General features: G+C 41.2%; 44 protein-coding genes and 2 pseudogenes (1 of these 46 running past the window's edge). 33 read left to right on the top strand and 13 right to left on the bottom strand.

The annotated features are described in order from the left end of the window. Nucleotides 1-1,370 carry the 5' portion of a GH3 auxin-responsive promoter family protein gene (locus tag BN161_RS09745; protein WP_044265394.1) on the bottom strand. It extends 142 nt beyond the left edge of the window, so 1,370 of the gene's 1,512 nt are visible here — the first part of the coding sequence; it begins with the start codon at nucleotides 1,368-1,370; the stop codon falls past the left edge of the window. A gap of 121 nt (nucleotides 1,371-1,491) precedes the next feature. Between BN161_RS09745 and BN161_RS09740 the strand changes: the two genes are divergently transcribed. After that, a complete protein-coding gene (locus tag BN161_RS09740; RefSeq protein ID WP_007216812.1) occupies nucleotides 1,492-2,502 on the top strand; it encodes an ATP-dependent 6-phosphofructokinase in 1,011 nt (336 codons plus the stop codon). A gap of 18 nt (nucleotides 2,503-2,520) precedes the next feature. On the opposite strand, the gene rnc is transcribed toward BN161_RS09740, so the two are convergent. Genes rnc through BN161_RS09725 form a run of 3 tightly spaced genes read right to left on the bottom strand, consistent with a single transcriptional unit; the run spans nucleotide 2,521 to nucleotide 4,939 of the window. Further along, nucleotides 2,521-3,411, bottom strand: coding sequence for a ribonuclease III (rnc, locus tag BN161_RS09735; protein ID WP_044265392.1), 891 nt, complete (start codon nucleotides 3,409-3,411; stop codon nucleotides 2,521-2,523). 6 nt (nucleotides 3,412-3,417) lie between these two features. Next, nucleotides 3,418-4,683, bottom strand: coding sequence for a beta-ketoacyl-ACP synthase II (gene fabF / locus BN161_RS09730; protein WP_044265390.1), 1,266 nt, complete (start codon nucleotides 4,681-4,683; stop codon nucleotides 3,418-3,420). Nucleotides 4,684-4,702: 19 nt separating this feature from the next. Beyond that, a complete protein-coding gene (locus BN161_RS09725; RefSeq protein WP_004291965.1) occupies nucleotides 4,703-4,939 on the bottom strand; it encodes an acyl carrier protein in 237 nt (78 codons plus the stop codon). Nucleotides 4,940-5,088: 149 nt separating this feature from the next. On the opposite strand from BN161_RS09725, the gene purN reads away from it, so the two are divergent. Continuing rightward, nucleotides 5,089-5,664 (top strand): phosphoribosylglycinamide formyltransferase, encoded by a 576-nt coding sequence (gene purN / locus BN161_RS09720; RefSeq protein ID WP_044265387.1) that lies wholly within the window; start codon nucleotides 5,089-5,091, stop codon nucleotides 5,662-5,664. A gap of 148 nt (nucleotides 5,665-5,812) precedes the next feature. Here the strand turns inward: purN and pdxB are convergent, their stop codons facing one another. Continuing rightward, nucleotides 5,813-6,856, bottom strand: a complete 1,044-nt coding sequence (pdxB, locus tag BN161_RS09715) for a 4-phosphoerythronate dehydrogenase PdxB (RefSeq protein ID WP_044265385.1) — start codon at nucleotides 6,854-6,856, stop codon at nucleotides 5,813-5,815. Nucleotides 6,857-7,167: 311 nt separating this feature from the next. Here pdxB and BN161_RS09710 point away from each other — a divergent pair, with 311 nt between their 5' ends. From BN161_RS09710 to BN161_RS09665, 10 genes are read left to right on the top strand one after another with little or no spacing between them, the layout of a single operon-like run. Further along, nucleotides 7,168-7,773: a DUF4254 domain-containing protein gene (locus BN161_RS09710; protein ID WP_044265410.1), complete on the top strand. Its 606-nt coding sequence runs from the start codon at nucleotides 7,168-7,170 to the stop codon at nucleotides 7,771-7,773. Nucleotides 7,774-7,776: 3 nt separating this feature from the next. Further along, on the top strand, nucleotides 7,777-8,808 hold the full coding sequence (locus BN161_RS09705; protein WP_044265383.1) for a glycosyltransferase family 9 protein: 1,032 nt from the start codon (nucleotides 7,777-7,779) through the stop codon (nucleotides 8,806-8,808). Between the two features lie 60 nt (nucleotides 8,809-8,868). Then, nucleotides 8,869-9,615: a lipopolysaccharide kinase InaA family protein gene (locus BN161_RS09700; protein WP_044265380.1), complete on the top strand. Its 747-nt coding sequence runs from the start codon at nucleotides 8,869-8,871 to the stop codon at nucleotides 9,613-9,615. An 8-nt stretch (nucleotides 9,616-9,623) separates the two neighbouring features. Beyond that, on the top strand, nucleotides 9,624-10,673 hold the full coding sequence (locus BN161_RS09695) for a CDP-glycerol glycerophosphotransferase family protein (protein ID WP_044265378.1): 1,050 nt from the start codon (nucleotides 9,624-9,626) through the stop codon (nucleotides 10,671-10,673). A gap of 35 nt (nucleotides 10,674-10,708) precedes the next feature. Beyond that, nucleotides 10,709-11,746 (top strand): pyridoxal-phosphate-dependent aminotransferase family protein, encoded by a 1,038-nt coding sequence (locus BN161_RS09690; protein ID WP_044265405.1) that lies wholly within the window; start codon nucleotides 10,709-10,711, stop codon nucleotides 11,744-11,746. A gap of 11 nt (nucleotides 11,747-11,757) precedes the next feature. Continuing rightward, nucleotides 11,758-12,252: an adenylyltransferase/cytidyltransferase family protein gene (locus BN161_RS09685; protein WP_044265377.1), complete on the top strand. Its 495-nt coding sequence runs from the start codon at nucleotides 11,758-11,760 to the stop codon at nucleotides 12,250-12,252. Between the two features lie 22 nt (nucleotides 12,253-12,274). After that, nucleotides 12,275-13,084: a glycosyltransferase family 2 protein gene (locus tag BN161_RS09680; protein WP_044265375.1), complete on the top strand. Its 810-nt coding sequence runs from the start codon at nucleotides 12,275-12,277 to the stop codon at nucleotides 13,082-13,084. Further along, a complete protein-coding gene (locus BN161_RS09675) occupies nucleotides 13,081-14,322 on the top strand; it encodes a glycosyltransferase family 4 protein (protein ID WP_044265373.1) in 1,242 nt (413 codons plus the stop codon). Before BN161_RS09680 ends, BN161_RS09675 begins: the two co-directional genes overlap by 4 nt. A 27-nt stretch (nucleotides 14,323-14,349) precedes the next feature. Beyond that, nucleotides 14,350-15,519, top strand: coding sequence for a glycosyltransferase (locus BN161_RS09670; protein ID WP_044265371.1), 1,170 nt, complete (start codon nucleotides 14,350-14,352; stop codon nucleotides 15,517-15,519). A 19-nt stretch (nucleotides 15,520-15,538) separates the two neighbouring features. Then, nucleotides 15,539-16,423 (top strand): glycosyltransferase, encoded by an 885-nt coding sequence (locus BN161_RS09665; RefSeq protein ID WP_044265369.1) that lies wholly within the window; start codon nucleotides 15,539-15,541, stop codon nucleotides 16,421-16,423. A 146-nt stretch (nucleotides 16,424-16,569) separates the two neighbouring features. Here the strand turns inward: BN161_RS09665 and BN161_RS09660 are convergent, their stop codons facing one another. The 5 genes from BN161_RS09660 to BN161_RS09640 form a co-directional block, all read right to left on the bottom strand. Next, nucleotides 16,570-17,325: a glycosyltransferase family A protein gene (locus tag BN161_RS09660; protein ID WP_052356226.1), complete on the bottom strand. Its 756-nt coding sequence runs from the start codon at nucleotides 17,323-17,325 to the stop codon at nucleotides 16,570-16,572. 5 nt (nucleotides 17,326-17,330) lie between these two features. After that, on the bottom strand, nucleotides 17,331-18,497 hold the full coding sequence (locus BN161_RS09655) for a glycosyltransferase (protein ID WP_044265367.1): 1,167 nt from the start codon (nucleotides 18,495-18,497) through the stop codon (nucleotides 17,331-17,333). A gap of 88 nt (nucleotides 18,498-18,585) precedes the next feature. Then, a complete protein-coding gene (locus tag BN161_RS09650) occupies nucleotides 18,586-19,401 on the bottom strand; it encodes a glycosyltransferase family 2 protein (RefSeq protein ID WP_044265365.1) in 816 nt (271 codons plus the stop codon). An 18-nt stretch (nucleotides 19,402-19,419) separates the two neighbouring features. Continuing rightward, nucleotides 19,420-20,526: a glycosyltransferase family 4 protein gene (locus BN161_RS09645; protein ID WP_044265362.1), complete on the bottom strand. Its 1,107-nt coding sequence runs from the start codon at nucleotides 20,524-20,526 to the stop codon at nucleotides 19,420-19,422. Then, nucleotides 20,523-21,656, bottom strand: coding sequence for a glycosyltransferase (locus tag BN161_RS09640; protein ID WP_044265360.1), 1,134 nt, complete (start codon nucleotides 21,654-21,656; stop codon nucleotides 20,523-20,525). Before BN161_RS09640 ends, BN161_RS09645 begins: the two co-directional genes overlap by 4 nt. A gap of 212 nt (nucleotides 21,657-21,868) precedes the next feature. Here BN161_RS09640 and BN161_RS09635 point away from each other — a divergent pair, with 212 nt between their 5' ends. The 4 genes and pseudogenes from BN161_RS09635 to BN161_RS30475 all read left to right on the top strand — a co-directional run. Beyond that, a complete protein-coding gene (locus BN161_RS09635) occupies nucleotides 21,869-22,786 on the top strand; it encodes a glycosyltransferase family 8 protein (protein WP_044265358.1) in 918 nt (305 codons plus the stop codon). A 267-nt stretch (nucleotides 22,787-23,053) separates the two neighbouring features. Then, nucleotides 23,054-24,478, top strand: a complete 1,425-nt coding sequence (locus BN161_RS09630; RefSeq protein ID WP_074435116.1) for an MAC/perforin domain-containing protein — start codon at nucleotides 23,054-23,056, stop codon at nucleotides 24,476-24,478. Nucleotides 24,479-24,776: 298 nt separating this feature from the next. Continuing rightward, nucleotides 24,777-26,423: a S8 family peptidase gene (locus tag BN161_RS09625; RefSeq protein WP_052356225.1), complete on the top strand. Its 1,647-nt coding sequence runs from the start codon at nucleotides 24,777-24,779 to the stop codon at nucleotides 26,421-26,423. Between the two features lie 96 nt (nucleotides 26,424-26,519). After that, nucleotides 26,520-26,663 (top strand): annotated as a pseudogene (locus BN161_RS30475) (AAA family ATPase); the annotation flags it as partial. Between the two features lie 68 nt (nucleotides 26,664-26,731). Here the strand turns inward: BN161_RS30475 and BN161_RS09620 are convergent. Both BN161_RS09620 and BN161_RS09615 read right to left on the bottom strand, forming a co-directional pair. After that, a complete protein-coding gene (locus BN161_RS09620) occupies nucleotides 26,732-28,486 on the bottom strand; it encodes an AAA family ATPase (protein WP_044265355.1) in 1,755 nt (584 codons plus the stop codon). Nucleotides 28,487-28,595: 109 nt separating this feature from the next. Then, nucleotides 28,596-30,359 carry an LTA synthase family protein gene (locus tag BN161_RS09615; protein ID WP_044265353.1) on the bottom strand — a complete coding sequence of 588 codons (1,764 nt, stop codon included), beginning with the start codon at nucleotides 30,357-30,359 and terminating at the stop codon, nucleotides 28,596-28,598. A gap of 197 nt (nucleotides 30,360-30,556) precedes the next feature. Here BN161_RS09615 and BN161_RS09610 point away from each other — a divergent pair, with 197 nt between their 5' ends. Then, on the top strand, nucleotides 30,557-32,398 hold the full coding sequence (locus BN161_RS09610) for an ABC transporter ATP-binding protein (protein WP_044265351.1): 1,842 nt from the start codon (nucleotides 30,557-30,559) through the stop codon (nucleotides 32,396-32,398). Between the two features lie 484 nt (nucleotides 32,399-32,882). Here the strand turns inward: BN161_RS09610 and BN161_RS09605 are convergent, their stop codons facing one another. After that, nucleotides 32,883-33,518, bottom strand: a complete 636-nt coding sequence (locus BN161_RS09605) for a ribonuclease H1 domain-containing protein (protein ID WP_044265349.1) — start codon at nucleotides 33,516-33,518, stop codon at nucleotides 32,883-32,885. A gap of 833 nt (nucleotides 33,519-34,351) precedes the next feature. Here BN161_RS09605 and BN161_RS30470 point away from each other — a divergent pair. The 16 genes and pseudogenes from BN161_RS30470 to BN161_RS09525 all read left to right on the top strand — a co-directional run. Next, nucleotides 34,352-34,543, top strand: a pseudogene (locus BN161_RS30470) (helix-turn-helix transcriptional regulator); the annotation flags it as partial. Between the two features lie 109 nt (nucleotides 34,544-34,652). Further along, nucleotides 34,653-35,534: a GIY-YIG nuclease family protein gene (locus BN161_RS09595; protein ID WP_044265347.1), complete on the top strand. Its 882-nt coding sequence runs from the start codon at nucleotides 34,653-34,655 to the stop codon at nucleotides 35,532-35,534. A gap of 1 nt (nucleotide 35,535) precedes the next feature. Then, on the top strand, nucleotides 35,536-38,556 hold the full coding sequence (locus BN161_RS09590; protein ID WP_044265343.1) for an Eco57I restriction-modification methylase domain-containing protein: 3,021 nt from the start codon (nucleotides 35,536-35,538) through the stop codon (nucleotides 38,554-38,556). After that, entirely contained in the window at nucleotides 38,543-40,654 is a 2,112-nt protein-coding gene (locus BN161_RS09585; protein ID WP_074435115.1) for an Eco57I restriction-modification methylase domain-containing protein, read from the top strand. Before BN161_RS09590 ends, BN161_RS09585 begins: the two co-directional genes overlap by 14 nt. A 358-nt stretch (nucleotides 40,655-41,012) precedes the next feature. Next, on the top strand, nucleotides 41,013-41,621 hold the full coding sequence (locus BN161_RS09580) for a nitroreductase family protein (RefSeq protein WP_044265341.1): 609 nt from the start codon (nucleotides 41,013-41,015) through the stop codon (nucleotides 41,619-41,621). Nucleotides 41,622-41,675: 54 nt separating this feature from the next. Further along, entirely contained in the window at nucleotides 41,676-42,203 is a 528-nt protein-coding gene (locus BN161_RS09575; protein WP_044265339.1) for a shikimate kinase, read from the top strand. Between the two features lie 107 nt (nucleotides 42,204-42,310). Then, a complete protein-coding gene (speA, locus tag BN161_RS09570; RefSeq protein ID WP_044265338.1) occupies nucleotides 42,311-44,203 on the top strand; it encodes a biosynthetic arginine decarboxylase in 1,893 nt (630 codons plus the stop codon). Between the two features lie 4 nt (nucleotides 44,204-44,207). Next, nucleotides 44,208-44,981: an acetylglutamate kinase gene (gene argB, locus BN161_RS09565; RefSeq protein ID WP_044265335.1), complete on the top strand. Its 774-nt coding sequence runs from the start codon at nucleotides 44,208-44,210 to the stop codon at nucleotides 44,979-44,981. A gap of 61 nt (nucleotides 44,982-45,042) precedes the next feature. Then, nucleotides 45,043-45,552, top strand: a complete 510-nt coding sequence (locus tag BN161_RS09560) for an RNA polymerase sigma factor (RefSeq protein WP_044265332.1) — start codon at nucleotides 45,043-45,045, stop codon at nucleotides 45,550-45,552. Beyond that, entirely contained in the window at nucleotides 45,542-46,024 is a 483-nt protein-coding gene (locus tag BN161_RS09555) for a hypothetical protein (RefSeq protein ID WP_044265330.1), read from the top strand. The genes BN161_RS09560 and BN161_RS09555 overlap by 11 nt, the downstream gene beginning before the upstream one ends. 275 nt (nucleotides 46,025-46,299) lie before the next feature. Beyond that, nucleotides 46,300-47,955: a DUF6377 domain-containing protein gene (locus BN161_RS09550; protein WP_044265327.1), complete on the top strand. Its 1,656-nt coding sequence runs from the start codon at nucleotides 46,300-46,302 to the stop codon at nucleotides 47,953-47,955. 204 nt (nucleotides 47,956-48,159) lie between these two features. Further along, complete coding sequence (locus BN161_RS09545) at nucleotides 48,160-51,138, top strand: SusC/RagA family TonB-linked outer membrane protein (protein ID WP_044265325.1); 2,979 nt, start codon at nucleotides 48,160-48,162, stop codon at nucleotides 51,136-51,138. A 90-nt stretch (nucleotides 51,139-51,228) separates the two neighbouring features. Next, nucleotides 51,229-53,025, top strand: coding sequence for a RagB/SusD family nutrient uptake outer membrane protein (locus tag BN161_RS09540; protein WP_007210937.1), 1,797 nt, complete (start codon nucleotides 51,229-51,231; stop codon nucleotides 53,023-53,025). An 18-nt stretch (nucleotides 53,026-53,043) separates the two neighbouring features. Then, a complete protein-coding gene (locus tag BN161_RS09535) occupies nucleotides 53,044-54,720 on the top strand; it encodes a starch-binding protein (protein ID WP_044265322.1) in 1,677 nt (558 codons plus the stop codon). 187 nt (nucleotides 54,721-54,907) lie between these two features. Beyond that, nucleotides 54,908-56,251: an alpha-amylase family glycosyl hydrolase gene (locus BN161_RS09530; protein WP_044265321.1), complete on the top strand. Its 1,344-nt coding sequence runs from the start codon at nucleotides 54,908-54,910 to the stop codon at nucleotides 56,249-56,251. Nucleotide 56,252: 1 nt separating this feature from the next. After that, the gene (locus BN161_RS09525) at nucleotides 56,253-57,578 is read left to right on the top strand and encodes an alpha-amylase family glycosyl hydrolase (RefSeq protein WP_044265320.1); all 1,326 of its coding nucleotides are present in this window, start codon (nucleotides 56,253-56,255) and stop codon (nucleotides 57,576-57,578) included. The last annotated feature ends 93 nt before the right edge of the window (nucleotides 57,579-57,671 follow it).

Here is a 57,671-nt window from a genome sequence, read left to right as displayed (position 1 = left end):
TGCAGGGCAATGTTCTTCTGTCGTTTTGCTTCATAATCGGAATTCACTTCTTTCAGTGTATCATCCAGTATTTTGGCAAAATTCTCTATACTGTCCGGTGCCTGTACAAACTCAATCAACCATTGGTGACGGCATTTAGCATTGGCATCCATAAATACAGGAGCAGCCGAATAATCGGAAATCAATGCTCCGGTAGCCTCGCAAGCCTTTGCCAAACCTTTTTCCGCGTTATCCACAATCAATTCTTCACCGAAGGCATTGATGAAATGCTTGGTACGTCCGGTGATGACGAATTTATATGGATCCTTTTGCGTGAACTTCACGGTATCTCCAATCATATAGCGCCACAAACCCGCGGAGGTAGAGATGACCAATGCATAATTCTTGTCCACTTCCACTTCTTCCAGGCAGTAGATGCGGGGATTCTCTTTACCTACATCTTCCAATGGGATGAACTCATAGAATATACCGTAGTCGATCATCAACAGCATGGACGGATCATTCGGATCGTTTTGCGTACCGAAATACCCTTCGGAAGCATTGTACGTTTCTACATAATGCATCTTGGATGAACGGATTACCTCTTTGTATTGTTCGCGGTAAGGTGTGAAGGCAACGCCCCCATGGAAGAAGACTTCCAGATTGGGCCATATTTCTTCCAGCGATTGTTTACCGGTCTTTTCAAGAATACGCTTAATGAGTACTAACATCCATGAAGGAACGCCCGAAAGGCTCGTTACATCTTTTGATACGGCACTGTTGGCGATTGCTTCTATCTTCTTTTCAAAGTCGCTCATAAGAGCGATTTTCTTGCTCGGAACACGGACGCAGTTCACTAACGGATGTATATTTTGTATAAGGATAGCAGAAAGATCGCCTACAAGTCCGTGCCTGGAGTTGAGGTTGGGGCTGTGGCTTCCACCTAAAATCAAACCTTGTCCGGAGAAAAAGCGGCTGTCAGGATTCTGCCCCAGATAGAGGGCAACCGCATCTTTACCGCCCTGATAATGTGTGTCATTCAATGCTTCTTTGCTGACGGGCAGGAATTTGCTTTTATCATTTGTGGTACCCGAAGATTTGGCAAACCAGCGTATCTCTGACGGCCAGAGCAGGTTTTGTTCTCCTGCACGCAGGCGTTCCACATACGGCTTTACCTCTTCGTAAGTCTGTATGGGGAGTCTGTTTCTAAAGTCTTCATAAGTATGAATGCTTTTATAATCATATTTCTTTCCCCATTCTGTATTTTCGGCCATGCGCACCAGACGGTTCAACACTTGGTGTTGCAGCTCTTCTGCACGGTTGACATACAAGTCGATTCTTTTCAGGCGAGGGGTAAAATACACCTTATTCAGCAATGTTGTGATATTCATCTCTCTTAGTTAAAACTATTTTGTTGCGCAAAAATAATCTTATTTATCGGCTTCTCTATCTTTTTTCTCTTTTTTTTCTATCTTTACGGACCTAAAGAACAATAATTCAAACAAAAGTGTCATGAGAATCGGTATTTTGACTTCGGGGGGCGATTGTCCCGGCATCAATGCCACCATTCGTGGAGTGTGCAAAACTGCAATCAATCATTACGGGATGGAAGTTGTGGGCATTCATAGTGGCTTTCAGGGATTGCTTACCAAGGATGTGGAGTCGTTTACTGATAAATCTTTGTCCGGTTTGTTGAACCAGGGCGGCACAATGCTCGGCACTTCCCGCGAGAAACCTTTCAAGAAGAACGGTGTGATATCCGATGTCAATAAACCGGCATTGATAGAACAGAATATCAAGGAATTAGGATTGGATTGTGTGGTTTGTATCGGTGGTAACGGTACGCAGAAGACTGCTGCCAAACTGGCTGCCATGGGACTGAACATTGTATCTGTGCCTAAGACTATCGACAATGATATCTGGGGAACGGATTTCTCTTTCGGATTTGATTCGGCTGTAAGTATTGCTACGGATGCCATTGACCGCCTGCACTCTACTGCCAGTTCGCACAAACGGGTGATGGTGATCGAGGTAATGGGGCATAAGGCCGGCTGGATCGCGCTATATTCAGGTATGGCAGGTGGCGGTGACGTTATCTTGATACCCGAGATTCCTTATAATATCCATAATATTGGTGAGACTATTCTGAACCGGTTGAAGAAAGGAAAACCTTATTCCATCGTGGTGGTTGCCGAAGGTATACAGACGGATGGCCGGAAACGTGCCGCTGAGTACATTGCTCAGGAGATAGAGTATGAAACAGGTATTGAAACCCGCGAAACTGTGCTTGGCTATATCCAACGGGGAGGTTCGCCCACGCCTTTCGATCGGAATCTGTCTACCCGCATGGGTGGGCATGCTACAGAACTGATTGCAACAGAACAGTTTGGCCGGATGATTACGTTGAAAGGGGATGAGATTTCTTCTGCGCCACTGGAGGAAATTGCAGGGAAGTTGAAACTGGTAACGGAGGATAATGATCTGGTTGTTCAAGGGCGCCGGATGGGAATTTGTTTCGGCTGATGATGATGTGGGCGAAGATTATTCGCCCTTACATTCGTCCGTTTCAGGATTTTCTACAGACAGAATAGTTTCTTGATTTTCTTCAATCAAAGTCTCCTCTATAAGTTCCTCTGTCTCTTCTGCATTCTCAGGCAAATGATTCTGCGCTTTTGCGGCTTCTATTTGTTCTTTGAATGCAACATCATTCTTTATCTTTTTCAAGGCAGCCTGCGCAGCATTTTGTTGGGACTCCTTTTTAGAGTATCCGGTTCCTTTTCCGGCCGAAATACCTTCTATGCGGATTTCGGTATGAAACATGGGGTTGTAATCTTTATCAAGGAACTGCTCGATAAGCTCAAATGAGACTTCAACTTTGCTTTTCTGGCTCCATTCAATCAGCTTCGATTTGAAGTTGACCTCCTTGCGCGACATCTTGTCGAGGTCAATGTAATTCTTGAATATCTTTTCTTCTATGAACCGCTTACAGCGCTCGTAGCCTTGATCCAGATAGATGGCACCGATGAATGCTTCGAAAGCATTTCCGTACATATAACTGTTGTGCGAGGAAGAACGGGTGGAATATTTTACCAGCTTGTCCAGTCCTGTTGCTACTGCCAACTTATTCAGAGTTTCCCGCTGTACGATTTTGGAACGTGTATTTGTGAGGAATCCCTCGCGGCGACCTTCGAAATGCTTGTAGACAATATCCCCCACGATGGCGTCAAGAATGGCGTCACCCAGGAACTCCAGGCGTTCATTATTCAAAGGGCGTCCCTTTTCTGAGCGGATGGAGGTGGATTTGTGCAACAAAGCCTGCTGGTAGAGCTGGATGTTGCGGGGATAGAACCCCAGGATCTTATAAAAACAAAAATAAGACTCTCTGTCCTTACGGAATAAGAGCCTTATTTTGTCTATTTGATTACGTAACACGACTGATTATTCTGCGTATTTCTTAAAAATAACACATGCATTATGACCACCGAATCCAAATGTATTGGACAGGGCTACATTCACTTCGCGTTCTTGAGCTTTGTTGAATGTAAGGTTAAGGTCATAGTCGATGTTTTCGTCGTTATCACCCTCTTCGTGGTTGATAGTCGGAGGTACGATGCCATTCTTGATCGCAAGAATACTTACGATGGCTTCCACCGCACCGGCGGCGCCCAGCAAGTGACCGGTCATGGATTTCGTTGAACTGATGTTCAGTTCAAATGCATGCTCGCCAAATACTTCTTTAATAGCTTTAGCTTCCGATATATCACCTACGGGAGTAGAAGTACCGTGAACATTGATATAATCTACTTCTTCGGGTTTCATCTCGGCATCTTCCAGCGCATTTCTCATCACTAACTTGGCTCCAAGTCCTTCCGGATGAGAAGCGGTCAGATGGTAAGCGTCGGCAGACATACCTACGCCGGCAACTTCCGCATAAATCTTGGCACCACGTGCTTTGGCATGTTCCAGCTCTTCAAGAACCAGACAACCGCCACCTTCACCCATCACGAAACCGTCGCGGCTTGCGCTGAACGGACGGGATGCGGTTGTAGGAGATTCATTGCGTGTCGATAATGCATGCATAGCATTGAAACCGCCTACACCACCAACCGTGATTGCCGCTTCCGAGCCGCCACTCACAATAACGTTAGCCTTGCCCAAACGGATCAGGTTGAAGGCATCGGCAATAGCGTTTGTGGAAGTAGCGCATGCGGAACAAGTTGCGTAGTTGGGGCCGTGAAAACCATACATAATAGAAATCTGTCCGGCGGCAATATCCGAAATCATCTTGGGGATGAAGAACGGATTGAACTTAGGACCGTTTTCTTTACCGGTCAAGGCATAGTTACTTACTTCTTGCTCAAATGTCTGGATACCGCCGATGCCGGCTCCAAAAATGACACCGATTCTGTTTAAATCCTCATTTTCGACGTCAAGACCGGAATCGCTGACCGCTTCTTTTGCTACAGCAATGGCATATTGTGCATACAAGTCCATTTTGCGGGCTTCTTTGCGGTCGATATATTTGGTAACTTCGAAGTCTTTCACTTCGCAGGCAAATTGAGTCTTGAAAAGGGAAGCGTCGAAATGAGTAATAGGTCCTGCTCCACTAACCCCATTCACAAGATTTTCCCAAAAGTCGGAAACATTGTTGCCAATGGGGGTAATGGCGCCGAGACCTGTTACTACAACTCTTTTTAATTCCATATTAAATTGATGGATAGGATTACTTAGCGTGTTCTTCGATGTAAGAAACGGCGTCGCCTACAGTACCAATCTTTTCAGCTTGGTCATCCGGAATAGAGATACCGAATTCCTTTTCGAATTCCATGATAAGTTCTACAGTGTCAAGAGAATCAGCTCCTAAATCGTTAGTGAAGCTAGCTTCGTTAGTAACTTCTGATTCTTCAACGCCTAATTTGTCGACGATAATCGCTTTCACTCTTGATGCAATTTCAGACATAACTTTAAGTTTTTAATTAATAATTAGTTTTATTTCTTTAATTTTGCGGGGCAAAGGAATAAATATTTATCGTCACTCGCAAATATTTGACGAATTAAATGCAATGTTTTGCACATTTTTCACGGTTTTGTGCACTAAAAAGAAGAAATATGAGGAAAAATATCGCAGTTTTAGCATCGGGAAGCGGCACGAATGCCGAAAATATCATCCGTTATTTCCGGGAAAAAAGTTCGGCTTGTGTGGCCTTGGTTTTAACTAATCGTCAGAATGCGTTCGTTTTAGAGCGCTCTCGTGGGCTGGAAGTGCCTTGCTCCTATTTTCCGAAGAGTGACTGGGAGAATGGAGAGGCGATTTTATCGGTGTTGCGGGAGCATGAAATAGATTTTGTGGTACTGGCTGGTTTCCTGGCGCGCGTACCGGATCTTATTTTGCATGCTTATTCCAATAAAATGATAAATATACATCCTTCATTGCTGCCCAAGTTCGGCGGAAAGGGAATGTATGGCGACCGTGTGCACGAAGCTGTGATTGCTGCCGGCGAGAAGGAAAGTGGCATTACTATTCATTATACTAATGAGCATTATGATGAAGGCGCTATTATTTATCAGGTGAAATGCCCGGTGTTGCCGGAAGATACTCCTGATGATTTGGCACAACGTATTCATGCGCTGGAATATGACACTTATCCGAAAGTGATAGAAAAATTGCTTGAATCCGAAGGCTAAAATTTTATAGCTTTATCATACCCGGTTCTGTTCTGAGCCGTGTCTGCTCCGTGTTATCTCCGTATCATCTCCGTGTCTTAGAGTATGGAGCGGGTACGGACTTGCTACGGAGCTGGTACGGAGTTACTACGGAGGACTTACGGAGATGCTACGGAGTTACTACGGAGAATGCCGTCTTTTCTCTCCGCAGCGGATAATCTCCTCTTAACTTTTCAAACAGTTCTGGATGAGCTCTCAACGCTTCGCAGTCTTGCCGCGGATCATACATTTTTAAATAGGCTTCTGTGGGGGTCGATGCTATGATAATCGGATTTTCCGGTTTGGGTGGATCGATGTGGTAGTCGGCTTGTATATTGAAATATCGGCAAAGGGAGTCCAGAGACATTCGCGTAGCATTCGCTTTTCCATCTGCCGAGTATCCGGCGATATGGGGGGTGCCGATGAATACCTTATATAATAAGGAGAGATTAATGCCGGGTTCGTTTTCCCATACGTCAATGACGGCATCGGAAATCAGGCCGGTTTGAAGAGCTTTCAATAAAGCTGCTGTTTCTATTACTTCTCCGCGGGAAGTATTGATGATGATGGGAGAACGTTTGAGGGAACGGAAGAATGCTTCATCGGCCAGATGGAAAGTTTTATATTTCCCTTCCTTATATAAAGGTACGTGGAAAGTGATGACATCACATTCTTCGGCAAGAAGCTGCAAAGAGCAGAAGTCAGTACTTCCTTCTTTCTCTTCTCGTGGTAAGTCGTTCAGCAATACCCGCATGCCTAATTCGCGGGCCACTTTAGCCACTTTGATGCCTACGTTGCCTACTCCGACAATGCCGATGGTCATTTCTGATAAGTTTTTTCCTTTCAGGAGATTTATTAATAAGAGTGTGGATTGCAAGTATTGTGCTACGGAAGCGGAGTTGCATCCCGGTGCATTGGTCCAGGTTATGCCCGCTTCGTGGCAATACTCCGTATCTATATGGTCGAAACCGATTGTGGCTGTAGCAATGAATTGTACCCGGCTTCCTTGTAGTAATTCGCGGTTGCATTGAGTGCGTGTGCGGATTATTAGTGCGTCCGCATCTTTCACTAAAGCAGGGGTGAAGTCTTTTCCGGGGACATATATTGCTTCGTCGGCTATTTTCCCGATAGCTTCCTCTATAAAAGGTATTTTATTGTCAACAATAACTTTCATGGAATTCTGTTTTTTGAATATAGGCAAATTTAGAAATTAATTATATGTATGGGGCTATGTTATAGTAACAAAGTATAGCTGGTTTCTATTTTCTTATGAAAGTTGCTTTGATTTGTTAACGTATTCTTCATACGAATCCTCTCATCTTATCTTCTTGAAGGTGTTATGGGGTAGTAAAAATATGAAATAAATAAGGAAGAGGATATTCAGCTTTTGGAGCAAGATGGGAATAAAAAGTAGGGAACGGTTGCTTGTGTGGGAAATATTGCATAACTTTGTATTATTGTATAACTGTAAAGTTCGTTAAGATTATGGCATTTAGTAACCTTTGCAACAGCATTTTTGAGAAGTCAGTCGCGGATTATCATGTAATGGATAGCGTGGATGCGCCGATGAACAATCCTTACGAGTTGAAGACGATTGAGTATTATCTGTATTTGAAGAATTGGATTGATGCCGTGCAATGGCATTTTGAAGATATTATACGTGATCCGCAGATTGAACCGAATGCGGCATTAACTTTGAAACGAAGAATAGACAAGTCTAATCAGGACAGAACAGACTTGGTAGAACTGATCGATAGCTATTTCCTGGATAAATATAAAGATGTGAAACCGATGGCGGAGGCTACCATTAATACGGAAAGTCCCGCATGGGCGATAGACCGTCTTTCTATTCTTGCATTAAAGATCTATCACATGCAAAAGGAGGTGGAACGTACGGATACTACTCCCGAACATCATGCTCAATGCCAGGCTAAACTGGACATCCTTCTGGAACAAAAGCAAGATCTTTCGTCGGCCATTGACCAATTGCTGGCTGATATTGAATCCGGAAAAAAATATATGAAAGTATATAAACAGATGAAGATGTATAATGACCCGGCCTTGAATCCGGTGCTTTATGCAAAAAGATAACGAATGGCACGTATCCTCATTATCCGTTTCTCTGCGCTTGGCGATGTAGCCATGACGGTTCCGGTAGTGCATTCGCTGGCAGCCGAATATCCTCAGCATGAAATCATAGTGCTGAGTCGTACTGCATTGCAACCTCTTTTTCTGAAGTTGCCTGAGAATGTAAGCTTTTACGGTGCCGATTTGTCGGGGAAACATAAAGGATTACGAGGATTAAACAGTTTGTATGCAGAACTAAAAGGGCTACATTTTGACTGTGTGGCCGATTTTCATGATATACTTCGCGCGAAATACTTACGATGGCGTTTTCGGTTGGATGGCGTGCCTGTAGCTGCAATATGCAAGGGGCGGGCAGGTAAGAAGAAACTGGTTCGCCGTCATCATAAGGTTTTTGAAAAGCAGGAAAGCTCTTTCCGGCGCTATGCTGATGTGCTGGAAAAGCTGGGACTTCCGGTTCAATTGAAGTTCACCTCCATCTATGGAGAGGGGAAAGGCGACTTCTCGCAAATAGAACCGGCGGTAGGACCGAAAGGGAATAATAAATGGATAGGTATTGCTCCTTTTGCTAAACATAAGGGTAAGATTTATCCGATAGAACAGCAGGAACGGGTCGTTGCCCATTTTGCCGCAATGCCGGATGTGAAAGTTTTCCTTTTGGGTGGAGGGAAGAGTGAAAAGGAGGTATTCGACCGCTGGACCGCTAAGTATCCTTCCGTCATATCGTTGATTGGTAAGCTGAAAATGGATACGGAATTGAATCTGATGAGTCATTTGGATGTGATTCTTTCCATGGACTCCGCTAATATGCATTTGGCGTCTCTGGTCAATGTGCCTGTTGTTTCCGTATGGGGTGCTACGCATCCTTATGCCGGATTCATGGGGTGGAAACAGTTACCGGCCAATACGGTGCAGCTTGACTTGTCCTGCCGTCCATGTTCGGTTTACGGGCAGAAGCCCTGCTGGCGTGGCGATTATGCTTGCCTGAGGGAGATAAAACCTGAAGAGATTATTGCGAAGATTGAAGAGAATATAAGGTAAATGATGGATAAATATTTTAGAATGACGGGACCGTCTAAAAAGGTGAAGGCAGAGTAAAATATGAAAATAATAGTAAATCCTGCATACGAACATTTGCGGAAATTTGTAGAAAGCATTCCTGATATCTTTGAAAGTGAGGGAAGGGTGATCTACTCTGGAAGAAACCTCATCAAGGTGATGACGGTGGACGATGGATTGGAGATCAATATAAAACGTTATGGGGTTCCGGCTTTGGTAAATCGGATTGCTTATTCTTTTTTTCGTGCCCCGAAAGGAAGGCGCGCCTTTTCATATCCCAACATACTGCTTCAGAGAGGCTTTGAGACCCCGGTTCCTATCGCTTATATCGAAGAGTGCAAGTGCGGTTTGATCAAATACTCTTATTTTATCAGTCTTCAATCTTCCTATCGAAGAAACTTTTATGAATTCGGCAATGCCGATGTTAACGATTGCCGGGATGTTGTTATAGCCTTTGCCCGTTATACGGCTCGCCTGCATGAATCTGATATTATGCATCGGGATTATTCTCCCGGAAATATCCTGTTCGATAAGATAGACGGTGAGTATCATTTTATGTTAGTGGATATCAACCGCATGAGCTTCGGCAAGATCAGTATTGATATGGGGTGTGCCAATTTTGCCCGTTTATGGGGACAGAAAGCCTTTTTTGAATTACTTGCCAGAGAATATGCACGGGCACGCAATGCTGATGAACGATACTGCGTTGATAAAGTGCTTGCACACCGGAAGAAGTTCTGGATTTATTTTGCAAAGAAACATCAAGTGAAGTATAAACTGGAGCTATAGAGAGAAGTATGCGTATTGTCTTATTCTGTGAAAATAAGTATGCTGTTGATATATTATTGCCTATATATCAGGAAGCGGTAAAGTCGGAGGCGAATCATATCTTGTGGTATGTGCATCTTCCGAAGATCCCGGTTTTTCCACTGGATGGAAAAGTTGTTTATACACATTCGATGCAGGAGGTTTATGATTTTTCTCCGGAAGCTATATTTGTGCCGGGTAATATTGTTCCCTATTATTTACCGGGTGTGAAGATACAGGTTTTTCATGGCTATGCGGCGGAAAAGAAAGATCATTGGATCATCCGTCGCTATTTTGACACCTATTTCACCCAAGGTCCTTTTTTTACGAAAAAGTTTAAGGAATTAGCTGCCGAATATAAAGATTTTGAGGTCGTGGAGACCGGTTGGCCCAAACAAGATTGGATAAAAAATCATTGGCATGATTTTGACCGGGAACGTGAAGAACTGTTGAAACTGCATGGAAAAAGTCAAATTGTATTATATGCGCCTACTTTTTCACCAAGTTTAACATCTCTTCCTGCATTAAAAGAGGCTTTGCTGCATTTAGTAAAGATGAAGGATGTCGTTCTGTTATTGAAGTTGCATCCGTTGACTAAAAAAGAGTGGATGGATGAATATAAACAACTGGCGGAACAAGAAGAACACATTATATGGGAAGACGGCTTTAATGTTACGAAGTATCAGTTAATGTCCGATGTCATGATAAGTGACACTTCCTCAACGGTATATGAATTCTTGCTTCTGGGACGTCCGGTAATTACTTATCGCACCATAGCGAAGGACATTTACTGGACTGACATAACGGATACATCCCAATTGGTGGACGCCTTTGAAAGTGTGCAGCATGATGAAAGCGCTATTGCGAAAAGACGATGGGTGGTTGATAACTACGATCCGTATCTGGATGGAAATGTAGCCAGGCGAATGCTGGAAGCGGCTGAAGATTATATTCGCCGTCATGGTGTTCCGAGAGAACGGAAGTTGAACCTCTGGAGAAAATATACGAGTATAAAGACGTTCGGAAGGATAAAGAAGTGATGAAAAGTAATGTAGAATTATTAAAAAGCAGGAATATGAAATCTTATGTTTTTCCGGGAAATATAGAAGAGCGGATTCTTCGAATCGCAGGAGAACCTTTTCCGTATATGCGCACTGCTTTGTTTTCTGAAATTGTGAAGGACTCAGAGCGTATGTTGCTGGAGCTGATACATTGTCCAGGCGGGCGTGTTATCTTCTATACAGCTTCAGGAACCGGTGCGATGGATGCTGTGGTTACCAATTATGTTTCCCTGAAAAAGAAAGCTTTTATTATAGCCGGCGGTTCATTCGGCTACCGCTGGAAGAGTCTCTGCGAGTACTATCAGGTTCAGAATGAAGTTTTTGAAGTTCCTTTTGCTCGTGATATTGATTATGCCCGGCTGGAAAATGCTGTGGCTGCTTCGCGTCCGGATGTGTTTTTATGTCAACATCATGAAACCTCTACCGGTCAACTGTTTGATTTAAAGAAAATTTCTGCTATTTGCAGGAAACATAATGTTTCGCTGGTTGTTGATGCTATTAGTTCTTTCTTGTCCGATGATTTGGATATGGAAGAGTTGAATATTGACATCTGTATTACCAGTAGTCAGAAGGGGCTGAATATAGCCCCGGGTTTGTCGTTTCTGTTTCTTTCGCCTAGAATCCTACAGACTGATTTTTTGCATAAATCTTATTATTTTGATTTTGCTGAGAATCTGAAGAATCTGGAACGCGGTCAGACACCTTACAGTCCGGCCACCAGTTTGTTTATGCAATTGCATGCCCGTTTAAAGGAGAATGTACTCCTTGGGGTTGACAAAATCATTGCTTCCGTGCGTGCTAAAGCACTGTATTTTCGTGAGCTGTGCAGACAGAATGGTTGGGAAGTTCCGGCGGAAGTACCATCCAATTGCATTACGGGGTTCTTTGTCCGTCGGAATGGGGATATTCTCTTTAATGAATTGTTGAAGCAAGACATATTCATTATGCCGGGTGGCACTCCTTGTTATTTCAGGGTTTCTCATTTGGGAGTTCAAAGTGAAGAGGATCTGGATGATCTGGCAAAGAGAATTAAAGAAATAGAATACCGATAAATCTATATAGCATGGAAAAAAAGAAAATCAGAGTATTCACATCCGGTAGTTTTGACCTGTTTCATATCGGGCATCTGAACATATTGGAACGTTCGGCGGCATTGGGCGATGAACTTATAGTCGGCGTAAGCACAGATGAGCTGATACAGCATTACAAAGGAATGCCGCCTATTATTCCTTTTGAACAACGTTTCCGGATTATCTCGTCTTTGAAGTGTGTGACTAAAGCTGTGAAGCAAGTGAAGCTTACTGAGGTGGCGCAATTACAGAGAGAAGATATTGATATAGTAACCATTGGGGATGATTGGATAAATAAGTATCTGGAGGGGCTTGAGTGGATGAAGCAACAGCCCGGTAAGGAAGTGGTCTATTTTCCTTATACTCCCGATGTAAGCACTACAGGTATTAAGAAGAAAATAATAGAGAGTACAAGTGAGATTATCAGGGCAGCGCTACAACGTGAGGCTGAATTAGATTATAATTGGCCGGAAGATCAGAAAAAATGAAGTTGAATTAAAGAATTGATACATGTTAGTCTCATTAATGATATCTACATATAATTGGAAAGAGGCCTTGTCCCTATGTCTGTACAGCGCTTTCGCTCAGACCGTGAAGCCTTGTGAGATTCTGATTGCAGATGATGGCTCACGTGACGACACCAAGCAGCTGATTGATAAGATGCGGGCAAAGACCGATATTCCTATTGTGCATGTATGGCACGAGGACAAAGGTTTCCGTCTTTCCGCTATCCGTAATCGCTCCATTGAAAGGGCGAAAGGGGATTATATTATCCAGATTGATGGTGATATCCTTTTGGATAGGCACTTTATCGCTGACCATCTGGAATTGGCGGAGAAGGGATATTTTGTATGTGGCAGTCGGGTGCTTTTGGGGAGAATGGCTACTGCCCGGTTACTTAGAGGGGTGGAAACTCATCCTGCACTTTTTAAACAAGACCTTAGCTTTTTGTTGAACGCTTTTCGTTCACACACTTTACGTTTGTATTTGGCAAATCGTTATGCCAAGCGTAGTATGTTAAGAATCCGGGGGTGTAATATGGCTTTCTGGAAAGAAGATTTATTGCGCGTTAATGGTTATAATGAGTCTTTGGAGATGTGGGGGCAGGAAGATGTGGAAATTTCCTATCGGCTTATCCATGCAGGTATCCAAAAGAAACAATTGAAGATGGGAGGAGTACAATTTCATCTTTATCATAAATTTGCTTCGCGGGAGAATTTGGAATATCACGAACAGGTATTGAGACAAGTTATTGAGGAGAAGACGATATGGTGTGAGAATGGGATCGTGAAGGATCGGAGAGAAGTCCAAGTGTTATGAAAGAGAAAGTGGCTTTTGTTGTTACCGGATATGGAAAGCAAGCCAGAGGAGGGGCAGAGCAACACTGTCGGATGTTGGCCGAAAGGCTTACTGTCGATTACGAAGTAGAGGTTCTGACTACTTGCGTGGAGAATTACGTGTGTGGAGGAAATGGTCTTCCTGTAGGTGTTGAAGAGGAGAATGGCGTTACTGTTAGACGTTTTGAGGCTCAACCGATTCAACAGGAATTGCATAAATATTATGTGAGAAAATCAAAATGGGTTAGAAGAATTCGGAAATTTCTTTTTCAATTAGGGATTTTACGATCATTGGCTTCTATTTGGCCTGTTTGGACTTATATGCACAAATTAGAGCAAAAAGTTATGCAAAGTTATGTTTTTTATTCTCCTCAATTGCTTTCGTACGTGCAAGAGAATAAAGAATATTTTAAAGCTATTATTCCAATTAATATATCATATCCATTGGCGTATTATATTTCTTTGTATGCTCCTGAAAGAACGATTCTTATTCCTACAATGCATTATGAGAGTTCAACTTTTCGCTCCATTTATACAGAGGTGTTTACGAAAGTTGCATATATTGGATTTAATACGGCAGCAGAACAAAAACTTGCGGAACGTATTTTTGGAAAAAAAATATCTGATCATGGAATTATTAGTGTTGGAATTGAGAGTACAAAAGATGCTGACTGGAATGTAACTAAAGGAAAATATAATCTACCGGAAGCCTATCTTTTATTTGTAGGAAGAATTGATAGAGGTAAGTTGAATCATATTGTTCAATATTATTTAAACTATAAAAAGAGATACAAGCAATCTGATTTGAAACTGGTACTTGTAGGAGGACTTTTTTCTAAGCCTATACAACATCCTGATATTATTTATACAGGATTTGTTAGTGAAAACGAAAAGTATACTATAATCCAGCATGCTAAGGTTTTTGTTAATCCATCGAAGTTTGAAAGTCTATCTTTAATACTATTAGAGGGAATGTCAAGGGGAAAAGCTATGTTGGTGAATGGAAAATGTGCTGTTTTGAAGGAGCATTGTCAAAAGAGTGAAGGAGGCGCTCTATATTATACTGGTGAGAAAGACTTTATTTCTAAGTTGCATAATATGGAGACCTCTGATGAGTTACGGTTGCAAATGGGAGAGAAGGGAAAGAGATATGTGGCCAAAGAGTATGATTGGAACATTATAATGGGAAGATTAAGACAAGCTATAGAAAAAATTGGGTAATTGTGGAACTTTTTAACAAAGTAATATATGGATAAAAAAAAAGGTCGAATTCTATTTTTTCATGCAGAATTCCCCAGTGGTGGTGGAGAACGTGTAACGAGGGATATAGCGAGAGGTATTCAGAGTTATGGATATGAAGTTTATGTTGTTACGTGTTGGAAAAAAGAGGGACCGTCACCAGAAGTGACTTTATTAGAGTTGCCCGATAAGAAAGTGAATACTCAAAGGAATGCGGAGGCAATCATTGATGTAATTCGATCTTTGTCTATTGATATATTTGTTTTGCCTGGCTTTCTTTGGAATTATCTAGGATTTGTACAGAAACAAGTGCAATGTAAATTCGTATATATACTTCATAATATTCCATTATGGGAAATCGTAGCTAAGCGAGAACGTCGAAAACGTACACAAGGCTCTATTTTGAAGATGTTGGAATGGTATTTAATAGCTTACCCTAAATTTGTATGGTTAAAAAGTTATGATAAATTTTACACGAAGCAATATAGAGATGTTTACGATTCAGTTGATGCCTATGTAGTTTTATGTGATGGTTATAAAACTGAATTAGAACAAATCCTTAAGTTGCCAAAACAGAATAAGATAAGTGTAATTCATAATTCGGAACGTATAATTGAAGATCTAAATTTAGATAGAAAGAAGAAGCAAATCGTTTTTGTAGGTAATATGACTTATGAGAATAAACGGGTAGATCGCTTGCTTGATATATGGGGAATGATTTGTGAAAGGGTTCCTGATTGGGAACTTATTCTTGTTGGAGGTGGGCAGGAAAAAGAGAACTTACAAAAACAATCTGTACATATGGGATTAAAGCGTGTTGTTTTTGCTGGAGGAACTTCAAATGTACAACCATATTATGATGATGCATCTGTTTTTTGTTTAACATCAACCTTTGAAGGATGGCCTCTTTGCTTAAGTGAGGCACAAGCTAATGGAGTGGTTCCCATTGCATTTAATTGTTGTGCTGGTATAGAAGAAATGTTGTCGCCTTCTGGGATAAATGGAATCTTGATTTCTCCATTTGATATGCGCGAGTTTGCTGATGCACTTTATCAATTACTAATTTCTCCTGAGTTGTTAGATAAAATGAGGCATAATGTAATTCTGAAATCTCACGCCTATTCTTTAGACAAGATTGGAAAACAGTGGGTTAATTTATTTGAGTCACTAAATTTATGATTAATATAGATATAGAATAATGCTGTCGATTATTATTTGCTCGATTTCTCCCGAACGTTTACAGGCTGTAAAACGCAATATTCAACAGTCTATAGGAGTTGAACATGAATTTATTATAATAGATAATAGGGAAAATAAATGGCCTATAGCCAAGGCTTATAACTATGGAGCACATGCTGCTAAATATCCTTATTTGTTTTTTGTGCATGAGGATGTGAAATTCCATTCGGATAATTGGGGGGAATTTATAGAAAATAAATTGCAAGAGCCAGATTGTGGTGTTATAGGCTTTACTGGTAGTAAAGTGAAACTTAAGTGTTATTCAGGATGGGGACAATCTTCTAAATGGATATGTTCCTATTTATATCAGCGGACAGATAAACATACGATTTTTAATGTTCAAAATGCTTATTTGGAATGTCCATTTGAAGAAGTTGTTGTTTTAGATGGGTTAGGTATGTTTGTGCGTAAAGAGGTATGGGCAATTTATCCTTTTGATGAGGAGATTTTGACAGGTTTCCATTGCTATGACTTGGATTTTTCATTGCAAATAGCAGTAAGTAAGCAATTCCGGAATTATATCTGTTGCTCAAATAAAGTACTTATTGAGCATTTATCATTAGGGAGCTTTAATTTAGATTGGTTTAAAGAGACTATACAGTTACATAGACTGAAATGGAGTAAATTTCTTCCTATAAAGGTGGGAGGGCTAACTCTTACTAAAAAGGAAGAAAAAAAACTTGAAGAACGTTTTTTTAATATATTTGTACGCGATATATTAAAAACTGATTCTAAAGAAAAAAAAATGATATTGAAGGAATTCTTCTTTTGTTCCTTTTCTTTGAAGCATATTGGACATTGTTTATCTAATCTATATAAATATATTAAGTCGAGTCTTTTGTAAATCTATATAAAAGGCTATAAGGGCTATGGAATTTCATTTTATAAAGGAAAAATACATGGCATATGGATCTTTTGAAAGATATATACTAAAAAAACTTTTCTTTTAGGGAGTGAGACCCAAAAGCAAATCTCACAGGGAAACTATTGTTATTTATTTTGTTCAGACCAATGTGTAGATGTTTTTAAGTGAGTAATATAATATTTCTCTTCTTCTGAAAGATTGTTATTATCTATATACCAAGGTAGATGTTTTACAGTATAAGGAAAACCTGTGCGTAAGTATAGATGTTGAATATCTATTATTTCTCCTTTAAAGTAAGGCTTATATACCGCGAAGGTAGTATCTATAGGTGCCTTGAAAATATTAGGTTCTATTTCTTTCTTCCAAAATTGGCTTTCCCATTTTTGAACTTGTTCTTTGTTGATATAGCAATTTGGTAAATCATTAATGCAAATAGAGAACCCAACTTTTAGTGCTTTGGGATATTTTTTGAGTAAGAGAATGAATTTCTCCATAAAGTCGTCTGGACAATCTGGATGAATTTCTAAGTCTGAATCTGTGTATGCAAAATATGATTCGGTAAACTGTTTATAAATGCCAGTTTCCCATATAGCTAAATGGCCAATATTTTTGTTTAACATGTATATAGGATAAGGGCAATCTTTGTAATACGCTAGTAATGGGGGATAAGTGGAGTTATTGTCAATAATGTATATGTTATTATATCCCCGGATTTCTAATCCATGAATCAATGTCATTAGTGTATTTACGCGATTAAAGTTGTTAATTACGATTGGGACACTTTTATAAGGCACTTCTTCTGTTTTGCTAAAGCGTCTTTTTAATTCAGGAATTACCCACTTCTTGAACCTTTTATATTTTCGTATAAGCTTTCTTCTCATTTAATTTATCTTCTTAATAAGTTTATCCATTGTTCACCAATTCTATTCAATGTGTATCTATTGGATTTGAGCCTAGCTTTTTCGCTAAGTAAATGTAGATATTTATTATTCATTAACTCTTGTAGCTTAAGAAGCATTTCGTTCGAATTTCTATTTTCTATAATAATACCACCAGAATTTGATACTATTGAGCGAACTCCTGCACTTATATCAAAAGTTAATGGTATGACTCCAAATCTTAAAGCTTCAATTAGACACATTGGAAATCCTTCGAAGCTTGAAGTTAGGAGAATGATTTTTGCAGACTTATAGTATTCTTCTGGGTGATTGATTTGGCCGGTAAAACTAACTCTTTGTATCTGTTTATCTCTGACAGTTTGCTCTAATTTTTGGCGGATACAACCATCACCGATGATAACTAGATTCCAGTTTGTTGTTTTTCCTATTTTCTCCCATATATCAAGAATGATATGTATTTGTTTTTCTTCGGATAAACGGCCTACAAAAATTACTTGATTTTTCTTTTGTACCCATTCAATACTTTTTTGTTCTGAAAAGGGTGGTGATAATGGATTTTCTATTGCAATAACTTTCTCTTGGTACTTTTTCAGATGGTATTCATTAATGAATGGCTTGATGTATTCATTGCATAATACGATGATTTGATCACCGTTGATGCATGCTTTACGATATGAGTCAGAGAATGACTTGGTATATCGTTTATATTTGTAATTCAATCCAATGTGAAATAAGAATCTTCTTTTTATTTGTTTCAGCTTATTGGCTTTAAGGATATGCGGTAATTGCCAGTATTGTGAATTTTCATATTTGGGCATACCATGTAAAACGGAGATTATTTTTACATCTTTCTTTCTGTTGGGATTGAATATAATGTTGGTTATATGTGGATAGATGCCTTGGTTGATGATATGAGTAATATTTTTTTCTTCAATAATTCGATTGAATATTTGGATGTTTTCTTTTTCATTGTCTGTTTTAAATTGAAATATTTCCGCGATAGCAGGTGATGTAGGGGTATTGCTTATTGCATTGAAAGACAATGTATAAATAGTAAAATCTTTGCCTATATAATCAATGATGTTGTTTGAAACGGTTTCTAAACCTCCAACACCAGGGAAGATATTGAATATAAAAAGTATATTAGTACTCATTTTTTCTCTTATTATATGCAATATTCGATAAAATTCTTATTATATGCAAATGTTTTGTTTGAAACATTGAGAATGCTTTTAGTACTTCTTATTTGAAGAATTTAGAAAATAGTAAAATAAGTTTCTTTATTCGTTTCTGAGAATGTCTTTTTTTTTGCATAACTATGGGAATAATACTTTCGATTTCAGAACTTCTGATTTTATCTAGTTCCATAAGTGCATCGTAAATTAAAGTGGGGATATTGTCTTTTATCCATTTACTTCGTTCTGATAACCCTAATTCTCTGTTATTGGAGCTGATTCCTGTGATATCAAAATCTGAAATTAGTAAGTTGATGTGCTTATAGCTGCATCCTTTTAATACAATGTTCTCCATCATATGTATCCAGTCGGATATAATTTTGTAATTAGTGTTGTATTTTTGTTTGTTAAATAGTGAATGATGAATGAAGGATGCAGGATGAGGTAGGTAACTTCTGAATAAGAATAGTCCATCTATTTCATTTGGAGGCACGACTTCTTCATCTTGAGTTTCTGAATGGATAATTCTCATATTGCCGCATATATATTTTGTGCCGTCAAATGAAATGGAAGATAGCACAGTGGGATTAGAAAGTATATCACCTGAATTTAAGAGGTATATATATTCTCCTTGGGCATGATTTATTCCCTTATTCATACCGTCATAAATCCCTTCATCTGGTTCTGATACCCAATATTTTAAATGAGAGGTGTTTTGAGAATATTCAAGAATGATTTCTCTACTTCCATCAGTTGAGTTTGCATCTATAATTATATGCTCGTAATCTGTATATGTTTGAGATTTGATACTTTGTATTGTTCTTTCTAAGCCATTTCTGTTGTTGAAATTGACTGTAATAATACTGAGGGTTGGTGTTCTCATTTTTATGCTGATTATAGTTTATTTTAGAAAATCATTTAGAACTTTTTGATAGACCATTTCTGTTTTTTTTGCAGCTTTTTCCCAAGAATATAGTTTAAGACGTTTTTTGCCTGCAATAATCAATCTTAATCGTTCTTCTTTATTATTTATAACGGTCGTGATGGTGTCTGTTATTGCTTCTACTGAATATGGATTAAAGTAGGCACCTGCATTACCTGCAATCTCAGGAAAACAACTGGTATTGCTTAATGCTACAGGGCAATTGCAAGCGTATGCCTCTAAAATAGGAATACCAAATCCTTCATATAATGAGGGATATACAAATAATAATGCTCGACTATATAGTTCACTTAATTCTTCATCATTGACGGAAAATTGTAATGTTTGACCCTCTACATGTAGCTTGTGAATTTGTTGTAACTCCTCTGGAGAGAAGGGTTTTCCTGTGCAAATTAAATATAAGTCTTTCATGCTTTTATGAATATTTGCAAATGCTTCCAAGAGCCGTTGAAAGTTTTTATAACTAGTTCTATCACCAACAAAAAGAAGGTATTTATTTGGCAATGAAAGCTTTTGTCTTCCTAATAGAGGCTGCATGCTGGTTCCATGATAAATAACATCAATTTTACTAGGAGCTATATTAAGTATTTCTACAATATCTTTCTTGGTATTTTCGCTAATTGCAATGATTCTATTTGCCTTAGTGATAATTTCTCTTTTTAGTTGTATGGTACCTTCAGCGCCACTGAAATATTCAGGGAGTCGTTCGTACGTCATATCGTGTACAGTAATAACAAAAGGATTATTACCTATGTACTTAAGGAAAGTAAGATCATAATAAGTTGGGTGGAAGATATATGGGGATGAACTCAATAGTGCTTTTTTTGTTAATTTTTGATTCTTACGATAGAACTTATATCTAAAAAATTTAAATAGAAAATCTGGGATATATAAGTAATGCTTACATATCTTGCTTTGTACTAAGTAATGGTTTTCTGTATAGCGTAATGAAATATCATACTTGATCTTTAATCTAGAGATTATCTCACAGAAGTATCGTGAGATGCCTCCAAACTTTTGTAAGTCAAATATGAGAGAATCGTACAATATATATGGTTGATTCATATTTTTGGACTACTTTTTTCTATAAATGTTAGTAATAAAGAGCGGAATTCATTCTCAAATCGTTTTAAATTCCAAGTGTTTTTTGAATATGATATATTTTCCTCTATAATTTTATGGAACTCTTCTTGAGGGAGTGTAACTCCCCATTTAATGGCCTTGCTTATGGCTTCAACAGATAACTCAGGCAACAGATATCCGTAATGTTCTATTTGGTCTATTGCTCCCCATTGAGATGTGATAGGAATGACGCCCATTTGCATTAGGGTTATGACAGAGCCAGGGCAACCTTCACTACCAGACGGAAAGATGTTGAATGCACAAAGATAGGCTAAGTTCATGAATTCTTTGGAACTGGTATCGAGAAAATTGTAAAATGCTATATTGGTGTGTTTTTCTATTTGCTTTTGATAGAACCTAATGAATTCCTCGTCAAGTGGGCCGACTACATGTAAATTGTATTGAGGGTTCTCTATGAAATATTCTAAAACTAAATCTAAACCTTTTAAAATACTTCCACTGGATCCAAACCACATGAAATCCTTCATTGAGACACTTTGCAATTTATGTTTTAGGTCGCATTCTTGAACAAAATTACTAGACTGATTAATTATATTAATTTTGTTCTGTAATTTAGGAGGATACGTTTGAATAGTAAATGAACTTCCTATTTGAAAAATGATGTCTGCTATCTCACAACTGTTATGTGCATCTACTAAACGCGAATATGGTAAATCCGTTCCATGTTTTGTATTAAATAGGTCTGTTCTGTCTTTTACCATTGTGAGTTGATGTTTCCAATAAGCTCCTGTTGCATAGTATATTTTAAGGGCTTGGGGATTTCTTTGACTCATGGTTACGAAGTTTGGTTCTAGACCAAATATGATATCATACTTTCGAGTATCGCATTCTTCAGGGGCATTGAAAAGTGCAATCTTAACATTATATCCTAAACTGTAAAATATATTACCAATAACTAGCGCTTCTCTTTTATTTTGATGGGATAGCATGTATTTTATATTCTTTTTATTGTAGTATACATCAGGAATATATGAAATATATACCCATTTTCTATTAAATAGGGAGTAGAGAATGTGACGTTTCTTGTTTCTTCTGAATATTTTGAGTCTCATGGATCAATTCGTTTTTTTAGAATATTTTTATTTAGATAAAGCTGAAGTCTATATCTTATTGTATTCGAAGAGCAAAGGTATAAAAATATCAAATGATAATAGTGTAATTATGACCTAAATCTATGTTGATAAAGAGAGTTTTTAAAAAAGATAAGAGATATTCATTTTTGAGAAACGTAAATATTATATTTGCAGGATATTAATGTAGAAATATGAATATTGTTTGTGCCGCTGATAGTGGTTATGTTCAACATTGCAGTGTGATGTTGATTTCGTTTTTTGAGAATAATCCTGGAGAAGAACATGCAGTTTATTTACTCACTGAGGGATTGAATGCGGATGATTTAGATTTTGTTCAAAAGATTGTTCATTCATATAATGGACACTTCTTTTATTGTCTGGTTGATTCCGAGTTTTTGGAAAGGTGTCCTATAAAGTCAACAGATCATTTGTCTATTGCTACTTATAATAGATTGTTTATGGCGGATCTTCTTCCGAGAAACGTGAATAAAGTTCTATATCTGGATTGTGATATCATTGTCAATCAATCTATAAAAGAACTTTGGGAAACACCTTTAGAGGACAATTTTGTTGTAGCGGCCTTTGAAGAAAGAGGATGTTGTGCTGAAGATGTGTATGAAAGACTGGATTACGACTCTAAATATGGATATTTTAATGCAGGTGTATTATTGTTGAATTTGGATTATTGGCGTACGCATAATATGACCCAAGCTTTTATAGAGTACATTGAACATAATTTTAATAAACTTAGAGCTCATGATCAAGATGTGTTAAATGCTTTTTTTCATGACAAGGCTGTACATATCTCTTTAGCCTGGAATGTCGAATTCATTTTCTATTATTATGGAATAATCAAGAAGTTTGGTTTTGATCGTGACCTAAGATTTATTTTGAGGCATCCAAAAATTCTTCATTTTACTTGGAAGCCAAAACCTTGGGAAGCTTCTTGTCGACACCCTTTTCGAATAAATTATTATCGTTATTTGAGAAAGATAAAAAAGAACCCACTCTCTTTTAGAGATATGTTACATGCTCTTTGGGACAAGTATTATTTTTGCTTTTTGGTTAAATGGAAAATAAAAGGGCATAAGTATTATAAACTTGTGTAAACTTTTTATTGGTTTTAGAAAGGTTTTAGTTGAGTTGCTGAAAATGTAAGATGTGAAAAATAATGTTGTTTTTATGTCTTGCTTAGCTTGTTGTTTATGTTGTTGTTTAAAAATGTACTGTGTCTATGCTTAGTCTTAAGGTTTCATAAGGCAAGTTGATTCAAATTCTATATATGATTGCCATGTTTATAAACATGCTCTTTTAAGTTGAATGAAATGATAATTTTTCTTACTTTTGGTGATTGTTAATCTTTTAATATTACTATTATGAAGAAATCTTATTATTTACTGGGCTTTTTGCCTCTTTTCTATTCTTGTTCAGAAATAGAAAATTTACCAAATGTTGAACCTTCAGTATCAAATCTAGCAACAAGGAGTGCTGGAGATGGAGTGTATGATGTATTAGGTTATGGCTATGATATAACCGATGAATACATGGGCGAGAATTCAACAAGGTTGAAAATCTTAGATGTGGAAGCATTTGTGAAAGCAAATCCTAATAGATTTGATAAGCAATTTTCAGGGGTAATTGATCAAAGATGTTTTGCAGGAGCAGATGCGCAATCTTTTTTATCTCAGATAATAACCGATACGAATTTTAGTGGTTCTGTAGGTTCTTTACCTGAGAAAAAAGATAAAGAAGGCTTTTTCTCAGGGACTATAACGACGGGATTCAAAACAAGTTCAAAATATTCTTATTCTTCAAAATACTCATTTGCTAGAGCGGAGGTTTTTAAAAAGCAAAGAAGATATTTGCTGAATACAGATATTGAAACCTTATCTAAATATTTGTTGTCTTCTTTTGTTGAAGATTTAAATAAGTATTCTGCGGATCGAATTGTGGAAATGTATGGAACGCATGTTCTGACTAATATAATAGTTGGAGGGAAATATACTGCATATTATAAATCAGCTATAATAGAAGAGAATAGTAGTACGGAAAAGACAGAGATTGTCAGTGCTGGGGCAAAATATAATCTAAGTAATATTGGACTTGATGCTCACGGTTCATGGAGCAAAACGGAAGTAGAGGAACGCAATAAGAAAAATTCTAATTGGGAATGCTATATTAAAGCTCTTGGTGGTTCTACTTCTGGTACTACTATTACGCTTGTACCCGAACAAGGACCAACTTTTACAATTAATTTGGGAGCATGGACAGAATCGGTTGATGACCAGCATTCTAGATTATTTGATGTCAACTGGAATGCTACGTATCCTATTTATGATCTAATTTCTGATCCTATAAAGAAGCAGGAAATAAAGGAGGCTGTATTTAGGTATATTGATAGTAAAAAGATAGAAATATTGAATACATCATTTGTTTATCAAAGCTATAATGGCAAAGAGCATTACTATTGCACATTCTATAGCCCATCTTATGGTTCAGGTGATCTTATATATGAAGCCCCTGTTTTTAGTATATATACAGAACAGGTGCTAGAGACTGTGCCTCTTTATCAGTATTGGAATGGGGGAGATCATTTTTACTCAACAGATTATTATCCTGGTGGCATATCTGGATATAGTTTTGAGGGACCATTAGGATATGTATATACTAAGCCGCATCCGGAAGCTATCGCTTTATATAGATATTTTAATGGGGTGGATCATTTTTATACTACTATTCTCGGATATTACGAAAGTTATAAATTTGAGTCTATTGAATGTTATGTGTTGCCATTAGAATAAAAAATATTTCTAAGAACCTGTTTGGATTTTCTTTAATAATAATTTATAGTTGGTTATTCAATTGATTGAAAACTAGATTACTATAAATATTGTGGTACGTTTTTGAAAAAAAAAGATAAAACAACATCCACTTTTAGAATTATGTTTTTGCGGAATAAGTTTATTTTTAATTCCAATACAGTTTATCCGTTCTCTTATTACTTTGCAAATTCTTTGTACGGATCGTCTATTAAGATAATAAAATTCAATAACTTTGCTTCTGATAAATGTAACGATAGAAATTAATTAAGTATTATCTATGATGCTGTTCAGATTATTTTTATATATTATTTGTACCGTTTTATTTTTAACGGCTTGTCAGAAAGGTGCTGTAGTAGAAGAACCTCCTGTAACAGACGAGTTGACTATTGAGCCTGCATCAGTTGTATTGGCTGTAGGAGAATCATGTCAGTTGGTAGCTAAATTGAATGGGATTCCATTGGACGGAAGTAAAGTGCGTTGGGAATCAAATAGTAATTTGGTTAATGTAGATGAGGATGGTAAAGTAACGGCTATTTTCCAAAATGAGTTTATTTCAGGATTACAAGTTGAAGCTGTAGTGCAGGGTTTTCATGCTATATGTCCGATTACAGTGTATCAAGAGTATAATTATAAATTTCGCCTGATTCTTAAAGATAAAGGCAGTACTGACTATTCATTAAATCAGCCAGAAAAGTTTTTATCGGCTAAAGCAATTGAAAGGCGGCGAAAAAGAAATATTGCTATAGATGATTCAGATCTACCCATATCTAAAGATTATCTGAAACAAATAGAACAGGTTGGAGGAAAAATAGTTTGCCAAAGTAAATGGTTGAAAACTGTTTGTGTGCAATGTGAAGACGAAAAACAGATTGACAAATATAAAAAGTTACCATTTGTTGAAGATATCGTGAAAGTATGGCGAGGTGAAACGGAAAAACAGAAACGAATAATTTCTTCGGTTAGCTCTTCAACAGGAGGAAATATGTCAGGTTATTCTTCAGAAGGTTATGGAGAAGCGTGGAGAAATATAATTCTTCATAATGGGCAAATATTGCATGAACGTGGATTCAAAGGAGAGGGTATTGATATTGCAGTCATTGATGCAGGATTTATGGATTTGCTTAATAATCCTACTTTAAATACTATGCATATTCAAGGTGCCAAGTCTTTTGTATATGAAGACTCGAACCCTTATAATAGCGATGAGCATGGTATTTGGGTCACGGCTTGTATGGCGACCGATAAGCCGGGATATTATATCGGAACTGCGCCGGAAGCTAATTATTGGCTTCTACGTTCGGAGGATTTGTCCGGTGAATATCCGGTAGAAGAGGATTATTGGGTAGCTGCCATAGAGTATGCCGATAGTGTAGGGGCAGATGTAGTGAATACTTCATTGTATTATACTGGGAATAGATGGCCTTTTCCTTCGCACGAGTATGAAGAGATGGATGGAAAAACTGCATTGCCAACACGAGCGGCTAATGTTGCTGCAAATAAAGGGATTTTTATTGCATGTTGTGCTGGTAATGATGGGAGTTGGGTTGGGACTCCGGCAGACTCTCCTAATGTATTGGCGGTAGGCTCCGTTACCACTACTGGTGGGATAGGCGATTTTACGGCGTATGGTATGACTGTTGATGGAAGGATGAAGCCTGATGTTGTAGCTCTTGGAACTTCGGCATGTACAATTGATATTGAGGGGAGGATTGATTTTAGAAATGGAACATCCTATGCAAGCCCTATCCTATGTGGGTTGGCAGCCTGTTTATGGCAAGCTTACCCTTGGCTGACTAATCAAGAATTATTGGAAATTTTGAAAAAGTCAGCAAATAGATATGATGTTCCGGAACTGCCTTATGGTTGTGGTATTGTTGATATTCAGAAAGCCATAGATTTAATTGAGGCTATGCAGGAGGAATAATGGTAAGTGCTGTCTGTAAACAGCAAAATTCTTCCTTTTTTGCTGTTTGCAAACAGCAAATGCTTATAATTGTAGTCTGAATTTATAATATAAGAATGGAGCAAAGAAATAAAGGAGATTTATGATATGTATCCTGATTTGCGAGTTGTATTTAGTACATCTTCTTTATTTAATATACTGAATGCGGTTGCCGACTTATCCAAGTGTTGTATTTCCTATGAGATGCAAGGACTTTCATATTGGCAGATGATATAGAAACCCCTTATCGGCATAAATTGCCAATCTGGATTGTTGGTTTTCTATATTGATTATACCTCTTCACATACAGGCATATCCATCCCTTTATACACCACTACAATTTTATGCAGCTTTGTGTTGCCGACAGCATTTTTCACCGTTTCCGTATCGGCATAGCGGTTGGCTTGGGCAATTGCTTCCTGACGCAACTCCTCCACACGGCTTTCGGGATCTTTATACTTGGCATACTTCAGTTCTACAATGTAACTGTGTTTCATGTCGGAATAGATTTCCAGCAATGGGCAGAGAAATATATCGACATAGCCGGCTTGTGTATCCTGCTCTGAAATGGGACGATAGAAACGATTCTGAGCCGTCATGGCAAGAGTGAAGCCGTGGACAAAGAATTCTCCTTTCTGTTTGTCACGCTGGGAGGCATAACGTTTCAGACAGTCGGCAATGTAGCCGAAATAGGCTAGCCAATCTCCCCGATAGGCGAGGGAACTGGACAGTTCGCTCTTTTCGTAACTGCTGAAATTAAGGTCAGCTTCATCATAGGTACTCAGCAGGTAGGTGTAGAGTTGTTCACGGACTACTTGATTGGGAATGGTAAGTTTGGTTTTACCTTCATGCGTACCACTGATGGTGAGCATACCGAAATAATAGAGTAGACTCACGAAGTTGCCCGGGTTGGTAATATTGGTGGCAGGAAAACTATCTTTTAAGTCTCCGGTAATATAACCCTGGTTCACTAAAGTCTGGATGATGGAAGCATCGTGGGCGAACTCCTTGTCCTTGCGGATGAGCATGCGCAACTTCTCATAATCGATACGGATGTTGCTCTCTATCATATTCTGCGGTGCTTTGCCGTCATTATCGAGGTAGTTTTTTACAAAATAGAGCACCATATTAGAGTTGTACATGGTGGTTTCACCATAACGTCCCTGTGCAAAGCAATAGTTGTCGTACCACGGTTTCATCATATCCAGCAGCTCGTCCACAGTGTGGTTGAAGTGGCTGGTGGTAGAATAATACGTCAGCATTTGCCGTACTTCCTCTTCCGTGAATCCTATCATTTCATTGAATTTGGGAGAGAGGGAGTAGTTAGTGCCGATATTGAATCCGCTGGTGAGGTCGTCCATCGTAACGGGACTGACGCCTGTGATGAAACAACGCTCGATGCTGGAATAGGTTCCTGCTTTCACCTTGTTGAAGAATGCGCGCAGATAGCCTTCGCCATGTGTCTCGTTGGTGTAGCGGTGCAAGCTTTCGGGATCGGCGAGGATGGCGTTGGTGAAGTGGTCGTATTCGTCGATGAAGAGATAGATTCGTTGGTTGGTTTTGTTACATTCCGTAAACAAATATTCAAATTGTTCTACCGCTCCTTCTTTCTCATCCAGTTTTTCCTTGATACCTTGAGGAAGATAATCGGCATAGATATCGCAAAAGTAGTCGAACATAGTTTGGCAATGTGCATCCAGTCCTTTACGATAATTGTGCAGTTCACCAACAATTCCTGAGAAGTTGAGATAGAGCACCAGATAGCTGTTGCGATCACGCGTAGGGTATTTCCCGATGTAAAGATCGCCAAACAAAGCATCAAACTTATCCTTGGCGGCTATATCGTAATAGTGTTGCAGCATGCTTACTGTCAAACTTTTGCCGAAACGACGAGGTCGGATGAAGAAGAAAAACTTATCCGCATTTTCTATTATGGGAATAAACCGGGTCTTGTCTACATAATAACAATCGTCGCGGCGAATCACGGCGAAGTTCATCATGCCGTAGGGGATGCGTTTCCTTTTGGGTGCTATATATTCTTCCATAACTGATGCCCTTTTTAAAAGTTTGCTTTGAATGCAAACAAAGGTACGCCCTTTCTGCTGTTTCTCCAAACAAAGATTCTTAAAAACACGGAACGCTTTCTTTATTATCTTACTTTCCTCCGAAATAATTAAACCGTATCATCTCATCCGAAATATCATATGCCTTCTTTGCAAACTCCACATCTTCCGGACTATACCCTTTCCCTTCCACGTTCATCTGTGAACCTACGGCGAATCCTTTCTTTTTAGGATTGAGAATACTTTCTCCCAGTCCGGTCCAATAATAATCGTCAAGTTGAAGTAGGTTCAGCAGGGTGGGATACATATCTATTTGCCCCATCACTTCATCGTAACGCATACCTATGGGAGAGTTGACAACGATGAAAGGAGTAAACTGCTTGTCGGACACGATACCTTTGCCACCGGGACTTTCGCATAGCTCTGCACGATAAGACGCTAACCCTTCGTGATCTCCTGTAATTACAATCAGCGTTTCCTTATATTGAGGGAGCGTTTTCAGATACTCCACGAATTTACCGATAGCCTTATCCGTGTAGCGGGCAGTGATCATATAATTACCCATCTTTTCCGGAATGTTGGAGGAGAATGAAATCTCTCTCAAATATTCCGGTAATATGAATGGAGCATGACCGGAATAGGTAATAAGCTGCATATATGCATTTTCCCCTTCTTTCCAGATCTCCCCTTTTTCTATCTTTTCCTGGCATTGGGCAAAGAATGAGCCGTCTCCGGTACGTTTGTGCGTGCCGAAAGCTTCCGTCAGTTCGAAGTCGTGATAGGCGATAATGGTATCCATACCGAAACTTTGGGCTATGGGACCTTGATTCCAGGTGGATATCTTATCTATGGTGAGCAGATAGTTGCGCGAATGATTCTTTTCGTGCATGGCTTTCTGCAACGAAGGATAGACATGATTGGGGTATTGGCTGCTGTATGTGCCGCTGTTGATGGGCAGCAATCCGGTACAGAGCATGAGTTGGGCATCTATGGAGCGTCCGCCTTTTACCTGTGTCAGTACGTGTGGGGCATAGATGGTGGTGGAGTCTTTCAGAAGTTTGTTCAGGTAAGGGGTGATTTCTTGTCCTTCCACTTCTTTCTCCAATACCCAGCTCTCCAATGATTCTGCCAGAATGATGATACAATTGGTGCGGCGATTAGTACTACTGTCCGGCAGGGCAACTTCGTGTTTGGGCTTTTTACTTAACCATTCTTCTATCTTTGCTTCCAGCTCAGGGGTTAACCTTTGTTGCTGACCTACCAGATCATAGCAAAGGCTACCGAAAATGGTATAGAGAGAAGGTCCGCTTGAACAGAAATATGCTTTGTCGCGATATTCCTTGTATGCATTTGAAAATCCGCCTTTAATCAGGGTCACTGTGCCAAAGATGCAGATGATAACTGCAAGTACCACGGAATAAGCAAGCACCGGTGCGGGACGCTTCTGATGTGCGGTTTTTGTACGCCGATGAATGACGGCAGCTGCAAGGGTGGATAATGGGAAAAGTATATCATACCAGCGAAGAGAGTCGAAAACGCTTCCGGTGAAATCGGCTAAGTTTCCTGATAATCCGTAGCTGTTCAGAGGAATGGCGGTATAATAGGTTCTGAAGTACATAAGATTGGCTATCAGCAGGAAATCCAGCAGGAACATGATGAACGCCTCTGTTTTCCACATACGGAAGAAGGCGTAAGGAATAAGTAATATAAGTGTGGCTATCAGTTTTGTTGTATAACATTCAACTGTAGAAAGGGAAGCAAAAGTAGTCGGGATACACCATAGTATGTCGAATAACATGAATTTCAGGAAAATAGTGATTCCGAATGTCAGTACGGACTTATCGATCTTTGTCATAATAAAGCGTTTGTTTTATATCCGGGCGCAAAGATACAATATATTTTTCCGATATCACTCCGTGTGCTATATAAATGAACTACAGAACTTATTTGTCGGGGCTTGTATGGATAAATCTCGTTAATATTGGATATATCTTCTTTAACTTAAAGATATTTCTTGTATCTTTGCACCCTTAATTCGTTAAATCCCAAGCAATGAAGGAATTCCTGCAATTGATGCGACGTTTTGTGTCGCCGTATAAGAAGTATATAGGATGGGCAATCGTGCTCAATGTTTTATCGGCTGTTTTCAATGTATTCTCATTCACTTTGTTGATTCCAATCCTGAATATCCTGTTCAAGACAGGTAGCGGGGAGAAAGTATACCATTATATGGAGTGGGGCAGCGATGATTTGAAAGATGTAGCAATAAATAACTTCTATTACTATGTTACTCGGTTGATAGAGGTGCATGGCCCGATAATGACGCTTCTGTTTATGGGGCTTTTCCTTGCTCTCATGACGATGCTGAAAACTTCCTGCTACTTCGGTTCTTCTGCGGTAATGATTCCTTTGCGTACAGGAGTTGTTCGTGATATCCGTATCATGGTCTATTCGAAAGTAATGCACTTACCACTTGGTTTTTTCTCTCAGGAACGGAAAGGAGATATCATTGCCCGTATGAGTGGTGATGTGGGAGAAATAGAAAACTCCATTACCAGTTCGTTGGATATGTTGCTGAAAAATCCGATTTTGATTCTGTTCTATTTTACAACACTGATTATAACCAGTTGGCAGTTGACCCTGTTCACCATCGTAGTACTTCCCGGAATGGGCTGGTTGATGGGGAAGGTCGGCAAGAAGCTGAAACGCCAGTCTTTGGAAGCGCAGGGCAAATGGAGTGACACCATGTCACAGCTGGAAGAAACTCTGGGTGGCTTGCGTATCATTAAAGCCTTTATTGCAGAAGATAAAATGGTGGATCGCTTTACCAGATGTAGTAATGAACTGCGTGATGCGACCAATAAAGTGGCCGTTCGTCAGGCGTTGGCTCATCCGATGAGTGAGTTCCTGGGAACGCTTTTGATTGTATTGGTGCTTTGGTTTGGCGGTATGTTGATTTTGGGTGATGAGCATTCTTCGCTGGAAGCCCCGACGTTCATTTTTTATATGGTTATTCTGTATAGCATCATAAATCCGTTGAAGGATTTTGCAAAAGCAGGATACAACATTCCGAAAGGTCTGGCCTCCATGGAACGTGTGGATAAGATTCTGAAGGCTGAGAATCCTATTAAGGAACCCGTAAACCCGCTTCCTTTGCATGGCATGAATCGGCAAATCGAGTTTAAGGATGTTTCTTTCAGTTATGATGGGAAGAGGGAAGTTCTGAAACATATCAATCTGGTTGTTCCGAAGGGGCAGACGATTGCGTTGGTTGGGCAGTCCGGATCGGGAAAATCTACGCTGGTAGATTTACTTCCGCGTTACCATGACATACATTTCGGTGAAATCATGATTGATGGCGTTAGTACCAAGAATTTCCGTATTCATGATTTGCGTGGCCTGATAGGAAATGTAAATCAGGAAGCGATCCTGTTTAATGATACATTCTTTAATAACATAGCATTTGGTGTGGAAAACGCCACACTGGAGCAGGTAATGGAGGCGGCGAAGATTGCCAATGCGCACGATTTCATTATGGAGACAGAGCATGGATACAACACAAATATCGGTGATCGTGGTGGCAAGCTTTCCGGAGGACAGCGTCAGCGTATCAGTATTGCCCGCGCTATTTTGAAGAATCCGCCTATTCTTATTCTTGATGAGGCTACTTCTGCTCTCGATACGGAATCCGAACGTCTGGTGCAGGAAGCTCTGGAGCGTTTGATGAAAACCCGTACTACAATTGCTATTGCCCACCGTCTTTCTACTATTAAAAATGCAGATGAAATCTGCGTACTCTATGAAGGAGAAATTGTGGAACGCGGCAGGCACGAGGCTTTGTTGGAGAAGGACGGATACTATAAGCGTTTGAATGATATGCAGTCTCTGTCTTAAACAGAACTGATATAACTATAAGTTTTTGTCAGTTTTACCTACACTACCTACACCCGGGAGGGTAAGATTTTCATTCATAGTATGTTATGTGGTGTAGGTAACGGTGTAGGTAGGTGTAGGCAATTGGTTTGCCTACACCGGCTTTTTTACTTTTCTTTATTTTGGGGGGGCGATAGGTGATTGCAACGACATTAGGGCTACTCCTTTCTTTATAATATAAACTAACATCTTGTTGGAATACAGTGTCTTACGACTATCTGGTGCTAGGGAACTTGCGTTCCTGCACTTGGAAACGAACGTTTCCCTTAATGGGAATTATCGTTTCCCTTAATGGGAACGCTCGTATCTCTTAATGGGAACTGTCGTTTCTCTTAATGGGAATGCTCGTATCTCTTCGTGGAAACGCTCGTTTCCTCTGTTGGGAACGGATACCGAAGCTTGTTTTGTTGACCTTAATGAATAGAGGAAAGGGGAATGGAAAGGCTTATTTTCTTCCGAAATCGGCAGGTATTTCTCCCCACTGTTTAGTTTCCCACTTCATGATTTTGGTGGTGTAGGTGTTTTCGCGCAGCCACTTTTCGGCGCGCTCTATCAGCTTGAATAGCTCTTCTGTTTTGGGTTCACGTGGCAGTTTTGTCTTGCATTTTTTCTGTTTTATCCAGCTGATGGCATTCACACTGTCGCTGTAGATGGGCATATCGAAGCCTTTCTGTTTCAACAGGGCGAGTCCGTGGACGATAGCAAGAAACTCACCGATGTTGTTTGTGCCATATACCGGTCCGAAATGGAATATTTCTTGTCGGCTGGCTACGTGTACACCGCGATATTCCATAGCTCCGGGATTACCGCTACAGGCAGCGTCTACGGCGAGACTATTCTCTACGACAGATGAAGGAAGGGGAGCATTCATATCTTTCTTCTGGGCGTGAGCAGCCGGAGAGGAGCGTTTGATATACTCATACGGAGAAGATCCAAAGGCTTTTTCCGCTTTTTCGCGCGTCTCGAACGACTTGTATTTCGCTCCTTCGTAGCCTTTGATTTGTAACTGACAGTCCGTCCAGGAAGTATAAATGCCCGGATTGACGCCTGACCATACAACGTAAAACTTCTCTTTATTCATAATTGGGTGCAAAGGTAATGCAAACTGGGAGGTGTACCAAAATATACTGTTTATTTTTAAGGTTAAGGCGTAGCTTGTTTTATTTACAGGTAAGAATCATGACTTTTTCATTTAAGAAATATTGTTCATCGCTTGTAGTTGTAGTACAAATCCTTATATATTCGTGCGCAGCGATGCGGGAGCACCACCTTAGGTGTTTCTTCTTATCGTTCATTTTTATTTTTTTTATAGGCGGAATTCAATAGAATATGATGTGTAGTCACAGCAGATACCATGTCATTCCAAAAGGTAATAATAGACAAGGTTAGAGATAAAGGAGGAGACTCGTGATAGAACTCAAGGCGAACCAAAGATCTTTGTGCTATGGGCTTGAACCAGGAACCTCCAGATTATGAGAACGATAATGTGATATTTTGCGATAGTCTGTTTTGTTAATCTTAATTGTATATCAAGCGGCTACGAATTTCACTATCTCCTATGAAGCTTACTAAATACCCCTAACTGAAACCGTTTGTTTACGCAGAGTTTGGAAGAGTAAATGTTGTCATTAAGCACATTTAACCTCTTGAGAGCATAGTTTTATTAATAATCAACGTTAAATAATTGCCCTGATAACTGCAATAGAGTGTTGCAGTTTCATTAGCAGCAATTATGTACGTGTACGTATACTATGTTGAAAAATGCCATTTTTCATACGGAAACAATTAAAATTCGCAATAAAATTGAAGAGAACGCAATAAAATATACTAATTCTTTCAAGAATATTCATATTTTACATGATTTCAAGGAAAAACTAGTAATTTTGCAGCTGAAGCGTTCAAAATGGTTATAGTATGGAACGAAAAATCAACCGCATCAAGGTTGCCTTGGTAGAGAAAGGCAAAACAAACAAGTGGCTTGCTGAGCGGGTTGGCAAGGACCCTGCCACCGTAAGCAAATGGTGTACTAATGCAGCACAACCAATACTGGAGATGCTGATGCAGATATCCAAGATACTTGATACCCCTCTCGACGCCCTTGTTCGCTTCGAGGAACTACCAGAAATAGAAAAAAACTATAAAAGCTGCATTTTTCAGAGGGATTCTATGATTTGGGAGAGCCCCATTGCAATTTTACAGGCAAATTTGTAACATTATGGCAATACTTACAGTATATACCGAACTACTCGATAACACATTAAGTGGTGCGCGTATCATTGATATGGGTACTCAACGATCATGTGCTTGCTTCGTGTTACCCAAAGATAAGGTGGCAGAAGTTGGTGCCAAGCATAAGTGGGTGAAACAGCACTCGTTTTATATACTCCTCGGTACGCATCCCAATACCGGGAAGCGTACCGGTTATGTTGGTGAGACAAATGATTTCACTCATCGAGTAATTGACCATAAGCAGAAAAAAGAGTACTGGGATACAGCACTTGTGTTTATCTCTAAATCAAACGAGATTTACAAGAGTGAGGTAAAATATTTGGAGTATCTTGGGTTAAAGGCTGCCAACGAAGCTGGTAACTATGAGATTGACAATACCAAGAAGGTTGAGAAGGAAACATTGTCGCCACACAAGGAAAACGAGATGAATGCTTTCTTTGAGGACATTCTGTTTCTTATCCGATTCTATGGTTGTGAGATTTTCGATAAGCCAAAAGAAATCATTAAGCCTGTAAATTATCATGAATTCCATCTGGATATGAATCAAATTGGTGTTCACGCTACGTTGCACTATTATCCTGATACAGATGAGTACTGCCTGAAAGCAGGTAGCAAGATTCTTTCCAGAGACCAGTCAAGTATGCCTAAGGAGATCGGTGTGATGCGCGAGGATTTCCGAAATAATAAGAAAGCATGTCAGAATGATGGAGATCTTCTCACGTTGCTACAGGACGTAAATGTAACAACCAAGAAACATTCTCCATCAGGTGCAGCTAGTTTCTGTACAGCCACAGCAATGCAAGGAACAACTGCATGGATTGATAACGACAACAAAACATTCGGGGAGATCTTCCCTAAAGAAAAATAACATGGATATTCAAGAGATAAAGAATACTATACATGCCCTTGTAGAGAAGTACGAGTCGAATCGTAATTTCTACAGAACCCCGAAATTTAACGAAACTCAAGTGAGAAATGAGTTTCTAGACCCTTTGTTTGAGGTTCTTGGTTGGGATATTCGTAACATGTCAGGTAAGAAGACAAATGAGCGTGAGGTGCTTTTGGAGGAATCACTTAAAGCCGATGCCGCCACTCATTCGAAGAAACCTGACTATACGTTTCGTCTTTTTGGTGAGCGCAAGTTCTTTTTAGAGGCAAAGAAACCTTGTGTGGATATCAGCACAGATGATAATCCTGCCAAGCAGGTTAGACGTTATGGATATACGGCTAACCTTAAGATTTCTGTGCTGTCTAACTTTGAAGACTTATATATCTATGATACTTCATATAAAGTTGAGGACGGAGATACTCTGGCCAAAGCTCGTATCAAAGCATATCATTATACTGACTATGAAAATGTAGCAGAAGAACTCCTTGAATTAGTTGGAAAGGAATCCGTATATACAGGACACTTTGAAGAAGTTTGGGATGACATTGAACTGAATGTAGTACATCAGTCGGTGGATTCGCTATTTCTGGAGCAAATAAACCAATGGCGTTTGATGCTTGGTCAACAAATCCTTTCTTATGATCCTGACTTGGAGATTGATTATCTAGGAGATATAGTTCAGAGCTACATCAATAAGATACTTTTCCTCCGTGTTTGTGAGGATAGAAATATTGAAACTTACCAACGTCTGCTTACTATTGCTGACCATAACAGTCATAAAGAACTCGTAGTAAAGTTTAAGGAGGCAGATAATAAGTATAATTCAGGCCTATTTGAGGAACTTATTTCTGAGGATGTAATCGGAAATATCAGCTCTTCGTTTTGGATGATAATCCGTCAGCTCTATTTCCCTGAAAGTCCATACTCGTTTACTGTACTTTCATCAGATATTCTTGGCCGCATTTATGAAATATTCCTTGCCGAGAAACTTGCCGCAGTAGATGGTGAACTTAAGATTGTTAAGAAACCCGAGAATGCGGAACGCGATATTGTTACTACACCAAACTTTGTAGTACGTGAAATATTACATCAAACTGCCGCAGAAATCATCCAAGGTAAGACTGCAAACGAAATCAATAACCTAAAATGTGCAGATATAGCGTGTGGCTCAGGTGCATTCTTGTTAGAGCTATACCAGTTGCTCTATGACTCATTAGTGGATTATTATTTTGAAAATGATCGTAGTAAGCTTGTTCAGACTAGTATTGACACTTACAAGTTGCCATATGAAGTGAAACGCAATCTGCTGGTTAACTGCATCTATGGCGTCGACAAAGACTTTAATGCCGTTGAAGCATGTAAATTTGGACTGTTACTCAAATTACTTGAAGGTGAGGACGTAAATTCTTTGTCTTCATTCCATCCAATATTACCTGACCTTTCAAATAATATCTTCTATGGCAACAGCCTTTTAAGTACAGCTGACGTTCCTGCTGATGATGCTCTCGAAATCAATCCATTTGATTTTGGTGACAGAACCTTTGACTTGATCGTTGGTAATCCTCCATACATGAAAACTGAGGATATCAAGGCATTTACTCCTAAGGAAAAATCTCTTTACGAAAAAGGGAATAGATATACGAGTGCATACAAGCAATATGATAAGTACTTCCTTTTCATAGAGCGCGCTTTAAATCTTTTGAAACCTGATGGTTACTTAGGTTACATAGTTCCGAGCAAATTCATGAAGGTTGGAGCAGCAAAAGAACTTCGCAACCTCATTGCCAATAATGCCTATCTCAAAACCATGATCTCGTTTGGTGCTCATCAAGTATTTGCAGACAAGTCAACCTATACTTGCATTATAGTGTTGGAAAAGAATAAGCATGAGAATTTCAAATATTCAGAAGTAAGCGATTTCATTGGTTGGAGAGTGAGGAATGTCAATGCTTATAAGTTCTGCGATCGCCCATCAGTCACAATCAATGCTGATACTTGGATATTGTGTACGGACGAACATTTGCCTTTATTAAATGCAGTAACTGCACATACTAAATCGCTTGGCGATATTGTTGGCGATGATTATATTTTCAACGGAATCCAGACAAGTGCGAATAAGATTTATGTATTTGTTCCAATATCAGAAACGCGAACCACCTACACCTTTAAAGCTTTTGACGGCAACGAATATGAAGTAGAAAAAGCAGTAACAAAGCCCTATTTCAAAACAGCTCAGGGAGCGGATGCAATGAGCACTTATCGTACATTTAAGCCCAATGCTCGTGTATTCTTCCCATATAAAAAGGATAATGATGGACATCTACAGTTGATACCTCTTACAATTATCCAAAGACGTTATCCTCTGTTCTATACATTCTTGATGGCTGCAAAGCCTGAACTGAATAAGGCATCCAGGGATATTCAACCCAAGCCAACTACTGCGGACGAATGGTATCGTTACGGCAGACACCAAAGTCTGGAAGCGTGTGAGGTAGAAGAAAAGATGATAGTAGGTGTATTGGCTCAGACTGATAAATATGCCATAGACAACAATGGAACTTTAGTATCATCTGGCGGTACAGCTGGTTATTGCCTGGTTAGTGTTCCTTCAGATAGTCAGTATTCAATTTACTACATACAAGCCATCTTGGGGTCGATTCAGGGAGAATGGCTTGCTTCTCTCTATGGTGAGATATTCCGTGGTGGTTACATAGCTCGTGGTACAAAGGTATTGAAACAAATACCAATCCGGGAAATTGACTTTACTGATCAAAATGAACGAAATGTTCACGATGATATCGCCGATCGTCAAAAGAGGCTCATTGAGTTAGGCGATAAGATAAGTAAGGCAGCAAAGAACCGAAGGAGCCTTATACCATTACAACGCCAATTTGATTTACTCAAACACGAGCAGCAGAATGTCATCAACATGCTTTACGGCATGACGAATGATGAAGTATCATTAATTCCTAAGATAAAAGAACTCTATGCAGCTGATTGAAAATGCAACTGACCAGAAGCTGAGAGGTGCTTATTATACTCCTCCGGCAATAGCCAGATTTATCCTGCAATGGGGAATTAATGGCAGTAAGGATTTGGACATCCTTGAACCGAGTTGTGGTGACGGTGTGTTCCTAAAGTGCATTGGCAACGATGCAATGTCCTACAATAGTGTTACTGCAGTTGAATACGAAGCAGGAGAGGCAGAGAAGGCTCAAGCAATAGGCTTGCATGATTCGGAAGTAATCAATGCCGACTTTCATCGTTTCTGCCTTGATACTGATAAGCGTTTCAACTTAGTGGTTGGAAATCCTCCGTTCATTCGTTATCAATATTATGATCCTGAGCAGCAGGAATTAGCAGATGAAATATTCAGGCGTTCTACGTTGAAGAGAACAAAACTGACGAATGCCTGGGTTACATTTGTGGTAGGATGCAGTCAGCTATTGGCCGAGACAGGCAAGATGGGGTTTGTTCTCCCATCCGAACTTCTTATGGTGAAGTATGCCCAGCAATTACGCCAATACCTTGCAAAGAACTTTAACAGGATAAACATCATTTCTTTTGAGAATCTTGTTTTTGAGGAAATCCAGCAAGAGGTTGTCCTGCTATTGTGTGAGAAGAACGGAACAGATGAGCACTTGATTGAACACATCGAGGTAAAGGATGCTGATGGTTTGCTTACTCTTGATCCTCATAGATTAAAATTTCCTACCAAGAAGATAGATTTCCATACTGATAAGTGGACATCCTATTTCCTTGAAAATAAAGAACTCGACCTGTTGGAGAAGGTAAAGCGTAATATGCCGTCTATTTCTACTTATGCAAATGTAGAAGTTGGAATAACAACAGGTGCTAACGATTACTTCACAGTACCGGAATCTGTAGTAACTCTCTATAACCTAGAAGAGTATGCAAGACCTATGGTCGGCAGAAGCGTACAAGTGAGCAGCCTGTGTTTTACGAAAAAAGATTGGAAGGCAAATGTGGATTCGGGAGCGAAAGCATATCTTCTTGTCTTTCCTCCTGGAGCAAAAGAGAATGGCAATGATGGTGTAAGAGCTTATATTGAGAATGGTGAAAAGAAAGGTGTAAACAACGGTTACAAAACAGGAATACGTGACGAATGGTACATAATTCCATCCATTAAGCTTTCTGATGCACTTTTCCTTCGTCGCAACAACCTGTATCCGAAATTCGTGTTGAATGAGGCTAAGGCTTACACAACTGATACTATGCACCGAGTATTCATCAAGGAGGGCGTGAACAAGAAAGCATTCGTGGCAAGTTACTATAACTCTTTATCATTTATTTTTGCAGAGATTCTAGGTCGCAACTTTGGTGGTGGTTGTTTGGAACTCATGCCAAGTGAAGTAGGTGGCGTCTATATGCCTTATCGCGTTGAGAACGAAGCATTGTTTGCTGAGATCGACAGAATGTTACGTCAGAAAAGAACCGCAGACGAGATTCTTGATTATACTGACAGAATAACCCTTCATGAAGGTATGGGGCTTAGTATGGAAGAGATTCAAATCGCTCGTTCCATCTGGCATAAGATTATGGGCAGACGTTTAAGCCGTGAGACCCTCGAAAAGGAAGAAGTGAAGGTTGAGAAGAAGACAAGGTACACTCAACTGAACTTCCTTGACTTATTCAAGCAGTATCAAAACAATAGCATCGTTGAGAACTGCATTGTTCGTGAGGATATGGCTGAATACGTTACATCATCTCACAAGCATCTTATCGACGAGTCTAAGAACGTGCTTATCAGCCTTGTTAAGAAGGATAACTTCGAGCAATACCTTGATAAGTCTGCCAAGATTTATTATACAGGTAAGAAATTCCCATCAAAAGTTGCTCTCAACAAGTTGTACTACTTCATGCCTTATTTGAAGGGTAAGGGCATTCGCGACTTGTACTTGATAAAGATTGCACGAGTAGGCACACGCAAGGAAGGTCAATCAGGTGAAGATAAGAATGACTTCCGCTTGGTCTTCGAAATTGAGTACGTAACCCAGCTCTTTGATGATTATCAGTTGATAGACTTGAAGATCTGGAGAACGTTTACGGATACTACAATGAAGGATTTGTTAAGATAGATAGATTATGATTTACAAGACCTTATATGACAAATTGAAAGGTTGTTCTATAGATGATAATTCTGAGAACGATATTGTGTTACGTCTACAAACGCAATATACTGTGCAATGTGAGTGTTTGGATAAGAATTATTTTCATAGCCATAAGGCGTATGAATCTAGACAAAAGCTGCATGATATTTGTGACTCCATAATTGGAGTTACTTAGAAAAGTAGAAGCCGGCAATAGATTATCTGTATCAATCCTATCTCAAAGGTGAAGTGCTTTGATTTGTAGGCTGTTTTTGAACAACTTACTCCTTTCGTTTGTTCCACTATATAAGACAAAAGTGATAATTACGAAAAGAAAGGATTAGATATGATCAGAGAACGGACATTTGCTGAGGCATTGGAACATCGCCGCAGCTATTATTCCATCAGTAACGACTCTCCGGTGCAGGACGAGGAAATTGTACACATCATCCGTACAGCAGTTAAACATGTGCCTTCGGCATTCAACTCGCAGACTACACGTATTGTGTTGTTACTGGGGGACGAACATCAGAAATTATGGAGAATCGTGAAGGATCAGCTGGAAGAACGCCTGTCCGAAGAACAATATCGCCAGTCGGAGAAGAAGATCGATACTTCATTCTCTTGTGGATATGGCACGATACTCTTCTTTGAAGACCGTTCCATTGTGGAAGGACTGCAAAAACAATTCCCTACTTATCATGAGAATTTCCCGACGTGGTCGCAACATACTTCTGCCATGCATCAGCTGGCCATCTGGACCATGCTCGAAGATAAAGGTCTGGGCGCTTCGCTGCAACACTATAACCCGTTGATTGACGAAGATGTACGCAGCACGTGGCATCTTCCCGAAACTTGGCAGTTGATTGCACAGATGCCTTTCGGTACTCCTGTAGCCGAACCGGGCGCGAAAGAATTTGATGATTTGAGCGAACGCATTAAAATTTTTATCTGATAGTAAATCTCTCAGAATAGAATTGCTTACCTTTGTACGCAAAGGTAAGCGCTTATGATACGTATTTTCTTAACCGGCTACATGGGAGCCGGTAAAACCACTTTAGGAAAGGCTTTTGCCCGCGAACTGAATATACCGTTCATCGATCTGGACTGGTATATCGAAGAACGTCTTCACAAATCCATACGTGAATTGTTCGTCGAGCGGGGAGAGGCCTCTTTTCGTGAACTGGAGCGAACCATGCTGCATGAAGTGGCTGAGTTTGAAAACGTCATTATCTCGACCGGAGGCGGTACTCCTTGCTTCTTCGATAACATGGAGTATATGAACGAGCATGGACAGACCGTTTTTCTGGATGTTCATCCTGACGTTTTGTTCCGCCGCTTACGAGTGGCTACGCAGCAACGTCCTATTCTGCAAGGAAAAACGGACGAGGAACTGCGGACTTTCATTATAGAAGCCTTGGAAAAACGTGCTCCGCACTATGGTAAGGCAAGGTACCGTTTCGATGCCGGACAGTTGGAAAGCCGTCGGCAAATTGCGGATTCTGTGCAGCAATTACGTAACTTGCTGGGCATTTAACCGCTTGTAAATGTGTAATTTTAGGAGGAAAACGCAATAAATATCGAGAATTATCGTATTTTTGTCGCCCTATTAAAATCAAACAACAAACATCTGAGTTACAAAAAATGAGAAAATGGCGTATTGAAGATTCAGAAGAGCTTTACAACATTACAGGTTGGGGCACTTCGTACTTTGGTATCAATGACAAAGGTCATGTAGTGGTGACACCTCGTAAAAACGGTGTCGGCGTCGATTTGAAAGAATTGGTGGATGAGTTGCAATTGCGAGACGTGGCGGCTCCTATGCTGATACGTTTTCCCGATATTCTGGACAACCGGATTGAGAAAACTTCTTCATGTTTTAGGCAGGCCGCTGAGGAATACGGCTATAAAGCGCAGAACTTTATCATCTATCCTATCAAGGTTAATCAGATGCGCCCTGTGGTTGAGGAGATTATCAGCCATGGAAAGAAATTCAATCTTGGGTTGGAAGCCGGGTCGAAGCCTGAACTTCATGCCGTGATTGCTATTAACTCAGATTCTGACTCGTTGATTATCTGCAACGGCTATAAGGATGAGAGCTATATAGAGTTGGCTTTGCTTGCCCAGAAGATGGGTAAACGTATTTTTCTTGTAGTAGAAAAAATGAACGAGCTAAAGCTGATAGCCAAGATGGCGAAGCAGCTGAATGTTATGCCTAATATTGGTATTCGTATCAAGCTGGCTTCTTCAGGAAGCGGCAAATGGGAAGACTCAGGCGGCGATGCAAGCAAGTTTGGACTCAGTTCCAGTGAATTGCTCGAAGCACTTGACTTTTTGGAGTCAAAAGGGCTGAAAGATTGTCTGAAATTGATACATTTCCATATCGGAAGCCAGGTTACAAAAATCCGTCGTATTAAGACAGCCTTGCGCGAAGCATCTCAATTCTATGTGCAGCTTCACGCTATGGGATTCAAAGTCGAATTCGTTGATATCGGTGGTGGCTTGGGGGTAGATTACGATGGAACGCGCTCGTCCAGCAGCGAAAGCAGCGTCAATTATTCCATTCAGGAATATGTGAATGACTCTATTTCCACTTTGGTGGATGCCAGTGATAAAAATGATATCCCCCATCCCAATATTATTACGGAAAGCGGACGTGCGCTGACTGCCCATCATTCCGTACTTATTTTTGAAGTGTTGGAAACCACCACTTTGCCCGAATGGGATGATGATGAAGAAGTAACTGAGGAAGACCATGAACTGGTGCAGGAACTTTATGGCATCTGGGACACGTTGAATCAAAATAAGATGCTGGAAGCCTGGCACGATGCACAGCAAATCCGTGAAGAAGCGCTTGACTTGTTCAGTCATGGAATCGTGGACTTGAAGACACGTGCGCAGATTGAGCGTCTTTACTGGTCTGTTATGCGTGAGGTGAACCAGATTGCAGGCGGCTTGAAGCATGCTCCCGATGAACTTCGCGGATTGCCGAAACTGTTGGCGGATAAATATTTCTGTAACTTCTCGCTGTTCCAGTCCCTGCCGGATTCCTGGGCTATCGACCAGATATTCCCGATTATGCCCATTCAGCGTTTGGATGAACGTCCCGACCGTGCGGCAACCTTGCAGGACATCACTTGTGACTCGGATGGAAAGATCGCTAACTTTATCTCGACTAAGAATGTGGCACACTATCTGCCCACTCATTCTTTAAAGAGTAAGGAACCTTATTATATGGGTGTGTTCCTGGTAGGTGCCTATCAGGAGATTCTGGGTGATATGCATAATCTTTTCGGTGATACGAATGCTGTGCATGTATCTGTTAACGAGAAGGGATATACCATCGAACAAGTGATTGATGGTGAAACTGTAGCGGAGGTGCTTGACTATGTTCAATATAGCCCTAAGAAGCTGGTGCGTACACTGGAGACTTGGGTGACTCAATCAGTAAAAGAGGGACGTATTTCGTTGGAGGAAGGTAAAGAATTCCTTTCCAATTATCGTTCCGGTCTGTACGGATATACTTATTTGGAATAAGAATATGAGAGAAAAACTGACAGTAATAAAGGTGGGTGGCAAAATCGTGGAGGAAGAAGCTACCCTCCATAAGTTGTTGGATGACTTTGCAGCTATCGAGGGCTACAAAGTCTTGGTACACGGAGGTGGCCGTTCGGCCACAAAATTGGCTGCCCGGCTGGGCATTGAAAGCCAGATGGTAAACGGGCGTCGTATCACGGATGCCGAAACGCTGAAAGTAGTGACGATGGTGTACGGCGGGCTGGTAAACAAGAATATTGTAGCCGGACTTCAGGCGCGTGGTGTCAATGCACTGGGATTGACAGGCGCGGATATGGATGTAATCCGTTCCATGAAACGCCCGGTGAAAGATGTTGACTATGGCTTTGTGGGTGATGTAAAGCAAGTGAATGCAGAGTTTTTGGGTGATTTGATCCATAAAGGAGTAGTTCCCGTAATGGCTCCGCTGACGCACGACGGTGCAGGCAATCTGCTGAATACAAATGCCGATACCATTGCAGGAGAGACTGCAAAAGCCCTTGCCGCTTTGTTCGATGTGACATTGGTATTCTGTTTTGAGAAGAAGGGTGTGCTTCGTGACGAGAACGATGACGATAGCGTGATACCCCAGATCACTCCCGCCGAATTCAAACAATACGTAGCGGACGGTGTTATTCAAGGAGGTATGATACCCAAGCTGGAGAATTCTTTTGAAGCTTTGAATGCGGGAGTAACTGAAGTGGTAATTACCTTAGCGTCAGCAATTAACGAAAATAGCGGAACCCGCATCAAAAAATAATTCAAAAAAAGTAGTGATCAACTGTAACTTTCCATATACTTAACCGTCATTATTAATAGAGATGCAAGAAATCAGTTTTCGGAATGACATTCTCCCTCTGAAAGACAAACTCTTTCGGTTGGCTCTCCGGATTACTTTCGACAGAGCAGAGGCAGAAGACGTTGTGCAGGAAACACTGATAAGAGTCTGGAACAAACGTGATGAGTGGACGCAATTCGGTTCTATCGAGGCTTATTGCCTGACAGTGGCAAAGAACCTGGCAATAGACCGTAGCGAAAGAAAAGACGCTCAGACCGTGGAACTGACACCTGAAATGGAACAGACTTCCGGAGCATCCAACCCTTACGATCACTTGGTGGATAAAGAGCAAATGACACTCATCCATCGTCTGGTCAATGAACTCCCCGATAAACAAAGGCTGATCATGCAGCTTCGGGATATAGAGGGTAAGAGTTATAAAGAAATCGCGGTCGTCCTGCATTTGACGGAGGAACAGGTAAAAGTGAACCTCTTCAGGGCGAGGCAAAAAGTAAAACAACGGTATTTAGATATAGATGGTTATGGACTGTAAATATATAGAACAACTTTTAGAACGCTACTGGCAGTGTGAGACTTCCCTTGAGGAAGAAGCGCAATTGCGTGCTTTCTTTAACGGAAGCGACGTTCCGGAGCATTTGCTTCGCTACAAAGACTTGTTCGTATATCAGCAACTGCAACAAGAAGTGGGGTTGGGAGCAGATTTCGACGCCCGTGTGCTTGCAGAAGTGGAGACTCCGGTGGTAAAGGCAAAACGCTTGACGCTTACCGCACGTTTCGTTCCGCTGTTCAAGGCCGCCGCAGTAGTGGCAGTGGTACTTTCATTAGGGAATGTGATGCAACATTCATTCTATAGTGATGTAAAAGAAGTAGCCGCAGCCGATCCGATAGGTAAACAAATTACCGCACCTTCGGTAGCTCTCTCGGGAGACGTGACGATTACCCATGAACAACAGATTCTGGATAGTCTGCAACGGGTAGACAAGAAGGTGGAACTGAAGAAGTAACGTTTTCATTTGCTTTTAAGAATAACATTTTCATTTGCTTTAAACATAAATATAGTTAGTGTGCTTTATTAAAACAACAAATTGAGGCTGTGAAGTTTCAATTCTCTCAAATTCTTATAAAAACTAACTAAGATAGATGGGACGCCGCGAGATGCAGCGTCCCTTTTATGTATATATACTCTTCAAAGTTGAGGCGATTTATTAAAAACGAACCGGTAAGATGGTTATTATAGTAGGATTTTATATCTTTGTCCTGTTCGTAAACGTTTGTAAGCATGAAAGACCGGTACCTGCTTTTTGTAATCTCTTTGCTGTTCTGTTGCCTTCTGCAAGCGCAGGAGAAAATAGATTCTTTACTGGTGGTTCTGGACAGGACAATTGAAAACACCGTTCAATATGAGCAGGCCAGGCTGAAACGCATTGATCAGATCAAAGAATATTTCCGGACTCGTAAGAGTACTTCTCCTTCCGAGGAATACCAAATCAATCAACAACTTTTTGATGAATATGAAGCGTATATTTGCGATTCAGCAAGACATTATATCAATCGCAATATCGAGATTGCCCTTCAGCACAACAATCAAGATTGGCTGGATGAAGCCAAACTGAAGAAAGCAAGCATCTTGGGAAAGACAGGTCTGTATGCAGAAGGCGTGGCCTTGTTGAAGTCTATAGATAGCAAGCAACTTTCCAGAGAACAACTCATTGAATATTACATCACTTTTGAGGATATTTATCTCTATCATGCAGAGTATGCGATGGACGACGAATATCAGATTGAATATCTGAATAACCTGTATACCTACCGCGACTCTGTATTGCAGATGGTAGAAGAAGGGTCTTATCAGTATGTCATAGCTTATACTCCCGAACTTCTGCAACAAGGAAGAGGAGAGGAAGCCATTGAAATGTTGGAAGCCTATCAGCAAAAGCTTTCACCGGATACACGGGACTATGCAGTGGTGACCTCTATTCTAGCTTTTATCTATCAGAGTACGGGACAGCGGGAAAAGCAAAAAGAATATTTGATAAAGAGTGCAATTGCCGATATTCGTGGTGTGGTGAAAGAGAATAATTCCTTGCGTGCATTGGCGGAACTGCTATATGAAGAGGGACAATTGCAACGGGCGGATGTTTATATGAAGCGCAGTATGGAAGATGCCAATTTCTACAATGCCCGTCTCCGGAATGTGCAGGCTTCAAGGATGCTCCCGGTCATAGACCATGCCTATCAGGTGGAGAAACAGAAGCATCAGCAGGTGTTACAGATCTTCCTGGTTGTTACCAGTTTACTGACGCTGTTTCTGGCATGTGCGGTGTGGTATGTAATTCGTCAGGTGAAGAAGCTGGCCCGTGCGCGACAGGATTTGCTGGCTATGAATGAAGAGCTGAAACTTCTGAATGAAAGATTAATCGAAGTAAATCAGAGACAGCACGAAACGAATAATTCGCTGACGGAGGCTAATCATATTAAGGAGGAGTATGTCGGCCGGTTTATGGGGTTGTGCTCCACATACATTGATAAGTTGGAGGGATACCGCCGGATGCTTAACAAACAGGCTGCTTCGGGAAAGGTGGAGGAACTCTACAAAACGTTGAAATCGTCCCGTTTCATCGATGAGGAGCTGAAAGAATTCTATCAGAACTTCGATAATTCATTCCTTAGTATCTTCCCTGATTTCGTGAAACGCTTTAATGAGCTGTTACCGGAAGAAGAAAGAATTATTCCTAAACAGGATGAACGGCTGACAACGGAACTTCGTATATTCGCCCTGATTCGCTTGGGCATTACGGACAGTGCTAAGATTGCAGGGTTCCTGCGTTATTCCATTACTACTATTTATACCTATCGTTCCAAATTGAAGAATCGCTCTCTTTGCCGTGATAATTTTGAGGAAGAGGTGATGAAGATTGGGTCTTTTGCTGGTTAGTGAGGTGTGTTTTTCTTTGTTCTTATTTAGTTTTTTAACGCCTTTTATTTGCTTTATCTTGCTGATATATAATGTTTTGTTCCTTTTGTTAATCTAGATTTTCTTTAGTCCTCTTTTTCTTCCCCCTTCTTTTTACAGACATTTGCATTGTCGCCTCAACCTGTGGAGGTGAACAGAATGATTGCTAATCTAAAAACTAATAGTATGAATGTAAAAAGAACAAAGTTATGTTTGTGCCGGTCTCTTCTTCTTATGGCCGGATTACTTTTTGCAGTGGCATCCTTTGCCCAGGATTTAACCGTGAAAGGAAAAGTAACGGATACCACGGGCGAAACTGTAATCGGTGCCAACGTAACCGTGAAAGGTACAACTAATGGTATCATTACCGATATTGACGGTAACTACACTTTGTCGGGCGTGAAGCCTTCTTCCGTCCTTGTTTTCTCCTTTATTGGCTACAAAACACAAGAAATTCCCTGTAGTGGACGCAAAGAAATCAATGTAGTGCTGGCAGAAGACGCTCAGGCACTGGATGAAGTCGTTGTAGTGGGCTACGGTTCATTGAGCAAGAAAGAACTTTCCAGTTCCATTGTGCAGGTAGACAGATCGAAGTTCCTGCAAGGTTCCATGAACAATCCGATGGAGATGCTGACCGGTAAAGTAGCCGGTTTGACCGTAAACAATACAGCGGCAGCCAATCCGAATGCAAGTTCCTCCCTTCAGATTCGTGGTGCAACCTCTATTTCGGCATCCAATGACCCGTTAGTGGTAATTGATGGTGTGGCAGGTGGCGATATCCGCAACCTGGCAGCACAGGACATTGAGTCGATGACCGTACTGAAAGATGCCGCTTCCGCCGCTATCTACGGAACACGTGGTGCCAATGGTGTAATCCTGATTACTACCCGTAAGGGAGCCGGAGAAGCCGGACGCGCCCAAGTGACTTACGACAGCTGGTTCGGTGTGAACCTGGCAAAGAGTGGCCCGGATATCTTGAGCGCAGACGAATTCCGTCGTTCCCGCCGTGCAACGGACTATGGGTATTCTACTGATTGGTACGACCTGTTGCTGCGCGACTTCTCGTATGATAACAACCAATATCTTTCTATCGACGGCAGTACCAAGAACGGATATTATGGCGCTTCTTTCAATTATAAGAAAGCAACCGGTCTCGATCTGAACAGCAGCCGCGAAGAATTTGGCGGACGCTTTGTCCTGAACCAGCGTATGATGGATGGAATCGTAGAACTGAATGGTTCACTCAACGCCCGTCGCGTGAATGAAGTATGGGGTAACGACGGTATGTTCGATACTGCCCTGAGCATGAACCCTACCATGCCTTTGTATAACGAGGACGGAACTTACTTTCAGCCTACTTCTCCTACCGGAGCACGCAATCCGGTGCAGGAACTGAAAGAGATTGACAATAACGGACAGCGCGTTTACCTGTTGGGTACTGCTGAGGTAAAAGTCAACCTGATCCGTTCGGAAAAGCAAATGCTGAATACTTCATTGAGCTACTCTTTGCACTACAACGATCTGAAACAGCACTATTATACCCCTTCCACCGCCGGTGAATCATACTGGAACGGTTATAACGGACGTGCAGAAGTGACTTACCAGAAATGGTATACTTCCCGCCTGGAGTGGTTGGGTAACTACTCGCTGGATCTGGGGGACCACAACTTCAAGGCAATGGTAGGCTACAACTACGAGCAAACCACCTGGGAACGCCTGCAAGCCGGAAACAGTGACTTCAATTTCGATGATATTCTCTGGAATAATCTTGGAAGCGGTTCTTACCTTGCCAAAGGAAAAGCAAGCATGGGTACCGGTAAATCTCTTGCCAAACTGATCGGTGTCTTCGGACGTGTCAACTATAATTGGAAGAATCTGTTGATCGCTTCCGCCTCCATCCGCTACGAAGGTTCTACGAAATTCGGTGCAGATCATAAATGGGGTGCTTTCCCGTCTCTTTCCCTTGCCTGGGAAATGGCGAATATGGGTTTCCTGAAAGACCATCAAAACATCGTTCAGAGTTTGAAGCCCCGTGTTTCCTATGGTGTAACAGGTCGTTCGGACTTCGATTGCTACCAGTCATTGGCCACTTACGGCTCTCATAAAAATGCCCAGTTGAATGTTACGGATACCTATCTGATGGACGGTGCCTGGGTGACAGGTTATGCTCCTTCAGTGAATGCCAACTCTAAACTGGGCTGGGAGAAGAGTGTCAGTATGAACATTGGTGTTGACTTTGCCTTTTGGAACAGATTGCGCGGTTCTGTCGAATGGTTCGACCGCCAGTCACGCGACTTGCTCTACAACTATACGGCTCCGCAGCCTCCCTACATCTACTCCACAATTCTGGTAAACGTAGGAACCACCGTGAACCGTGGTATCGAAGTTTCTCTGGAAGGCGACGCTTTCAAAGGAACTCCCGTAGAATGGACAACGGGTATCAACTACTCTTACGGCACTACGAAACTGGATAAACTCTCCAACAGCCTGTACAAAGCTTCTTATGTGGAACTGTATCAGAAGCCGGGTGTAGGTACGAGCGAATACTTCTTCCGTGTGGAAGAGGGCAGCAAGATCGGCCAGTTCTATGGCTACGAGTATGCCGGTGTAGAGAATGGCGATATGATGATTTATACCGATGAAGGCGAAAAGGTTCCCGTGTCCAAGGCGGATGTGAAGTACAAACGCTATATAGGCAATGGTACACCGACCTCTTATCTCTCCTGGAGCAATACGATCCGTTATAAGAATTTCGACCTGAGCCTGATGTTCAACGGTGCTTTCGGTTTTGAGATCTTCAATATGCGTCGTTACGGAATGGGGCTGAAAGGTTGCGGTACGGACAATGTGCTGCGCGATGCTTATGGAAAAGATGCGGATATTACAACCGGTGGCGGTGTGATCTCTTCCTTCTTCCTTGAAAAGGGCGATTACTTTAAGCTGGATAACCTGACTCTGGGATATACCATCACCCCGAAAGAAAACAAGTTCATCAAAGGTATGAGAGTTTATCTGACAGCTAAGAATCTGTTTACGCTGACCGGTTATTCCGGTAACGATCCCTCAGCCGTTGCCATCAACGGACTGACTCCGGGTGTAGATACAAACAGCGCCTATCCTTCGGCTACCCAGTTGAGCGTAGGCTTGAATATCCGTTTCAAATAGAAGGACTATTGGCTTTAACTCCTAAGCCCGCTTGCGGGCTGATAAATCCTCTAACTCCTTTATTATTTTAATTAAATACAGAAAAGAATTATGAAATATCTGAAATATAAATGTCTGTTGGCAATCATTCTGGGTTGTTCATTGAGCGGTTGCTTCGACCTTACGGAAGAAGTGTTCGACCGTGTAGACTCCGGCGTCTATTATCAGGACGAGAATAGTGTGAAGAGTGCGGTAGCTACTATTTATTCCACAGGTGCTACCAGTTATGCCGAATACTTCTGGTACATGCAGGAATTTCCTGCCGATCAGGTGACCTGGCGTGTATGGAATGGCGGTCAGTGGGGATATGATGAAGGTGAAAAGTTTATCTTCTCCATTCAGAACTGGACTCCCGATGCCAAGATTATCCGTAGCGCCTGGGAAAATGCATGGACTACTATCGGCCTGTGTAACACTTTATTGGCTGATATGGGGAAATTAACTTCTGCTGACCTGAAGATGACCGATGAGAAACTGAAAGCTTATGAAGGTGAAGTACGTACACTCCGTGCCTGGGCTTATTACAATATCTTCGAAATCTGGGGTGGTGCATTGCCGCTGAATATTGAACCGGCCACCGTAGACGGTGAATTGCCACCCACTGCCGACCCGGACTTCGATACAAGTTGCAAGAAGATTTATAACTTCATTGCTACCGAGCTGGATGATTGCTACGAAGGAATGGTCGAAAATCAGGTGAACCGCATGAACAAGGCCGTGAACCGTATGATCAAGGCCCGCCTGTTGCTGAATGCCGAAGTGTTCATCAAAGAAAGCCACTATACCGAATGTGCCGAATTGTGCCGCGAAATAATCAGCGGTAAATATGGAAAATATGAATTGGCAAAGGATTACCGCGATATTTACTCTATCAATAATACGGAATGTCCCGAAGTCATCATGGCTTTTGCCTGCGAAGACGGTAAACTGAATATGGGATGGATGCGCATGACTTTCTATCCTTATAATATCTGGGATTATTTCGGAGGCACTTACAGTCAGAGTGGTTGGAACTGTACTTGTCTGGTTCCTTCGTATGACAATGCGGGAACGGTAAATGAATTGGGAGGTACACAGGGAGCTACCTGCTTCCTCGATGCGGCTTACGGTGATAAATTGGGTGCAGTCTACGAACGCTTCGACGACCGCGACATTCGTAAAAAGAACTATAATTATGATAAGAAGAACGGCTACAGCGGTATCTTCCTGAAAGGTACCATAAAAGCCAACTATGGTAAGGGTGAGGCCTTGAAAGCCGATGCCGACCGTGACGGACAAGACTTGGCGTATGTGGATCAGGTAGGTACGTTCATGAATCTGGGACGCAACTTGGAAACCGTCATGTCACCGCGTTGGGGTGAAACGAACTCCGGCCTCCGTCTGGTGAAATACCCGGTATATCCTACTTCCGCAGCCATCGACTTTCAGAACATTGACGAAGTGGAATTCCGCCTGAGCGAAGTGTACTATATGCTGGCAGAGTGCGAAATGCGTGCCGGACAAGCCGACAAGGCCAAAGAACTGGTGAACGAAGTACGTAAACGTTATTTCAGTGCCGGCGACTGGGCAGACGTGAAAGATAAACCGGGCCGTGGCTTCACCGCTTTCGATATGGACTGGATGTTGAGTCAGTGGGGTGTTGAGTTCCTGAATGAAGGTCGCCGTCGCCGTACAGACCTGCGTCGTTTCGACAAATTCACGCAAGGCCAGTGGTGGTTCTTCGGCCGTGCCACGGACAATGGTCAACTTTATCCTGCCAAGCGTGATCGTAAATATGAGTGGTATCCGTTGCCTGCTTCTGCATTGCTTGTCAATCAAGGACTGATACAGAACCCGAATTATAAATAACTCAAAAACAGAAAATCCATGAAAAAGATAATTTATTGGCTGTTTATGTTGCCGTTGTTTGCTCTGCTCAACGGGTGCGACGATACAGATACGATTATATTCGATGACGAACTACCTCAGTTCGAAATCAAGGCGAACGCCATATTGCTGGAAGTCATCATGCCGAAAGGCAGTACTGCCGATGACGAATACTACATTGTGGGCGACTTTAACGGAGGAGCCGAAGCAGCTGTAGGTAATCTGGAATGGCAGTTGGAGAAAGCTACCGGTAGCGAATCCAAGTGGGGAATCTATCTGCTACCTTCCACGTTTAAAGATGGAAAGACACTGGCAGACGGCTTCTACTTTGTATCGGCCTCGAAAGGTGAAGAACGTTCGGTGAAGAATGAAGCTGTGGTGCATCGGTTGGATGTAAAGGTGGGAACCCGTACCAATGTATGGGTAGACCGCTGGGAGGCTTACTTTAATACGGAAGAAGAAGGACATGATGGCTTTGTGGTTTATGTGGCTGATAAGTCCGGTTGGGATAATCTGTACCTGTATGGTTGGGCTGGCGATGGTGATGTGACGCCTGCTTGGCCGGGACTTTCGGTGAAAGGTACGGAAGTCATCAATGGGGTCACTTATAAGTACTTCGATATGGGGAAATCTCTGGATGGCTATGAAGGGTTGAATCTGATATTCAATAATGTGGATGTGCAGGTGAACGGTCCGGCGGTGACGCTCAACAGAAACTACTACTTCCGCATTACCGATAAAGGCTTTGAAGAGATAGATCCGGAAGCAAGCTATTGCATCTATGTAGACGACCAGTCCGGTTGGGGAGATCTGGCACTTTACATTTCCGGGGCAGGTGATAACAATGAAGACTGGCCGGGACTTGAACCTGCCGGAACAAAGGAAATCAACGGAGTGGTTTATAAATACTTTGAAACTGATGTGGAACTGATGAATCAGAGTCTGAAGCTGACATTTAATAACAACAAACAGGAAGACGATCCGGGACTCGTGCTGTCTTTCGTTAAGAATATCACTTTCAGCCGCGATTTCTATTTCAGCATTACTCCTGAGAAGTGTGAGGAGATAGATCCCGCAAATTACGGTACGCACTATTCTCTTTATGTGGAAGATAATACCGGTTGGGGTGCGTTGGCACTTTACAGCTATGGAGATGTGGAACTTGGTGGCGGCTGGCCCGGCATACAGGTGTCGGAGACGAAAGAAATCAACGGTACGACGTATAAGTGTTTCCATCTGACACCGGATTGTACAAATAAGAATGTCAATCTGATATTCAATAATAACAATGGTGGAAGTCAGTTGAATGACTATAACCTGACGATAGATCGTGATTACTACCTCCGCATCTCGGAAGCGGGTTGTAGTGAAATAAAAGATTGTACCGTATATGTACAGGATAACTCCGGTTGGGATGCTTTGGCGCTCTATGGCTGGGGCGACGCTGCAATTGGTGACAGTTGGCCGGGCATACAAGTAACCGGAACGAGGGAAATCAATGGCGTTACTTATAAGTACTTTGATTTATCGGAGCACGTTGGTAAGTATTCGAATTTGATTTTCAATAACAATGGAGGCGGACAGCAAATAGAAGATGGCGGGCTGTATACAGCATTGATAGGAGATATCTACTTCTCCATCACAGCTACTTCTTATGAAAAACTGCCCAAGCCCTAAGATGCTTTGAGTTTCAAGGCGGGAAACCGTTTGTTTCATGCCTTGAAACAAGTAGTTTCATTATTTGAAACTCTCTGTTTTACACCGAGAAACTCTTAGTTTCATTGCTTGAAACTAAAAGTTCCACCAGCTGAAATATAAGCTGAAACACTTTTATCAGATAATTAATAGGTATAACATTATAGATATGAGACTAAAAGATATCCTTAAGATTTTGTGCTCCAGCCTTTTGCTGTTGAGCTTTACCGGATGCAGTTCGGATGATGATCCTGATATGCCGCCTCCCGCAGATGACGTTACTACAGACGGAATGGTGATTTATGAAGCCAATCCGGCACTCTTCGGTGAAACGCAGGCGCTGAATGGACTGACTGCCCAACTGCCGCGTATCAAAAAGCTGGAAGCCAATGTCCTTTGGCTCATGCCCATTTTCCAGCAAGGTGAAAAGAATGCTGTCGGTTCTCCGTATTGTGTGAAAGACTATCGGGCTATTAATCCTGCCTATGGAACACTGTCCGATCTGAAAGCATTAGTCACGAAGGCCCATGCCGAAGGTATGTTGGTCATCCTAGACTGGGTAGCCAATCATACCGCCTGGGACCATGCCTGGACTACGGAACATAAGGACTGGTATACGCAGGACGCCAACGGTAATATTGTTTCTCCCCCGGGAATGGGTTGGGACGATGTGGCTGATTTGAATTATGACAACACTGCCATGCGTGCCGCCATGCAGGAGGCTATGCTTTACTGGCTGATCGAAGCGGATGTAGACGGATTCCGTTGCGACCATGCCGAAGGTGTGCCCAATGACTTCTGGAAGGAAACTATCACGAAGCTTCGTGCCGCCAAAAGTACCTTGCTGATACTGGCCGAAGGTTCACAAACCGCACTCTACGATGCAGGCTTTGATATGCTGTATGCCTGGAACTTCGCTTATAAACTACAGGATGTATATGCAGGAAGCGCTTCTGTGGCTAATCTGTATGATACACATCGCAGTGAGCTTGCTTCGGTAACGGATAAACGGTTACTTATGCGTTATTCCACCAACCATGATATGGCTTCCGAAAAATCGCCCGTGCAGGCTTATCAAACCAAGGAAGGTGCTTTCTCAGCCTTTGTGGCCTCTATTTCTATGGGTGGCTGCCCAATGATTTATAGTTCGCAGGAACTGGCTTATGACAAGGCCCTCTCTTTCTTTGGCTATCAGGCGATGGACTGGGATTCTAATGCCGATTACCAGGCGGATTATACCAAACTGATGCAGTTGTACCGTAACTCTCCCGCTTTACAGAATGGAGAGATCAAACTTTATCAGACGAGTAAAGCGATATGCTCTTATCGTATTTCCAGTACGGAAAAGATACTGGTACTGATAAATACCAGTGGCAATCAGGAAAGATTGAATCTGCCTATGGAACGGGTAGGGGATAGTGCAAAGAATCTCTGGACCGGTGAAAGCACCGTATTGCCAAGGACGATTACGTTGGAGCCCTATCAATATTACATCTGGAAAATAGAAGGATAATATGAAGAAATATATATTTATTGTAAGCCTGCTGTGCCTGCTTACTGCCTGTACAGGTAAGCGGCAGGGCGAAGTGGTGGCGGAAGTTGCGGCATTGCCTGCTGTGGAAGATGTGGTGATGTATCAGGTCAATCCGCGTGTGTTTGCTCCTGAGAAGTCATTCAAGGCGGTGGAACGTCGCTTAGATTCCATTCAGGCATTGGGAATCAACGTGGTGTGGTTTATGCCGATCAATGAAGTGGGGCAGGAGAAATCAGTGAATTCCCCCTATTGTGTGAAGGACTATAAAGGAGTGAATCCGGAGTTCGGTACACTGGATGAGTTTAAGGCTTTGGTTGCCACTTGCCATCAGAAGGGGATGAATGTGATTATCGACTGGGTGGCCAATCATACTTCCTGGGACAATGCCTGGATTGCCAACAAAGAATGGTATACGCAGGATGAGGCCGGAAACATAATCTTTCCTGCCGGAACCGGTTGGAAGGATGTGGCTGATTTAAACTTTGATAATCAAGAGATGCGCCTGGCAATGATTGATGCTATGAAGTTCTGGGTGACCGAAATCGGTATTGATGGTTTCCGTTGCGATGCGGCGGACTTTGTTCCCTTTGACTTCTGGAAACAGGCGCTCGACTCTTTGCGTGCCATCCCCGAGCGTTCGTTGCTGATGCTGGCTGAAGGGAAAAGACGCGACCACTTTGATGCGGGTTTCGATATGAATTATTCCTGGGACTTTTTGGAGTCACTTCGCGAGGTATTCGTAAAAGATGCTCCGGCACAGGAACTGTTTGCTACGGATAAAGCGGAGTATGACACTATCCCCGTAGGAAAAGTGAAACTGCGTTTTACCACCAATCATGATGAGTCGGCAAAGATGTCGCCTACTAAAGAATTCGGAGATGTGCGCGGCTCTATGGCGGCTTTCGTACTGACTACTTATCTGCATGGAGGAGCGTTGATTTATGGTTCACAAGAGGCGGGGTATCCCGAAGCTATCAACTTCTTTACGTATGTTCCGGTGGATTGGACGGGGAACAGTGAACTGTATCAGGAATACTGTCGTCTGATGGCTCTTTACAACGAGTATCCGGCTATCCGTAAAGGGGGATTGAAGACATATCCACAACCCGATGTGCTGCTATTTGAAAAACAGGATGGTAAAGACCGCGTGTTGGTTGCTGTAAATGTACGTAATCGTGAAGTAAATGTGACGCTTCCGCAAGAGTGGAACGGACATCCAAGTAAAGATATGTATAGCGGAACAGAAGAGAAGCTGGAAGCAGAACTGCGTCTGTGCCCTTATCAGTATCGAATCTTTATCAATTGACAATTGACAGAAAATCAATAGCTACGCCGCTAAATTATCATTTAGTTGCCTATTATTATGTGAACTAATTACGAACACTTACTTATTAATTTA

The organism is Bacteroides timonensis, assembly GCF_000513195.1.
Lineage (GTDB): Bacteria > Bacteroidota > Bacteroidia > Bacteroidales > Bacteroidaceae > Bacteroides > Bacteroides timonensis.
Note: the sequence above shows the minus strand (reverse complement) of the source record. Positions and strands in the feature narration are given on the sequence as shown.

What these genes read in the sequence shown, in the direction of transcription:
- BN161_RS09690 (WP_044265405.1), top strand. Translation starts at nt 10,709, where the DNA reads ATGAAATCTTATGTTTTTCCGGGAAATATAGAAGAGCGGATTCTTCGA.
- BN161_RS09525 (WP_044265320.1), top strand. Translation starts at nt 56,253, where the DNA reads ATGAAGAAATATATATTTATTGTAAGCCTGCTGTGCCTGCTTACTGCC.
- BN161_RS09660 (WP_052356226.1), bottom strand. Translation starts at nt 17,325, where the DNA reads ATGAGAAGAAAGCTTATACGAAAATATAAAAGGTTCAAGAAGTGGGTA.
- BN161_RS09670 (WP_044265371.1), top strand. Translation starts at nt 14,350, where the DNA reads ATGGATAAAAAAAAAGGTCGAATTCTATTTTTTCATGCAGAATTCCCC.
- BN161_RS09700 (WP_044265380.1), top strand. Translation starts at nt 8,869, where the DNA reads ATGAAAATAATAGTAAATCCTGCATACGAACATTTGCGGAAATTTGTA.
- BN161_RS09560 (WP_044265332.1), top strand. Translation starts at nt 45,043, where the DNA reads ATGCAAGAAATCAGTTTTCGGAATGACATTCTCCCTCTGAAAGACAAA.
- BN161_RS09610 (WP_044265351.1), top strand. Translation starts at nt 30,557, where the DNA reads ATGAAGGAATTCCTGCAATTGATGCGACGTTTTGTGTCGCCGTATAAG.
- BN161_RS09550 (WP_044265327.1), top strand. Translation starts at nt 46,300, where the DNA reads ATGAAAGACCGGTACCTGCTTTTTGTAATCTCTTTGCTGTTCTGTTGC.
- BN161_RS09710 (WP_044265410.1), top strand. Translation starts at nt 7,168, where the DNA reads ATGGCATTTAGTAACCTTTGCAACAGCATTTTTGAGAAGTCAGTCGCG.
- BN161_RS09640 (WP_044265360.1), bottom strand. Translation starts at nt 21,656, where the DNA reads ATGAGACTCAAAATATTCAGAAGAAACAAGAAACGTCACATTCTCTAC.
- BN161_RS09645 (WP_044265362.1), bottom strand. Translation starts at nt 20,526, where the DNA reads ATGAATCAACCATATATATTGTACGATTCTCTCATATTTGACTTACAA.
- BN161_RS09665 (WP_044265369.1), top strand. Translation starts at nt 15,539, where the DNA reads ATGCTGTCGATTATTATTTGCTCGATTTCTCCCGAACGTTTACAGGCT.
- BN161_RS09555 (WP_044265330.1), top strand. Translation starts at nt 45,542, where the DNA reads ATGGACTGTAAATATATAGAACAACTTTTAGAACGCTACTGGCAGTGT.
- BN161_RS09630 (WP_074435116.1), top strand. Translation starts at nt 23,054, where the DNA reads ATGAAGAAATCTTATTATTTACTGGGCTTTTTGCCTCTTTTCTATTCT.
- BN161_RS09675 (WP_044265373.1), top strand. Translation starts at nt 13,081, where the DNA reads ATGAAAGAGAAAGTGGCTTTTGTTGTTACCGGATATGGAAAGCAAGCC.
- BN161_RS09725 (WP_004291965.1), bottom strand. Translation starts at nt 4,939, where the DNA reads ATGTCTGAAATTGCATCAAGAGTGAAAGCGATTATCGTCGACAAATTA.
- BN161_RS09530 (WP_044265321.1), top strand. Translation starts at nt 54,908, where the DNA reads ATGAGACTAAAAGATATCCTTAAGATTTTGTGCTCCAGCCTTTTGCTG.
- BN161_RS09585 (WP_074435115.1), top strand. Translation starts at nt 38,543, where the DNA reads ATGCAGCTGATTGAAAATGCAACTGACCAGAAGCTGAGAGGTGCTTAT.
- BN161_RS09535 (WP_044265322.1), top strand. Translation starts at nt 53,044, where the DNA reads ATGAAAAAGATAATTTATTGGCTGTTTATGTTGCCGTTGTTTGCTCTG.
- BN161_RS09620 (WP_044265355.1), bottom strand. Translation starts at nt 28,486, where the DNA reads ATGGAAGAATATATAGCACCCAAAAGGAAACGCATCCCCTACGGCATG.
- BN161_RS09705 (WP_044265383.1), top strand. Translation starts at nt 7,777, where the DNA reads ATGGCACGTATCCTCATTATCCGTTTCTCTGCGCTTGGCGATGTAGCC.
- BN161_RS09540 (WP_007210937.1), top strand. Translation starts at nt 51,229, where the DNA reads ATGAAATATCTGAAATATAAATGTCTGTTGGCAATCATTCTGGGTTGT.
- BN161_RS09590 (WP_044265343.1), top strand. Translation starts at nt 35,536, where the DNA reads ATGGATATTCAAGAGATAAAGAATACTATACATGCCCTTGTAGAGAAG.
- BN161_RS09695 (WP_044265378.1), top strand. Translation starts at nt 9,624, where the DNA reads ATGCGTATTGTCTTATTCTGTGAAAATAAGTATGCTGTTGATATATTA.
- BN161_RS09650 (WP_044265365.1), bottom strand. Translation starts at nt 19,401, where the DNA reads ATGAGAACACCAACCCTCAGTATTATTACAGTCAATTTCAACAACAGA.
- BN161_RS09680 (WP_044265375.1), top strand. Translation starts at nt 12,275, where the DNA reads ATGTTAGTCTCATTAATGATATCTACATATAATTGGAAAGAGGCCTTG.
- BN161_RS09580 (WP_044265341.1), top strand. Translation starts at nt 41,013, where the DNA reads ATGATCAGAGAACGGACATTTGCTGAGGCATTGGAACATCGCCGCAGC.
- BN161_RS09625 (WP_052356225.1), top strand. Translation starts at nt 24,777, where the DNA reads ATGATGCTGTTCAGATTATTTTTATATATTATTTGTACCGTTTTATTT.
- BN161_RS09595 (WP_044265347.1), top strand. Translation starts at nt 34,653, where the DNA reads ATGGCAATACTTACAGTATATACCGAACTACTCGATAACACATTAAGT.
- BN161_RS09635 (WP_044265358.1), top strand. Translation starts at nt 21,869, where the DNA reads ATGAATATTGTTTGTGCCGCTGATAGTGGTTATGTTCAACATTGCAGT.
- speA (WP_044265338.1), top strand. Translation starts at nt 42,311, where the DNA reads ATGAGAAAATGGCGTATTGAAGATTCAGAAGAGCTTTACAACATTACA.
- BN161_RS09685 (WP_044265377.1), top strand. Translation starts at nt 11,758, where the DNA reads ATGGAAAAAAAGAAAATCAGAGTATTCACATCCGGTAGTTTTGACCTG.
- BN161_RS09615 (WP_044265353.1), bottom strand. Translation starts at nt 30,359, where the DNA reads ATGACAAAGATCGATAAGTCCGTACTGACATTCGGAATCACTATTTTC.
- fabF (WP_044265390.1), bottom strand. Translation starts at nt 4,683, where the DNA reads ATGGAATTAAAAAGAGTTGTAGTAACAGGTCTCGGCGCCATTACCCCC.
- BN161_RS09655 (WP_044265367.1), bottom strand. Translation starts at nt 18,497, where the DNA reads ATGAGTACTAATATACTTTTTATATTCAATATCTTCCCTGGTGTTGGA.
- pdxB (WP_044265385.1), bottom strand. Translation starts at nt 6,856, where the DNA reads ATGAAAGTTATTGTTGACAATAAAATACCTTTTATAGAGGAAGCTATC.
- BN161_RS09605 (WP_044265349.1), bottom strand. Translation starts at nt 33,518, where the DNA reads ATGAATAAAGAGAAGTTTTACGTTGTATGGTCAGGCGTCAATCCGGGC.
- argB (WP_044265335.1), top strand. Translation starts at nt 44,208, where the DNA reads ATGAGAGAAAAACTGACAGTAATAAAGGTGGGTGGCAAAATCGTGGAG.
- BN161_RS09575 (WP_044265339.1), top strand. Translation starts at nt 41,676, where the DNA reads ATGATACGTATTTTCTTAACCGGCTACATGGGAGCCGGTAAAACCACT.
- BN161_RS09545 (WP_044265325.1), top strand. Translation starts at nt 48,160, where the DNA reads ATGAATGTAAAAAGAACAAAGTTATGTTTGTGCCGGTCTCTTCTTCTT.
- purN (WP_044265387.1), top strand. Translation starts at nt 5,089, where the DNA reads ATGAGGAAAAATATCGCAGTTTTAGCATCGGGAAGCGGCACGAATGCC.
- BN161_RS09740 (WP_007216812.1), top strand. Translation starts at nt 1,492, where the DNA reads ATGAGAATCGGTATTTTGACTTCGGGGGGCGATTGTCCCGGCATCAAT.